At 55.5% G+C, this 54,411-nt stretch carries 65 protein-coding genes (1 of these 65 running past the window's edge); 10 read left to right on the forward strand and 55 right to left on the reverse strand.

Annotation, left to right across the window (positions count from 1 at the left end; all coding sequences use genetic code 11):
* The 12 genes from KY379_RS03080 to KY379_RS03135 all read right to left on the reverse strand — a co-directional run.
* Positions 1-470: the 5' portion of a hypothetical protein gene (locus tag KY379_RS03080; RefSeq protein WP_084851274.1), read on the reverse strand. Its footprint begins 295 nt before the window's first position; 470 of the gene's 765 nt are visible here — the first part of the coding sequence; it begins with the start codon at positions 468-470; the stop codon falls past the left edge of the window.
* A 3-nt stretch (positions 471-473) separates the two neighbouring features.
* Complete coding sequence (locus KY379_RS03085; RefSeq protein ID WP_102059474.1) at positions 474-1,871, reverse strand: hypothetical protein; 1,398 nt, start codon at positions 1,869-1,871, stop codon at positions 474-476.
* A gap of 506 nt (positions 1,872-2,377) precedes the next feature.
* Positions 2,378-3,136, reverse strand: a complete 759-nt coding sequence (locus tag KY379_RS03090) for a PRTRC system ThiF family protein (RefSeq protein WP_224372711.1) — start codon at positions 3,134-3,136, stop codon at positions 2,378-2,380.
* Positions 3,133-3,831, reverse strand: a complete 699-nt coding sequence (locus KY379_RS03095) for a PRTRC system protein B (protein WP_084851279.1) — start codon at positions 3,829-3,831, stop codon at positions 3,133-3,135. The genes KY379_RS03090 and KY379_RS03095 overlap by 4 nt, the downstream gene beginning before the upstream one ends.
* Positions 3,824-5,287 carry a hypothetical protein gene (locus KY379_RS03100; protein ID WP_084851281.1) on the reverse strand — a complete coding sequence of 488 codons (1,464 nt, stop codon included), beginning with the start codon at positions 5,285-5,287 and terminating at the stop codon, positions 3,824-3,826. Before KY379_RS03100 ends, KY379_RS03095 begins: the two co-directional genes overlap by 8 nt.
* A gap of 102 nt (positions 5,288-5,389) precedes the next feature.
* Positions 5,390-5,602, reverse strand: a complete 213-nt coding sequence (locus tag KY379_RS03105) for a PRTRC system protein C (protein WP_084851283.1) — start codon at positions 5,600-5,602, stop codon at positions 5,390-5,392.
* Between the two features lie 9 nt (positions 5,603-5,611).
* Positions 5,612-6,085, reverse strand: coding sequence for a PRTRC system protein E (locus tag KY379_RS03110; RefSeq protein WP_084851285.1), 474 nt, complete (start codon positions 6,083-6,085; stop codon positions 5,612-5,614).
* Between the two features lie 41 nt (positions 6,086-6,126).
* Complete coding sequence (locus tag KY379_RS03115) at positions 6,127-7,938, reverse strand: PRTRC system ParB family protein (RefSeq protein WP_230396065.1); 1,812 nt, start codon at positions 7,936-7,938, stop codon at positions 6,127-6,129.
* 119 nt (positions 7,939-8,057) lie between these two features.
* Positions 8,058-8,468 carry a hypothetical protein gene (locus tag KY379_RS03120; protein ID WP_084851453.1) on the reverse strand — a complete coding sequence of 137 codons (411 nt, stop codon included), beginning with the start codon at positions 8,466-8,468 and terminating at the stop codon, positions 8,058-8,060.
* A 390-nt stretch (positions 8,469-8,858) separates the two neighbouring features.
* Positions 8,859-9,323 carry a hypothetical protein gene (locus tag KY379_RS03125; RefSeq protein WP_084851286.1) on the reverse strand — a complete coding sequence of 155 codons (465 nt, stop codon included), beginning with the start codon at positions 9,321-9,323 and terminating at the stop codon, positions 8,859-8,861.
* A gap of 10 nt (positions 9,324-9,333) precedes the next feature.
* Positions 9,334-9,681 (reverse strand): hypothetical protein, encoded by a 348-nt coding sequence (locus KY379_RS03130; RefSeq protein WP_084851288.1) that lies wholly within the window; start codon positions 9,679-9,681, stop codon positions 9,334-9,336.
* Positions 9,678-10,310, reverse strand: a complete 633-nt coding sequence (locus KY379_RS03135) for a hypothetical protein (protein WP_084851290.1) — start codon at positions 10,308-10,310, stop codon at positions 9,678-9,680. Before KY379_RS03135 ends, KY379_RS03130 begins: the two co-directional genes overlap by 4 nt.
* A 561-nt stretch (positions 10,311-10,871) precedes the next feature.
* Here KY379_RS03135 and KY379_RS03140 point away from each other — a divergent pair.
* Complete coding sequence (locus tag KY379_RS03140) at positions 10,872-11,150, forward strand: hypothetical protein (protein WP_084851454.1); 279 nt, start codon at positions 10,872-10,874, stop codon at positions 11,148-11,150.
* Here KY379_RS03140 and KY379_RS03145 read toward each other — a convergent pair.
* The 5 genes from KY379_RS03145 to KY379_RS03165 form a co-directional block, all read right to left on the reverse strand.
* Positions 11,147-11,476, reverse strand: a complete 330-nt coding sequence (locus KY379_RS03145; RefSeq protein ID WP_084851294.1) for a hypothetical protein — start codon at positions 11,474-11,476, stop codon at positions 11,147-11,149. The genes KY379_RS03140 and KY379_RS03145 overlap by 4 nt on opposite strands.
* On the reverse strand, positions 11,476-11,886 hold the full coding sequence (locus tag KY379_RS03150) for a hypothetical protein (protein WP_084851296.1): 411 nt from the start codon (positions 11,884-11,886) through the stop codon (positions 11,476-11,478). Before KY379_RS03150 ends, KY379_RS03145 begins: the two co-directional genes overlap by 1 nt.
* Positions 11,883-12,326: a hypothetical protein gene (locus KY379_RS03155; RefSeq protein ID WP_084851297.1), complete on the reverse strand. Its 444-nt coding sequence runs from the start codon at positions 12,324-12,326 to the stop codon at positions 11,883-11,885. Before KY379_RS03155 ends, KY379_RS03150 begins: the two co-directional genes overlap by 4 nt.
* A gap of 1,327 nt (positions 12,327-13,653) precedes the next feature.
* A complete protein-coding gene (locus KY379_RS03160; protein ID WP_224372717.1) occupies positions 13,654-14,823 on the reverse strand; it encodes a replication protein in 1,170 nt (389 codons plus the stop codon).
* A 133-nt stretch (positions 14,824-14,956) separates the two neighbouring features.
* Entirely contained in the window at positions 14,957-15,379 is a 423-nt protein-coding gene (locus tag KY379_RS03165) for a hypothetical protein (RefSeq protein WP_084851299.1), read from the reverse strand.
* 174 nt (positions 15,380-15,553) lie between these two features.
* Here KY379_RS03165 and csrA point away from each other — a divergent pair, with 174 nt between their 5' ends.
* Entirely contained in the window at positions 15,554-15,742 is a 189-nt protein-coding gene (gene csrA, locus KY379_RS03170) for a carbon storage regulator CsrA (RefSeq protein ID WP_084851301.1), read from the forward strand.
* Between the two features lie 470 nt (positions 15,743-16,212).
* Here the strand turns inward: csrA and KY379_RS03175 are convergent, their stop codons facing one another.
* The 10 genes from KY379_RS03175 to KY379_RS03220 form a co-directional block, all read right to left on the reverse strand.
* Positions 16,213-16,683 carry a hypothetical protein gene (locus tag KY379_RS03175; protein ID WP_084851303.1) on the reverse strand — a complete coding sequence of 157 codons (471 nt, stop codon included), beginning with the start codon at positions 16,681-16,683 and terminating at the stop codon, positions 16,213-16,215.
* The gene (locus KY379_RS03180; RefSeq protein WP_084851304.1) at positions 16,680-17,375 is read right to left on the reverse strand and encodes a hypothetical protein; all 696 of its coding nucleotides are present in this window, start codon (positions 17,373-17,375) and stop codon (positions 16,680-16,682) included. The genes KY379_RS03175 and KY379_RS03180 overlap by 4 nt, the downstream gene beginning before the upstream one ends.
* Entirely contained in the window at positions 17,365-17,610 is a 246-nt protein-coding gene (locus KY379_RS03185; protein WP_102059471.1) for a hypothetical protein, read from the reverse strand. Before KY379_RS03185 ends, KY379_RS03180 begins: the two co-directional genes overlap by 11 nt.
* A gap of 41 nt (positions 17,611-17,651) precedes the next feature.
* Positions 17,652-18,572: a recombination-associated protein RdgC gene (gene rdgC / locus KY379_RS03190; RefSeq protein WP_102059470.1), complete on the reverse strand. Its 921-nt coding sequence runs from the start codon at positions 18,570-18,572 to the stop codon at positions 17,652-17,654.
* 101 nt (positions 18,573-18,673) lie between these two features.
* A complete protein-coding gene (locus KY379_RS03195) occupies positions 18,674-19,060 on the reverse strand; it encodes a helix-turn-helix domain-containing protein (RefSeq protein ID WP_084851310.1) in 387 nt (128 codons plus the stop codon).
* A 31-nt stretch (positions 19,061-19,091) separates the two neighbouring features.
* Positions 19,092-19,544 (reverse strand): hypothetical protein, encoded by a 453-nt coding sequence (locus KY379_RS03200; protein ID WP_143515260.1) that lies wholly within the window; start codon positions 19,542-19,544, stop codon positions 19,092-19,094.
* Entirely contained in the window at positions 19,541-20,242 is a 702-nt protein-coding gene (locus KY379_RS03205) for a hypothetical protein (protein WP_084851313.1), read from the reverse strand. Before KY379_RS03205 ends, KY379_RS03200 begins: the two co-directional genes overlap by 4 nt.
* A 127-nt stretch (positions 20,243-20,369) precedes the next feature.
* Complete coding sequence (locus KY379_RS03210) at positions 20,370-20,852, reverse strand: hypothetical protein (protein ID WP_139813940.1); 483 nt, start codon at positions 20,850-20,852, stop codon at positions 20,370-20,372.
* 434 nt (positions 20,853-21,286) lie between these two features.
* The gene (locus KY379_RS03215) at positions 21,287-21,727 is read right to left on the reverse strand and encodes a hypothetical protein (RefSeq protein WP_084851320.1); all 441 of its coding nucleotides are present in this window, start codon (positions 21,725-21,727) and stop codon (positions 21,287-21,289) included.
* A gap of 164 nt (positions 21,728-21,891) precedes the next feature.
* Positions 21,892-22,281, reverse strand: coding sequence for a PleD family two-component system response regulator (locus KY379_RS03220; protein WP_084851322.1), 390 nt, complete (start codon positions 22,279-22,281; stop codon positions 21,892-21,894).
* A gap of 200 nt (positions 22,282-22,481) precedes the next feature.
* Here KY379_RS03220 and KY379_RS03225 point away from each other — a divergent pair, with 200 nt between their 5' ends.
* Entirely contained in the window at positions 22,482-22,787 is a 306-nt protein-coding gene (locus KY379_RS03225; protein WP_139813941.1) for a hypothetical protein, read from the forward strand.
* On the opposite strand, the gene KY379_RS03230 is transcribed toward KY379_RS03225, so the two are convergent.
* The 5 genes from KY379_RS03230 to KY379_RS03250 all read right to left on the reverse strand — a co-directional run bounded on the left by KY379_RS03230 (position 22,784) and on the right by KY379_RS03250 (position 27,320).
* Complete coding sequence (locus KY379_RS03230; RefSeq protein ID WP_084851324.1) at positions 22,784-23,719, reverse strand: tetratricopeptide repeat protein; 936 nt, start codon at positions 23,717-23,719, stop codon at positions 22,784-22,786. The genes KY379_RS03225 and KY379_RS03230 overlap by 4 nt on opposite strands.
* Positions 23,720-24,257: 538 nt before the next feature.
* A complete protein-coding gene (locus tag KY379_RS03235; protein WP_102059468.1) occupies positions 24,258-25,292 on the reverse strand; it encodes a hypothetical protein in 1,035 nt (344 codons plus the stop codon).
* A gap of 110 nt (positions 25,293-25,402) precedes the next feature.
* Positions 25,403-25,720 (reverse strand): hypothetical protein, encoded by a 318-nt coding sequence (locus tag KY379_RS03240; protein WP_084851327.1) that lies wholly within the window; start codon positions 25,718-25,720, stop codon positions 25,403-25,405.
* A 75-nt stretch (positions 25,721-25,795) separates the two neighbouring features.
* On the reverse strand, positions 25,796-26,464 hold the full coding sequence (locus KY379_RS03245) for a hypothetical protein (protein WP_145994180.1): 669 nt from the start codon (positions 26,462-26,464) through the stop codon (positions 25,796-25,798).
* A gap of 433 nt (positions 26,465-26,897) precedes the next feature.
* On the reverse strand, positions 26,898-27,320 hold the full coding sequence (locus KY379_RS03250) for a hypothetical protein (protein ID WP_102059466.1): 423 nt from the start codon (positions 27,318-27,320) through the stop codon (positions 26,898-26,900).
* 204 nt (positions 27,321-27,524) lie between these two features.
* Between KY379_RS03250 and KY379_RS03255 the strand changes: the two genes are divergently transcribed.
* Entirely contained in the window at positions 27,525-28,001 is a 477-nt protein-coding gene (locus tag KY379_RS03255; protein WP_102059465.1) for a hypothetical protein, read from the forward strand.
* A gap of 123 nt (positions 28,002-28,124) precedes the next feature.
* On the opposite strand, the gene KY379_RS03260 is transcribed toward KY379_RS03255, so the two are convergent.
* The 5 genes from KY379_RS03260 to KY379_RS03280 all read right to left on the reverse strand — a co-directional run bounded on the left by KY379_RS03260 (position 28,125) and on the right by KY379_RS03280 (position 33,749).
* Positions 28,125-28,652 (reverse strand): HD domain-containing protein, encoded by a 528-nt coding sequence (locus KY379_RS03260; protein WP_102059464.1) that lies wholly within the window; start codon positions 28,650-28,652, stop codon positions 28,125-28,127.
* Positions 28,653-29,728: 1,076 nt separating this feature from the next.
* Positions 29,729-30,259 (reverse strand): hypothetical protein, encoded by a 531-nt coding sequence (locus KY379_RS03265; RefSeq protein WP_084859097.1) that lies wholly within the window; start codon positions 30,257-30,259, stop codon positions 29,729-29,731.
* A gap of 162 nt (positions 30,260-30,421) precedes the next feature.
* Positions 30,422-30,826: a hypothetical protein gene (locus tag KY379_RS03270; protein WP_145994179.1), complete on the reverse strand. Its 405-nt coding sequence runs from the start codon at positions 30,824-30,826 to the stop codon at positions 30,422-30,424.
* An 824-nt stretch (positions 30,827-31,650) separates the two neighbouring features.
* Complete coding sequence (locus tag KY379_RS03275; RefSeq protein WP_102059462.1) at positions 31,651-33,024, reverse strand: hypothetical protein; 1,374 nt, start codon at positions 33,022-33,024, stop codon at positions 31,651-31,653.
* A gap of 80 nt (positions 33,025-33,104) precedes the next feature.
* Positions 33,105-33,749 (reverse strand): hypothetical protein, encoded by a 645-nt coding sequence (locus tag KY379_RS03280; protein WP_102059461.1) that lies wholly within the window; start codon positions 33,747-33,749, stop codon positions 33,105-33,107.
* 206 nt (positions 33,750-33,955) lie between these two features.
* Here KY379_RS03280 and KY379_RS03285 point away from each other — a divergent pair, with 206 nt between their 5' ends.
* Complete coding sequence (locus KY379_RS03285; protein ID WP_249414261.1) at positions 33,956-34,648, forward strand: YcbK family protein; 693 nt, start codon at positions 33,956-33,958, stop codon at positions 34,646-34,648.
* A 2-nt stretch (positions 34,649-34,650) separates the two neighbouring features.
* On the opposite strand, the gene KY379_RS03290 is transcribed toward KY379_RS03285, so the two are convergent.
* The 8 genes from KY379_RS03290 to KY379_RS03325 all read right to left on the reverse strand — a co-directional run bounded on the left by KY379_RS03290 (position 34,651) and on the right by KY379_RS03325 (position 40,118).
* The gene (locus KY379_RS03290; protein WP_181727125.1) at positions 34,651-35,313 is read right to left on the reverse strand and encodes an OmpA family protein; all 663 of its coding nucleotides are present in this window, start codon (positions 35,311-35,313) and stop codon (positions 34,651-34,653) included.
* Between the two features lie 89 nt (positions 35,314-35,402).
* Complete coding sequence (locus KY379_RS03295) at positions 35,403-36,017, reverse strand: DUF262 domain-containing protein (RefSeq protein WP_256819826.1); 615 nt, start codon at positions 36,015-36,017, stop codon at positions 35,403-35,405.
* Positions 36,018-36,083: 66 nt separating this feature from the next.
* Entirely contained in the window at positions 36,084-36,983 is a 900-nt protein-coding gene (locus tag KY379_RS03300) for a hypothetical protein (protein ID WP_256592561.1), read from the reverse strand.
* Between the two features lie 48 nt (positions 36,984-37,031).
* Complete coding sequence (locus tag KY379_RS03305) at positions 37,032-37,406, reverse strand: hypothetical protein (protein ID WP_084851349.1); 375 nt, start codon at positions 37,404-37,406, stop codon at positions 37,032-37,034.
* A gap of 452 nt (positions 37,407-37,858) precedes the next feature.
* Positions 37,859-38,683: a hypothetical protein gene (locus KY379_RS03310; RefSeq protein WP_102059458.1), complete on the reverse strand. Its 825-nt coding sequence runs from the start codon at positions 38,681-38,683 to the stop codon at positions 37,859-37,861.
* A gap of 11 nt (positions 38,684-38,694) precedes the next feature.
* Positions 38,695-39,300 (reverse strand): hypothetical protein, encoded by a 606-nt coding sequence (locus KY379_RS03315; protein ID WP_102059457.1) that lies wholly within the window; start codon positions 39,298-39,300, stop codon positions 38,695-38,697.
* A 42-nt stretch (positions 39,301-39,342) separates the two neighbouring features.
* Positions 39,343-39,675 carry a hypothetical protein gene (locus KY379_RS03320; RefSeq protein WP_084851355.1) on the reverse strand — a complete coding sequence of 111 codons (333 nt, stop codon included), beginning with the start codon at positions 39,673-39,675 and terminating at the stop codon, positions 39,343-39,345.
* Between the two features lie 167 nt (positions 39,676-39,842).
* Positions 39,843-40,118 carry an RNA-binding protein gene (locus KY379_RS03325; RefSeq protein WP_102059456.1) on the reverse strand — a complete coding sequence of 92 codons (276 nt, stop codon included), beginning with the start codon at positions 40,116-40,118 and terminating at the stop codon, positions 39,843-39,845.
* 306 nt (positions 40,119-40,424) lie between these two features.
* Between KY379_RS03325 and KY379_RS03330 the strand changes: the two genes are divergently transcribed.
* Genes KY379_RS03330 through KY379_RS03340 form a run of 3 tightly spaced genes read left to right on the forward strand, consistent with a single transcriptional unit; the run spans position 40,425 to position 42,351 of the window.
* Positions 40,425-41,075 (forward strand): hypothetical protein, encoded by a 651-nt coding sequence (locus KY379_RS03330; protein ID WP_253249192.1) that lies wholly within the window; start codon positions 40,425-40,427, stop codon positions 41,073-41,075.
* A 3-nt stretch (positions 41,076-41,078) separates the two neighbouring features.
* The gene (locus KY379_RS03335; RefSeq protein WP_102059455.1) at positions 41,079-41,735 is read left to right on the forward strand and encodes a hypothetical protein; all 657 of its coding nucleotides are present in this window, start codon (positions 41,079-41,081) and stop codon (positions 41,733-41,735) included.
* Between the two features lie 25 nt (positions 41,736-41,760).
* Positions 41,761-42,351 carry a hypothetical protein gene (locus KY379_RS03340; protein WP_176705103.1) on the forward strand — a complete coding sequence of 197 codons (591 nt, stop codon included), beginning with the start codon at positions 41,761-41,763 and terminating at the stop codon, positions 42,349-42,351.
* A 622-nt stretch (positions 42,352-42,973) separates the two neighbouring features.
* Here the strand turns inward: KY379_RS03340 and KY379_RS03345 are convergent.
* From KY379_RS03345 to KY379_RS03360, 4 genes are all read right to left on the reverse strand, one after another.
* Positions 42,974-44,062: a hypothetical protein gene (locus tag KY379_RS03345; protein WP_102059454.1), complete on the reverse strand. Its 1,089-nt coding sequence runs from the start codon at positions 44,060-44,062 to the stop codon at positions 42,974-42,976.
* Complete coding sequence (locus KY379_RS03350) at positions 44,059-44,367, reverse strand: hypothetical protein (RefSeq protein ID WP_084859110.1); 309 nt, start codon at positions 44,365-44,367, stop codon at positions 44,059-44,061. Before KY379_RS03350 ends, KY379_RS03345 begins: the two co-directional genes overlap by 4 nt.
* 1,084 nt (positions 44,368-45,451) lie before the next feature.
* Entirely contained in the window at positions 45,452-46,615 is a 1,164-nt protein-coding gene (locus KY379_RS03355) for a phosphoadenosine phosphosulfate reductase family protein (protein ID WP_084859112.1), read from the reverse strand.
* 681 nt (positions 46,616-47,296) lie between these two features.
* The gene (locus KY379_RS03360) at positions 47,297-48,082 is read right to left on the reverse strand and encodes a hypothetical protein (protein ID WP_084859114.1); all 786 of its coding nucleotides are present in this window, start codon (positions 48,080-48,082) and stop codon (positions 47,297-47,299) included.
* A gap of 1,699 nt (positions 48,083-49,781) precedes the next feature.
* Between KY379_RS03360 and KY379_RS03365 the strand changes: the two genes are divergently transcribed.
* Positions 49,782-50,798: a hypothetical protein gene (locus tag KY379_RS03365; RefSeq protein ID WP_143515263.1), complete on the forward strand. Its 1,017-nt coding sequence runs from the start codon at positions 49,782-49,784 to the stop codon at positions 50,796-50,798.
* Between the two features lie 132 nt (positions 50,799-50,930).
* Here KY379_RS03365 and KY379_RS03370 read toward each other — a convergent pair whose 3' ends face one another.
* Positions 50,931-51,140 (reverse strand): hypothetical protein, encoded by a 210-nt coding sequence (locus KY379_RS03370; protein WP_084851376.1) that lies wholly within the window; start codon positions 51,138-51,140, stop codon positions 50,931-50,933.
* Between the two features lie 183 nt (positions 51,141-51,323).
* Here KY379_RS03370 and KY379_RS03375 point away from each other — a divergent pair, with 183 nt between their 5' ends.
* The gene (locus KY379_RS03375) at positions 51,324-51,584 is read left to right on the forward strand and encodes a sulfurtransferase TusA family protein (RefSeq protein ID WP_084851378.1); all 261 of its coding nucleotides are present in this window, start codon (positions 51,324-51,326) and stop codon (positions 51,582-51,584) included.
* 42 nt (positions 51,585-51,626) lie between these two features.
* On the opposite strand, the gene KY379_RS03380 is transcribed toward KY379_RS03375, so the two are convergent.
* From KY379_RS03380 to KY379_RS03400, 5 genes are all read right to left on the reverse strand, one after another.
* Positions 51,627-51,890: a YebG family protein gene (locus tag KY379_RS03380; RefSeq protein ID WP_084851469.1), complete on the reverse strand. Its 264-nt coding sequence runs from the start codon at positions 51,888-51,890 to the stop codon at positions 51,627-51,629.
* A gap of 66 nt (positions 51,891-51,956) precedes the next feature.
* On the reverse strand, positions 51,957-52,766 hold the full coding sequence (locus KY379_RS03385; RefSeq protein ID WP_084851379.1) for an N-6 DNA methylase: 810 nt from the start codon (positions 52,764-52,766) through the stop codon (positions 51,957-51,959).
* 589 nt (positions 52,767-53,355) lie between these two features.
* Complete coding sequence (locus KY379_RS03390; protein ID WP_084851384.1) at positions 53,356-53,568, reverse strand: hypothetical protein; 213 nt, start codon at positions 53,566-53,568, stop codon at positions 53,356-53,358.
* A 63-nt stretch (positions 53,569-53,631) separates the two neighbouring features.
* Positions 53,632-53,979 carry a hypothetical protein gene (locus KY379_RS03395; protein ID WP_084851386.1) on the reverse strand — a complete coding sequence of 116 codons (348 nt, stop codon included), beginning with the start codon at positions 53,977-53,979 and terminating at the stop codon, positions 53,632-53,634.
* Between the two features lie 55 nt (positions 53,980-54,034).
* Entirely contained in the window at positions 54,035-54,391 is a 357-nt protein-coding gene (locus KY379_RS03400) for a hypothetical protein (protein WP_084851388.1), read from the reverse strand.
* Between the last annotated feature and the right edge of the window lie 20 nt (positions 54,392-54,411).

Genomic DNA, 54,411 nt, shown 5'->3' on the forward strand with positions numbered 1-54,411 from the left:
ACAGCGGAACTAGACAAAGTCCGGTCGCCGGCAAGCACTACACGCCTCAACTCATTGCCGCTTTCGCTGGCGGTGATCAGGCGGCGATAGATGTCATCAGCGGCGTTATCAATCAACTGGACGCCGGTCGAGCAGTTAGGTTTGAGCAGGGAATCGCGCAGAGCGTCCTGGTTCTGTACCAGTTGCATCCACATGCCAGCTCGAATCAACCCTGCGCGTTGCTCAGCCCAATCTGCGCGCACGTCGCCTTGCTGAATTGCCGCTGTCTCAAGGAGGAAATCTTCTGGGTCATCCTGCTGCAGCAGAAATCGACGGTAGCAATCGTCAACACCACGGAATTTCTCTGACTCGATGAAGTGCATCAGGGAATGGCAAAGATCCCCCTCTGGGCAAGCCTCGGAGCGGTACGCCACGAAAGGCAGGATTGCATAGGGGTCGTAGATTGGACTGGTGGTAGTAGGTGATTCCATTACTTATCCGATATAGCGGGTGACGCGTTCGTGGAGCTGGACAAGGCCAGCTGCAGCACTACTAGCATGCCCTGCATCTTGAGCTTGTTTCACAATCTCCGCCACCCAAAGTGGTGTATCGAAATCACCAGGAACCCTTGAAAGGGCGTATTTGCGGCACTCTGCCCGCTGAACCTCAGATAGAAGCTCTGGAGCGTCCCTGCTCAACAACCGTACGACAAGATCCCGGAATCGGCCGTCAGTTGCTCTGGCAGCAATACTGAGCCACTCACTCTCATGGCTGCGATGGAGTTCCACCATCAGCGCCTGGTCTCTTGTTGAGAAGTCTCCGGCCCACATTAGGTGGTAAACATCAGAGGGCTGTGATGCGAGTTCAAGGATTGGGACATCCTTGAGTCGCGCCGGCAGATGGCCGGCGGCACGAAGCTGTGATGTGCTGCGCTTCACCTGGTTAACGTCGACCTGGAGCCGTTTAGCATCCGCAGGCCTGATCGCTGACAAGGGCGCGCAAAATGGAAAGCGGTTCAGAGGCACTTTGACCAGCGGTCTTGATGCCTGCCTGGCGTTCGTCCTTACAAGGTCCTGGTATGAGGTAACACTCGGATCGCAAAGGCTCGTAAGGTCGGCCTCAAGGTCCGCGACGTACAGAATGTCGGGGTAGGTAATGTCAACACCCACCGGCATGCCAAGGACAAACGATCGCGGGCTGTGAATTGCCGGGTGGACCAGAATACTTGGCGTAGTACTTTCAAGGTCGCTCACCTCACCTCGATCCAATCCCAAAGCACTTTTGATGCTCTCAACTGAGGTGTGATTCAGAGCGTGCCGAACGAGCTTAGGACATGCAGCGGATGCCTCTACAAGTAGATCACACACCCGGCCGGCTCTGTTGCCCCCGAGCACTATGGTTTCCCACATCAGGAAATGGTGAAGCGCCGCCCCTCGAGTCGGATCCGGGCTCTGAGGCCATGGAAACTCCTCTGGCCTGAGTAGGTGTATGGCGCGAACGAGCGTATCCAGATCGAGGAAATGGCTATTCGCTGGGAACCCGACGCAGGGATAGGGCAACAGGTTGCGATACATGCCAAATCGGATGAAAGGGTCCACCCTGGTCGTGTTGCCAAAGCCAACGTGGAGGCAATCTGGACGGGTCAGGTGTGCATGAACAACCTTCGCCCAGGACAGCTCACTCTCACCGGACATAAGATCCATTGCCGCAAGCTCGGATTCCGCTGCAGCTTCCAAGTCAACGTGGACATCATTGCGAAGGCAGATATTCATTTCCAGCGGTTGGGATGCACTGCTCTCGTCACACATTAGCGAGTCATAGCGCACGATTTGGCCTTCCGCCGGGGCCTTGCCGGCAGTAACGGCATCGTAGAAGTGGATTGCTACAGACATGACGGCTCCTCTATTAACCTAATAGTGGCCAAGGACTGCACCAATCTGGTCTTTTTGGTTGGAAGCCAAGGATGAAAAGGGGAGGGATGATTGCAGTGACGGATGCGCGCTCGACGTTATACTCGCCATGAGTCTCCCTCAAGTGATCGATCCGTGAACCAAGCAATAACGGCGCAAGATGCAGTTCTAGAAGGCGATACCCTGGTGATGCTCGTCAAGCAACAGCAGGTACACCTTGCCATGGCAAGTACCTTTCCGACCCTTAGGGCTCGATTGGTCCTGTGCCGCATGCCAGTAGCGGATAGCGAGGTGCTTGGGGAAGTAGACGATGAAGACGTAGCCGTCTTACAGGATTTCAACATCTGCCGCGCTTGCGCAGCGGCCTTCGTGTCTGATCTTCGGCAAGGGATGTTAGCTCGGGTGAGGGCGTCTCAAATCGCGTCTCAGCCGCCCCACTGCTCAGAGCGGCTTACCTACGAGGAGAATCAACTTTCCCTGTTCTAGGGCTAGGAAGGGAAGCTGTGGGTTTGTTGCTCGCCGGTTTCCAAGCTCACGGTGATCCAATTCCGATCAGTCGAACCAGTGCGTAGCAATTCCCATACGATGTTCATCGCAGCGGTAGCCACCGTGCGATTGATCAAGCAGTCCTGTGAAGCGATGGATTCAGCTGCTGAACAGGACTTTGTATTGCTATCAGCCATATCGCGAATTTCAGGATAGATATCCAGTACATTGGGGTAAACCTTACGTTCACTCTCCCGCAGCGCCCCAAATACCACCTGTCCATGGCGATGCCCGTTCCCCATGTCGAGCCACATAGCGTTGTGCTTAAGGCTGGCACACTCCCCAATAGCTACACGGGCTGAACTCACATCGACACAGGAGATGATGAGGTCTGCTCCTGCCACAGCAAAGCGAGTAGGTTCACTCGGGAAGCGATGGGGAAGTCCCACCCATTCAAGGCCCAGGTTCAGGTTGTAACGATTAGCCAATACTACAGCTTTGTATTGGCCCATATCGCACGGCCAGAAGCGCTGGCGCACAAGGTTCGATTCACGCACCAGTGCATCATCGATGATGGTTACATGAAGGCCATAAGGGTGCCCGAGGCTCCGAATGGCGCAGTGCATCGAGGACAAGCAGTCCACCACCTCACTGCCGTTCCCTCCAGCGCCCAAAACCACAATACGAATTGGGCCGCTTGTCCAACTCTTAGGGGCCTTGTAGCGCGGGGACGAAAGAGTCGACTGAGTAGAAGCCATCATTCCTCACCTCCCAGTGCCAGAGCATCACGGAGAGTGATTTGACCAGTCTTGCCCTCTGCAGGCATCAGTTCAGATGATGGAAACGACTTTGCTTTGGTGTCGCTCAGGTTCTCGTAGAAAGCGATAACGTCTTTGTACTCGGTTGGAGTCTTCAGGGTCTTTGTGCCCATATGGGTGTTGGTGCAGTGCAGTACGAACCTCTCCCATCCGGGAATGCTGGCAATGTTGTGCTCCTTCGGAACATCACAGTTTCCGGTGCAAAAGGAGCCGCTTTTGTACATGTTGCCCAGCGGTGCCAAGTAGAGCTTTGTTTCGGGCTTTGGACGCGCTTTCCCCTTGTAGGCGAAGCAGCGCAGCTTACCGGGGGTCGCGATGTAGATCAGACCCGGAATTGGGGCCGTGTGAATGGCGCCCTGGAACTGGATGTCAATCACCTGAGGGGCGTTGTACCAGACGAGCATGGTGCGCGATTTGACCAGAACCCGCGTGTCGATGAACTCAATCTCAGCCTCAACGTTCAGAAGGATGTCAATAAACCCTTCCTTGTCCTCCTCCGAGAACGCCCGGCCAGCCCCGAGGGTGAACCCACCCTCGACAGGCGCTTCAATGACCTCGTGACTGGTGAAGTCGAGACGCCCAGTTTTCAGGTGGTGGAAAGCGAGCAGGGCGCGGGCTTTGACTTGAGAATTAAGCATTGGTTGGTTCCTCTAGAGAGAGTTGAATCCGCCGTAGCAGTGCTAGGCATTCATTAGTTCTCTCCATTATCGGGATGGTGACCTGTGCCACCAGCTCCCCCGAAGATAATGGCAATATCGCCGATCCCGGACCATTCTCCTCGACCTCGATGTTGAGGCTTTGAACCGCGTCGATGTGAAGTCTTTCATGGCGTTCATCAGCGAGAACCCATACGCAATCGAAAAATCGGTTGGGGCTTGTCTCGTATCCGCCAGAGTCCTCATCACCTTCGTCGTCGGTAGGAATCAAGCTGTCGATGCGAGTGTGGCCGTCGAAACGCATCAGACATGCCTCAAGCGCATCCGCAAGAACCACAGCCAGAGCAGAGTGCTTGGTGTCACTACCGCTAATTTCTTGAGCTTGGAGCAGCAACTCAGAAAGCTCTGCTTTTCCATTCTCCGCATCAGCACCTTGGGCTAGGTGATATTTGAAATTCCGCTCAACGTCATCCATCTGCCATAGGGTGGCGGCTACGCGCTCGAAGGCTTCCAACTCCGAATCGTCATCTGCATCAGGCTCCAGGTCTTCCGCAAGCCATCCCAAATCAGTGTGGTCTTCGAGTTGGGTGAGAAACTCGAGAATTTCTTTCTGTGACTTTCCGGTTATCTCGTCTTTGACACCTTCATAGCTTTCCGAGATAGCGAAGCTATATTGCCCCCAGCAGCCAAAAGCTGAAGCCGGGGTATGGAATGGCATGATGTAGGTGTTCATTGCATCAAGGGTCTTGGACAGCAGGATATGCATCTCCAAGAAATCTTGAGTCAACTCGGGCCACGACAGATAGAAGCAGTTCCGGTCTAAGGCATCCAAGTGGAGTTCATTGCCGCTGATCGTTACGCTAAAGGGGGTGTGAGTGAACACCTCGCCTTTAGAAACGTTACGGCTCTGGCGCTGGGCTTCAGGCCACAGGGTATCAAGAGCAGATTTAGCCGCATTCAACAAATCGTAGCCACAATCAGAGCCAAGACTGATGATCGGTGCCAAGACAGAATCGTGCAGCAATCCTGCTTCGGCAACGGCTAATGCGATACCCGATGCATATGTGACGTCTACGAGTTCGCGGGACAGTTCATAATCGATCCTTGACGCATCAGGGAGCGCACCATCGCGTGTGAACTCGATTCTGGACTCGATGCCCTTGACCAGCTTCTTAGTGACCAGGTGCAGCCCATAGCCATTCGGGTAGTGCTCAAGCGGGGTGAGGTCTGAGTCGTTGAGTAGCCCTCCCTGCAGCGCTTCTAGGCACATAGCGCTGTGCCCTTGATGATCGACCAGATAGCCACGCTCGTGCATGAAAATGGCAGAGATGCCACTTTGGACCGCCGCAGTCACCTTCGGAATCGTCAGCGCACTCAGCGGGGCACTTGGGAATTGGAGAGGACTCCAGGTTTGCTTGATTTCTGCAAGAGATTCCACAGTCTGACCTGCTGGCTGCGATCAAGGCAGCTTTCGTTGGTTTTAGCTTGGGAAGGGGAGGCGGCTGCACCGCCCGCCCACGCCCTGAGTTGATCGACCGGACTAACCGCGGTCGCCGAAATTGCCTTGTCGGAACTCATAGACCTGCGTGTCTCCTTCGTTGACTGGGTCGATTACCTTGCCACCATTCAGGCGGGGGAACTGCCGTGCGTAGTGCTTGAGCACATCCTTCGGCTCGAGGCTCGGATCAGGATCAGGCAGATCACGGCCAGAGAAGCGGAACACGCGGCTGAGGGTCAAAATGGATACGGTCATAAGTCCCCCTTAGAACTGCGATGCAGCAGCACCAGGCACTGCTGGGGCAGGTGCTGGAGCGTTGGATGGTTTGGTCCCGCTGGCTTCAGCCTCGCCTTCGTCACCTTCTTCACCATCATCATCGCGGATGTCTGAGGCGGCTGGTGGAGTCGCCGATGGTTTCGCTTTTGCCTCACCAACAGCTGCGTTAGCGAGCCGCTCGATTTCGTCCAGTGCGCTCAAGCCACGGGCAACCACTGCGGCCTTGCTTGAGATCAAGGTGGCGAATGCCTCCTCAATCTCAGCAGGCGCGCCGCTCACAACCATGGGTTTCGAGATAGCGGCACGCAGCTGCACAACAGCTTCGCTGGCGTTCTCCGGGGTAGGCCCGATCTCGGGGGTATACATCAGTTTGATGTTGCCATCGGCCAACCCTTCCAGCTGGACGGTAGCTTTAAGGCCGGTAGTGAGTACCGCGCCTACGGATTGAAGAAAAGTGCTCATGTAAGTAGTTCCTCGTTAAGTTGGAGCCAGTTTGGGGGCGATTAAGCTGTGGCAGAACCGTCATAGGCGGAAATTTTCATGGCTTCTGGCAGATACCCTTTCCAGCTGAATTCAGTGAAAGCAAGCACCGCTTTAATCAGTTCGTCTGACTTGCCAGCGGTGAGTTTTGCGAACTCTTTTTCACCCTTTACCTCGTCATACTTCACATCGAAACCACTGGCCTTACAGTCAGCAATAACACCTGCTTTGGTGAGTGCCTTAAGGTAACTCTCTGTCATCTTGAAATGATCGACTGGGTCCATTCCTGCGGCTTGGATGAAGGCGAGGGATTGCGCACCTGGAATCGACTTTTGGAACTGGTCAGAAATGTCGCGACGGAACACTGTGCATGCCGCAAGTTGGCTCAGGTAACTCTGCAGTTCCTCGACGGGTTTCATGGCCAGCGCGGCTTCAGCGTTAGCACGCTCATGGCCATACATTGTGCTCGGGAGGCCAATCACCTTCTGCATGCGTGCCAGCAATTCGTTCGGCAGATCGGAGCGCATTTCGAGGTACATCGAGACAATGCTGATCGCCAATGCGTAGGACATATTCCCGTGAATTGCCTTCACGCCCATCTGCGAGAACAGACTGAATGCCTCACGCTTAATTGCCTTCTTGACCTCTTGCGGCTTTGCTGGCGCGGTAGACCCCGGCTTGCTGGCCGCATCTTTGACTGCACCATTCGTTGCTGCTGTCGGGGCTTGGCTTTGACCAGCCGCCTGTCCTTGACTTGCTGCTGGGGCAGCGGTCGCGGCTTGAATGAGCGCCTTATAGGCTTTGTTGTGCTCAGCGTGACAGCTTTTGTTGAAGCAGTGTCCACCCACAATCCGGCCCTCTTGCCCGGGCTTGGTGCTTACAACTGCACCATAGTTTTCGCAGCCAGTGCAGGCTGAAAACTGCTGAACACCAACACCATTCTGCCCCTTGTCCTCTAGCAGGACGTATCCGCCATCTGGGAGGGTCAGGTCGGTATGTACAACCCCATACTCCTGCTTCGCCTCAATCAGCTTCACCTCAATGAGGCTGGACGTCTTTTTGTCCCAGCAGGTGCGGTTCTGGCATTTAGCGTCACCTACCGATGCGCTAAACAGATCGCCGTAGCGGGAACTGTTGTGCTCACAGGTTTGGCATTCGGTGGTATCAAAGGGTGCGTTGGCAATGACCCCGGACAACTGAATGAGCCGCTCACGGGTGGCCGCTACATTCATTTTCCGCTCAATGATGCGCGAGCAAATAGTACGCTGATCCTCAGGAACCATAGGAGCTAGCAGTTCAGCATGGCCGAGCTTGATCTCACCCTGAACGAGCGCCTCAGCGACCTCGTCACAGCACTTTGACAGAAGGATTCGGGAGTCGAGCTTTTGACGGTTCCACCCAAGGATCAGACATGCTTCATCGTGATTGTTGTTTTCATCTTCCAGAGTGGTGACAGCTGCATATGCCTCCTCAAGAGGGGTGAGGTCGGCACGCTGGAGGTTTTCGGTTGTAGCAGCACGCCGCGCCTCTGCGTCAGTCATCTCACGGACTATCGCGGGGATATCAGCCAGTTCCAGTTCGACCGAAATGTCGTATCGCGTATTGCCGAAGACCACCTCATACGGGACGTTCGCATCGCCAGTTGGGCGTAGCAGAATTGCTTGGAGGACGCCTTGATTCCGAACGCTTTGCTTCATTTGAGCATAAAGTGCCTTGTTACGGCCTTTACGAGGGTCGATTTTAGGATTGCGCCGGATTTGATCCAGTGGGATGCGAACACCATTGAGGGAAGGATCAACATCGATGTCGATTGCGGAGTGATTGAGGTTGGTCACGGTAAAGGGCTCGTTCTGTTTGGATGGGCAAATTGTTAGGCCTAAGGTCGTGTGCCAGAACCCCACCCGCCTCGAATCTCAGTGGCAGTTAAACGCTCAACTTTACGCTGTCGGTCGCACTACGTTCCCTTGCTCTTGGATTGCATGAACGATGGGAGACGTACGCCCACAAAGGCTTCAGTGTCGAGGTGGGGGAATGTATGCACTCGCTTTCGCAGCTGCTTCCCCCACTTGTTGACAGCGGCGATTTGCCCTGCGGTCAAAAACCACTGCGAGTGGAGCTTTCTAAGCATCGCCTCGAGAAACCCACGGCGATCAGAATGCGTGTGCGCCACTGCCTCATGCAGCCAATGATTAAGGCCGATGCAGCGCTTGACGTTGGCCTCACTAAAAATCAGGTTCAGTTCGGCCGCATTCCGAATGGTCCCGGCCACACGCTTCCTCTGCTCCTCGCTCAGTTCGCCATGCAGGGTGAAAGCGTCATAGGCATCGTTGAGAAGGGATGAGCGATGATGGGAGAACTCCCCCATGCATTCGTACCGGAGCCTGAGGTACTGAATCAATCTGTCTAGTGGAGGTAGTGGACCACGGTTCGGCAGTGCAGCCTGGGAGACAGAAACCAACTGAGGAGTTGAAGCTGCGGCTGCATCAAGCGTTGGGGAATCGGTATCGAAGTCACTGTCAGATACAACCAGGAGCGCCAGGCGGCTTACATCTAGCAGCCGCTCCTCTGGTGGCCCGAGCATCCTCTTAGCGCAATTGGGGCCGGCATTGGCCTCAAGTGTGCCGTCAGTTATCACAATGCCCTTCAGGCTGCGTAGCGGCCTGTTGCAGAAGAAACAGACCGCTTGGGGGCGGAGATGGTCAACGCGGGAGTATTGCCACATGTTTGAGCCCCCAGCACGCGCCTTAAGGGATTGTCACAGCACTTTGAGGATGACCGTGTATTTGCCGTCGATGACTACGACTTTGGTCCGATTAGGCTCAACCTGAACCGTGTCGGAGAATGCCTGGTTACTCATTTTCACGACCTGGTTGGAGCCGCAGGAGAAGCGCTGGCCATCTGTCACACCATCAAGCTTGGATACCTGACCGATGATCTCGACAGGCTGCGCTCCATCGCCGGTCTTGGGCAATGAACGCAGCGTGAGCAGAAGCCCGGTCTTGTACTCACCCTCGCGGCAGACATCACGCTTGGTTGCAGTGTCTTTGAACGCTGCTTGATAGCGGTGGCTGTCACGCAGATCAAGGTCGTACTTGGCCCCGTCGATGGCGTACTTGAATGCCTGTGGAACCTCACTGCCCGAAGCAACAGACACCTGTAGCTCAGGCGCTGCGTGAGCTACCAATGGGAGTAGACAGAGCGTGAAACCAATCCAACGCATTGGTGAAACCTCAAAGGGTGTTAGTGAATTTGATCATGATGTGCTTGAGGGCGTGCACGTCACCGAAGGTGTCGTGATCAAGCATTGCTTTCGTGGTGGGTGGATACTTCTCAAAATCGAAGTCGATCACCTCAGGGACGCCAGACCACGCCGTGACACGCTCGCACTCCGTATAACCGTTGCAGAGCACGTCGATGAGGAACGCTGTCTTACCCTCCGGGTAAGTCACCGGAAGTGTCTTGAACAGACTTTCGTAATGCCCCATGGCGTACTGCGCCAGCTCGATAGCGGTCAGGCCATCAATCGACATGGCCACACCGAGACCTGGTTCAAAAACCAGAACAGATTTCGTGATCACAGTGGTACCGCCCGAACAGAAACGCTCACCGGCTGGATCGAGCCGAAGGTAAAGGTCTTCTCGACCCCTGGCTCAGCAATGAAGCGGACATTGAGGCGGTCCATTCGGATCAGGGGGTTAGGGGAATTCAGGTCGGCATCCGGGACGTATGTGCGGTCAACCCCAAGACAGAAGCTCACTTCGTCCTCATTGAACTGAGGCTGAGCCGCGCGGACGAAATAGCCTTCGGGGAAGAAGAACAGATCGCCCTGCTTGACCAAGCCATTGCTGTCAACCCCAAGCATGAGGGTCTTGTCTTTTTGGAAGTCGCGAACCACCACGTCTCTGCCGTGATTTGACGGGAGCTCTACTTTGATCAGGTTCCCGTAGGTATCAGCGCTTTGGTCATGGATTTGAATCTCCAGTCGGAAGCCCGTGAGCTGGGGGACACCTGACGGCTGATAGGTTCGCTCGTCGCGCCACCGATCAGTGCACTGCTCACTCGGCACATTCGTGGTTTCAGAGACAGAAACAGTCCCCGAATGCTGCTTTGAATCGTACTGGTAAGTGTTGTGATTGAACTCGGGCTTGCTGGCGCAGCCGGCAATAGCGAGGCAGAGTGCAGCAACGCTGAACAGTGGCTTAAGCATGGATGTCCTTAATCGGCTAGGCGGCGATCTTTTAAGGGTGAATTGGCTTCACGAGCCCGGCCAGGCCGAGCGCGTCGAGTGCCTTGAAAGTGTTTGTCCGATTGAGCGGAGGGACTACGCGTACAGACCGCTCAGGATCAGTGCTACCCACAACATGGAGGCCTGGGCACATGAGCACTGTAGGTATCGGCCCGGAGATCACCTGGGCCGCAGCTTTTGATGCCTGACCACTGAACCCCTGCAAGCCAAACACAATGACCAGGTCTGGACTGGATTCAGCTAATTCTCTGGCCGCTCCCCCCACGGTATTGCAGGCGCGAACCTTGTCGAATAGATCTGTGAGGATCTGCTGGCAATGAAACGCCTCAGCAGCGTTGTCGGTGAGAATTAGTGCAGTTGCCATGTTAGCGGTCAGTCTTAGCCCATGATTCAGCCGATTCTAACCGCCAGGCCAGACAAGACAATCCAAAACACGCCCTCCGAATTCCATGGCTATGTTTCGACTTGCTGCAGGAGGAAAACACGGCACAGTGGACACAGGTCAACGATCGCTGGTGCGCCATGTCTGATGAGAATGAAAGCCCGTGGATGAGCACCTTCTCGGTGCCTGTGGTACCAAGGGGGGAGAGATACGTGATGCTCAGCGGGCTCGCTGAGAAACACAAACGAGAGGCGTGGGCCGTGATATCGAAAACGAATCCAGCCCTGGCCCTTCTGCTGAAAGATCCCAACCTCAAAGAAATCATGCGCCTATTCGACGCTGACCTCTTGGTTGAGGCGTCAGTTGTGCCGGCACTGCCCTCTGAGCCCCTGAAAGGGCGTAAGAGGGCAGGAGACTAGAACGGAGCGCTTAGATCGATCTTGAGCTCTTCAAAGCGCTGTCGTCGCTCTGCGGGGCTCAGAGGGGTCACAGCGTCATCGTCTTGCCCGCCCAAGGGGCCGAGATCCAATTCAGCTTTAGGCGGGGCCTCTGGAAGCACTAGTTCCGAAAGGTCCCTGCCAATCACCCCCATCAAATGAGCAATCGCGGCTTGCAGTTGCTCAACACTCACACCGGCCGGAGGGCGAGCGACCTGATGGCACAGGTTGTCGATCGACTGCTGAATCTCCTCCGTGCTGGGCTTCTCATCAGAGAGCCATGCCTTCGCTAGTTCAAGCGGGTTCATCAGAATCCTCCTGGTCGAACCAGTGAGGACTTGATAATCAGAAGCCTTCGCCGCTTCTCCTCCAAGCTCAGCGGAGCAGCTGGTTCGCCGTCAGGGTGAAGGCTCCCACAGTCGAACTCCGCCGGCGCGACAGGCGTGGGGACAGTAATTGAAGATTGCTCCTGGCTGATCACCTCCGGGATCTGAGGCAGGTCCGCCAGGTCCCCTTCACGATCTACATAGCACTGAATGAGCTCGTCGGCCGTGGATCGAAAGTCTGCATTGTCAGGCAACTCACCTTTAGCCACTTTGGCGACCATGGCTGAGAGAGCAGCCTTGATTTGCAGGAGGGTTGGTTCGCTTGCCAACCACTTCTTCGAGCGCCCTAGTAAGGTTTGATCCATGGATGCATTTGGGGAGTTGGTAGTCATTGTGTGGAAGCTCCAAGGGCGGGGCGTGGTGAAACATCAGGCTTTGCGCGGAATTTGCGAATGTTCATTCTGACGGTGGCGGGGTCCAAGAGCTTGCGTAAGCAGAGGATGGCGATAACGGTGAGAGCGACTATTGTCAGCTGTAGGGCACGCTCACTCATGCTTCCCAGGAGACAAGCAAAGGCAAAGTCCAGTGGCACAGCCAACCCTGCCATCGTAAGGCTTGGGGCTAGTAACCACCCCATCATAGGGATGATGCGTGAGATCAGCAGGGCCATAAGACAGACAGGGGAAAAAGCCACAGCAAAGGCTATGAGCGTTGCCCCAATTGGCACAGGCGAAGATGTAAGCAACATGAAGCCAATTGCCAAGCTCCCTAAGAGCACACCTGCAACAAAGCAGGTGACTGAAAACCAGCCGTAGGGTGTGAGTCTTTGCATGGGTAAATCCTCGCAGTGAAGTGAGGGCATTTACCTTCAATCCGGCGCGTGCCAGAACCGGTCAGAACAAAGGAATGAATAGGAAAAGGAAGCAGAAAGGAAGGATCGACGAAACCCAGCAGGGCCGGGGGCTTGAGAGACTCAACGTGGACTAAACCTGACGTCTACCGTGGTTCAAACCTGACTAGAGGGGATTTCGGCAGATAAAAACATGGGCCAATCCTTACTGTATGAAACCTGATCGTGAACTAATCCTGCCTACCGTGAAGACGACCGTGAACTAAACCTTACTAGGTCAGGTTGGTTTTTCTGCCCCTTTTCTGTGGATAACTAGACATAAAATGTTCGGGTGGGCTAATCCTCACTACAACCGTGAAGCATACCTGACTACTGTATAAGGTAGATCGCAGTGAACTCGCCGCTCACCTTCAGGAAAAAGAAGGGGCAAGGCTTAGGTATCGGGCGTCCATAGCGCCGCATCTATCGTGTACCAATCCTAACTTTTTCTGTGGCACCTGAACGCTGTGCCGCCAGGAATCACTATGAGTTGCGACTGAACGAGGTAGCCGTTTGATGCGATCTTTCGTGCTTGGACCCTGAGAATCGTGAACCAATCCTGATTACACGTCACCCTCCTAATCGTGCATCAATCCTTACTACATGCGGGCAATTCAGCGCCAGCGACGGGGACTGAATCGTGCGCTTATCCGGTTTACCGGACCTCTACAAGGCCAGGGGTCTTCCCAGGTCTCTGCGATCTGTCATTGCCGCATGGTCTCTGTCCTGACTGACACCCGCCTTCGAAGCAAACGATGTAGAGGAACAGGAGTCGCCGTCGCGCTTGAAGTGCATAGTGGCGCTCCTCAGGCTGTCCGGGCCGGTGACTCCTCCGACCCGTTGCTGGAACGGAGTGCCGGTGGGCAGGTTATGGAGTAGAAAAGTGCACTAATCCTGACTATCGATAGCACCGTTTCCGGCAACAGGTAGATGGCTACTAGTCAGGATTGCTTCATCATTTGCGGTAAGGGGGGGTGTGGATGCCGCATTTGTTTAGGCACCATCCTGAACCGGGCAGCACCAGAACCGCCGAGCAGCCAACATAACTGTGACGATCAAAAGTGTACCAATCCTGACTATGCCGGCGCGGCCCCACCAGCGGGTCACTACCCGTTAAAGGGCTTGAGCCTCCCCCTGTTTCAAGCCGACGCGAAAGGGCACCAAGCATTGGTGCGTGGAAAGTATCGTGAGCCAATCCTAACTACCTGACATCAACGCGCGGGCACAAAAAAGCCCGCAGAGCGGGCTTGAGTGACATGGCGGGCCAGGGCTAGGCACTGAGGGCGAGTTCCCGGCTTTTTTCCCGGCGGTGCCCCTCAATTATCATGCTGACGAACTTGTTGGTCGGCAAAACCTCGTACACGTAGTCGATCGCCCCCTTACCCTTGAGCTTCTTGATGGGAGTGGACTTGAAGCTCGATAGGACCTCTTCCTTCACCAGTTCAGCCAGGGCGATATTCACAGCGCGAAAATCTTCGGGCATCCGCTTCGAAAGGCCTCTCGCCGTATTGCTGAGGAATTCGACCAGGTGGAACCGATAAGGATGAGCTGGCGAGGCGTTGCGCCACCCCATGGACAGCTCACGGTTCAAAATCTTGGCCAGGCTATTCGTCAGTCGCATCGATGTGGCGTAGTGGTAGAGCCGGAAGTCACCACACTCAATACCTCTGGAAATGAGGGGGTGGAGGACTGCCATACAGAGAGTTGCATCCCCCTTGTCAGCGTCCGAGATGTCCTTCACCTCGATGTAGTCCTTGCTGTTCTTGTTCTTGCTTCGCAGGTAGAGGAGGGGAAGATAGTTGGAGGTGATGTCAATCTTGTCGCCGTTCGCAGCCCGGGTCTGGATTGTCAGGCTGGATTTAGCAAGGATGTCCAGGGCCTGGCGCAGCTCATCGTAGGTGTAGGTGTGGCCGACCGACTTAAGCTCTTTCCGCAGGTCATAGAGGCTAAACCGCACTGAGCATTCGGCTTCGTTAAATCGCCCAGGTTGGGTGCTGAACTTACGAAGGGCTTCCTCGACACACTCCTCGCGGCTGCCTGGGTACAACCCAACCCATTCCATCTGGCCTGTGGCCTTGCCCTTGACCTTAACCGGCAGTTCCATGCTCACAGCTTTCATGATTACGCGGAAGGGTTGGCCATTGAGGCTACCCTCAAGCTGAGTCGTCATCTGGCTCATATCGCGAACCGTCTTCGATGCCCAGCTGAAACGGGGTAGCGCATCGTAGATCGAAACCAGGTTGCTATGGTCCGCATCCCCCAACCGAATCTCATAGGGGTTAAACAGTTCACCCTGTGCCGTGGTGCCCAGCCGGCGTTGGGAGCTGCGCATTTGCATGCTGCGCACCCGAGCAGAATTGGCATTCTCGGGCTGGCCGACTGTGACTGGAACCCGCTCTAAACCTGGGAGCTGATCGGTAGTTGGGCTGCTGTGATCCATGCTTGGTTACCCTTGCACCCCACAATGCAGATTCAGCATCGTGGTGGTTAAAGCCTAAGTGGTGAGCGCGCTCACCAGTGAATGATGTGGAGGTGTCGTTGGTAAGACTGAGTCGACACTCACGTTTTCGAGTTCAGTGCCCAACAGCTACCCGGCCGATGGCCGAGATGACCCGGAAATCGCAATCAGTCATCCCGATTTTTGAATCCATTACTCCGTTAACTGCGCGCTGAAACTGGGCCACATGCTTCACGGCTTTATCGAGCAGTTCTGACACCTCGATGTACTGGGCTGCGGTCGCTTCGACTGATGAGGTGCAGACGGCGTAACCATCTAGCCTGGAGTAGGCGAGCCGGCGCGATGCAGCCGGGAGATTAAATGCGTCAGGTGCACTGGCAAATCCGTTCACGATAGCTGCCTTGACCGTGTCGGCGTCCTCAACCTGGCGAACTGACATAGATTGTGGTGAGTTGGCGGGCTTCAGGGCTGCATATGCACCAACAGCTAGTGCCAGGGCTGCAAGGGCCAGCGTGGTCTTCTTGAGCGAAATCTGCACAGTTTGAATCTCGAAAACAGTTCAGCTCTCGAGGATAACGGCTCAAAATACGAATGCACGCCAAAATGGGGTGCCGTAATTCACTTACCATTTGTGCGTGAATTACGGAGCCCTATTTTGGCGTGCATCCGTGAGGGCCAGGGGATATGGTCGCATCAGCTAATAGGAGGCTCCATGCTGATTCTTACCCGCCGCATCGGCGAAACCGTGAACATCGGTGATGACATCACCATTACAGTATTGGGCGTCAATGGTAACCATGTCCGCTTGGGGATCACCGCACCCACCGACGTTGAGGTGCATCGAGAGGAGATCTATCAGCGGATCCAAGCCCAGCGCCAAGCGGAGACCGATCGTGCGTAAGCCCGCGGCAGGTCTGCTACTGGTCGCAGTAGCTTCCTTGTCAGGCTGCACATCAGCGTGGATTAACGACCCCAGTCCTTCAACCGCCGATCTCGTGAATGACCTCAAGCTTGAGGGTTTTACTTGCAAGGCAGGTTTTTCGACGATCGTTTGCCGGCAGACAGAAGCCTATGTAGAGAAGGCCGCTAAAATCTGTTCGTCCGAGAAGGGGTGCGTCCCCCAACCGTGCCACGACGTTCGGATCGTGTATGAAATCACGCAGGCTAGCGATGGCATCCCAGGTATTACTCAGACCACTGAGCGGACGGAGACTCGCAAGATTCCAAAGGGTGACATCTACTCGGATGCGAGGATCGCCGAGCTCAAGGAATATTGCGCAATAAAGTGAGCGGGGACACGCGGCCGTGATCATCACGACCGCATTGACGTAAAGCAGAGCGCAACCAGGTACTGTGAAGCTCTGGTCGCGCTTACTTCGTCGTTGCCGCTTGGGGCGTCGCCCTTTTCACAAGGCCAGTTCGCAGCCCCTCAGCTTCGAATGCTGGAAGATTCCCAATCGTGGCCCAAACCTTGTTATCAGATCCCTTGACCCCGAATCGACCGTAGACAACAGGCTCAGCCTTCAGCGGGTTATTGAGCGTGGCGTAGGCCTCGACGTTCACGGATATGCTCTCTGACTGCACCAAGCATTCAGACCGTGCCTCGAAAACTTTCCCGGCTGCGGTGAAATAGGCCTGGAATGCTTCGCTACCACCACCGACCAATGCGATCGAACTGCCTTCGTAGATCAGATACAGGGACTCTGGGTGGGTGCATACGATCGAGTCCGCCTTCAGTGCAGTTTGAACTGGCTTTTTAAGGGTAGTCACTGTTGCTGCTTGGGCCGCGCCAGCGCCCAGACACATCAACCCCACTAGCAATTTCGCCCGCAGACCGATCATAGAAATGGTCCGCCATCGGTGATTTTGAAGGGGACGAAAGCGCCCGACTGGCAACGATAAATCGTAGGGTCATACCCCATCTCCTTGGCCTCTGCCGCCGCTTCGTGGGGATTGTTAGTGGCCCTCAGCTGGACAATATCAATGACTCCGCGGGACTGCGTCCAAAGCTCAAAGTGCTTTTCACCAACCGTGTGAACCTGGGTCCGGTCCGCGATCATCAGAAGAATCGAGGCTGGGAACCTATCTCTCGGTGCGGACATTGAATGACGAACCGAAAAGTTGAGCAGATCCGTGAACTGTCGCGGAGAGAAGGTACCGCGGCAGAGCGCTACGAGTTGGTCGACCGAAAATGAAGCCGGCAGGTAGAAGAACGTATCGGGCTTATGCAGCAGGGCCTCACCCGAGGGAATGCCGAAGGCCAAGCTGACACCGAGGCGCAATGGGAGCGCACCAGAACTGAGACCCGGGACCTCCTGTTCCATGATGGCAAAGCTCACAGGACCTTCGGCTGCAGTAACGGATATCTGGGCCCAGTCGCCATGGAGTTGAAGGCTTGCAGGTAAGCCTGCGTGACTAAACCCAGTAACTAATCGTTCAGCCAGAGAAATCAAACCTTCGGACGCGCCGGCGAGTAGCCCGCAAACGAGCGGAGAGATGGCAGGAATCACTAGGGGATCGGTTTCAGTCGTCATCTTGCAGCCTTGCGTTCCTGGCAGTGAGGCCAGCTACAGTATCAGTGGAGCTTTCTTCAATCTTGAGAAGTGCAGCTCGTAGATTTCGAATTCGCTCCTCATCCAGGTCCGACTGTTTGTCCGCAGAGTGCTCGAACGCAGAGCGGACCAGGTCCTGGACCTGCTCGAGCGTAAAGCTGTCAGGAAGCTCGTCGGTTTGAAGCGTGTCCAAGATGAAGCGGTCAGCGTGGTTCATGCTTTCACCAGAAGGGCCCGCTGAACACGGGCCTCCCCATATCAAAGGCCTTGAGGAATTTCTTCGCCGCCCAGGACGGTGAGCAACTGTGGGATTACCTCGTTCAGGGTAGCCATCATCAACAAGAACGACGCATCAAATTGGCCATCCTTCTCGTCACCGCCATCCTGAACGGCCTTTTCCTGCAGCAGGCTCTCGAAACGAAGCCCTTGCACCGAAAGCTTATCGTTGAGGGAAAAGCTCACCAGATCTTTGTAGGCAAGGCTGATCTTGGTCACGACCTTCCCACTTGCGATGAGCTGCTTGATCTCATCTGAAGTCAGATCCTGGTTCTTGACGTTGATCTCACCGCCATCCTCGTCGGGATCCTTGAGGGTGCAGTTATTCAGAACGTAGAAATTCTCTGCGGCCTGGCCGTTCTTGACCCAATCGGTGAACGTGGCAGTGGGCGCGATTTTTACGGTAACGGGACGAACGGGAAGGCTGCCCACCACTTCACGCAGCGTCGACAGGAGTGCTTCAGCAGCAATTGCGCTTGAAGTGTTGACGAAGATCAGCTTGTTCACCAGATCCAACGCAGCATAGGTTGTCTTTTTCCTGATGAAGGCCCGCGGCAGCATGGACTGAATGATTTCGTCCTTGAGTTGATCCTTCTCCTTCTTGTAGACCTTGCGGGCCTGAGAGGTCTCGATTTCTTCGACCTTCTCTGCCAACTCATCAGCAACCGCGCTTGGCGGCAGCAAGCGATCATAGGTCCGAAGGGCTAACAGGTAGACACCCTCAACTTTGTGGGCAAGGGGCGCTTCAGGATTCTTGCTGCTTGGCGAGATGAAGCCAACTGTTTGTAAAACTTGACTCTCTGGCTTCCTGGCCGGCTTGCTGCGAAGGGCTTCTTCCAGAGCTTCGCAGGTCAGTGAAACATCTTGGGTCATTCGATAAGTCAGGAGATTTTTGAACCACATCGCAGAGCGCGCCTCAGGTTTGTTGAGTGAAGAGAGACAGGTTAACGTCCCACCTACCTATGCCAACCCAAAAAGGCTCTACGAAAATCAAACACCTGTAATTACTGCATTAACGATAGAGCGGTAAGTCCTATCATGACCGGGTGAGCCCACACCGGCGGCGCTGTTCGCTCCCAAGTTTTGATGGTGCTTTCGGCGAAGCCAAGCTTTGAAGCAAGCCCTGCATGCGACAGCCCCAACCGCTCGCGATGGGATGCAAAGCGCTCCCCGCTTAGGGGTTTTACACTTTCATCCACGAACATCAAGTTGCCCAGGCCCAGGCAAGCGATGGGCATCCATGGCTTAGGGGTATCTTGCTCAGCTGAAAGGATAGTGGTCCTGGCCACATCAAGTAGCTCGGCTAACTCGACCTGGGACAACCCAAGCTTGTTACGCGCATCCCTTAGTGCATTGAATGGCCGTTTCTTCCTGCTAGTTTTCTTTTTCATTCGTGTCCACCCATCAGACCATAATCCTATGCTACGCCGCCGCGCGCCACTCAAAGCAAGGGGCCAAGTGCGCAGCTCCGGCTACAGAGCGCAATTCCTTCACAGTGGCGCTGTTGTACATGGGCAAGTACCAGCTTCTGGCGCATCTCAGCGGATCACTGAATCCAGCGGGCGGGACTTCAAGCGGTGCCTCTGTCCGTAGAAGAACGGAAAGGCTTGGTCCACCATTCCCATGGTTCACAAGGCCTACCGAAAATCCAATGTCATCCAGTATCTCGCCTGTGCGCGGATTGAGATAGCAGTGCACGACATCCTGGCCGTCCATGAAGCTCGTCTGAAGCTGAAAACCATCGTCGAGCAGCACGTCTGAAATTGCGTCACCTGCAGCTCGAACCAGGCGAGGCGTCATTTGCCCAACCATCAAATCGGGGTGGTTGATCTCGATGAGATGCTGGACAACCGCTAAATTAAAGCCGCGGCTCATTTTGCACCCCCGCCGCCCAACCCTTTGAGAATCTGTGCATAGGCAGCGACGGTCGCGCGGTGCATCAGAGGAGCATCGGTCTCAGGGAACGCGTTAGAAAGCATCGTCATGAGAGATGAGCCAACGAAGTCCTGGCCGCCGGCGCCACAGTGTCCCGGTAACGGGATAGCATCAAAGGCAAGCGGGAGTGTGCCGACTGACTTCCGGCCATTGAACAGCCCGAGCTGCATACCATCGCCAGTGATCACCAGGTCGACCTTCATCACGTCATCCACTGCAACGCGCCCCGATTTGAGTGGTACCCCAGAGGCCAAAGCCGCTTGCATGCGCTGACGATTGACCGTCTGCAGAACGTACTCCGGACCTTGCTCTGGCAAGCGATGGATCGGACCGAATCGGAAGCCCGGCGTTCTCAGTCCCTGGCGTCCATCTTCCGATGGATAAAGCTCGGTATGGCCAAGGGAGATCGCGCGATCCAAGAGTTCCCGCCAGTTCGTAATCCCCATATGGAGTACCCGGTCATCCACAATCATTCGAGACAAAGCATCACCAACCTCGAAGTCGGTAGTGCTGGGCAAGTCCAGATCAGAAATCGAGGTAGATCCGCACTTGTTGACCCCGACTGGGGTAGTACCGAGTGAGGAGAATTCGAAGCCGAGTTGAGGTGTTGTGTTGCCGGCAGTAGGTGAGAGGTTCATGGGTACACTCCTTAGAAATTGCTTCCATTGGATACGTACCCTTGATGTGGCAGAAGCCCTTCATGAAGACTTGTCGGGGCAAGGGCCTAGAGATGACCTGGTGTACGAGGTGAATCCGATTTCCGGGTTACCTTGCCCAGCTGGCGATCGCCTCCACGTGTGTGGTATCAAGCATCGCCCAGGCATCAGCGGGATTTATTGGCCCGAGCAGCTCAGGTGAGCAAAGTGCTAACCCCACCATCACCCGCCTGGTATCAGCTCTTAGATCTACCTGATCACCGGCTTGCACCGCCAGGATTAGCTCAACTAGCTCTGCGACTGCGGGCTCCAGCTGCTCTTGGTGTTCGCCGACATGGTTCTGTCGTACCCATGTCGGCGCAAAGCGGTAACCGAAGTGCCCAAGGCCACTATCAGCGCTGACGGATATGATGATCCCGTTGTGGAATTTGATCGTGCTCTCTACGCGACCACCGTCGACATTACGCTCGAGTCGGAACGCACCCGAAGCATCATGGCTGATATAAGAGAATGGATCGCCAGCAGGTTGTCGTACCAGTGCACCTGAGCTGTCGACGTAATAGGTATCGCCTTTGCCTGCTCCTGAGATCACCGTGTGAAGCGCGCCTGGCTCCCCACTGGTGCTGCATGCAGTTGTCAATGTATCCCTCATCCAACAGCACCCACCAGGACGTCTACTGCAGGGAGCTGCTTTGCTCCGACAGTCAAGTAAGGGGTGAGCTGGTTCAGCAGTTCGGTGGGGACGCCGGCATCTAGGAGGTGTTGTGTGAATGATTCAACCTGCAAGGCATGAATCTGAGGTGCAATCTGCTTGAGGAGGAACCCCCGCACGAGCGCCGTGTGCATGATCTCCTTGGGCCGCGGGCTCAGCCAGAGCCCGCGAAAGTGCTTGATGGACGGCCCGATAGCCGTCCATACCGCCATAGGCTGGGTGGGGGTGATGTTGGTCTGCCATGGTTCCTCGCTGGGCAAACTGGATGAGAATTCACTCTGACAGTTTCCAGCGATCAAATCACCCCAAAACCTCTATACGGAATGCGCCTCGGCCGTGGAGCTGTGCCCCATATTCTGACCAGCTTTGCTGGACACAACCATGATCGCGCAGAAGGTAATGAAGGCAAACCAGAGGCCGCCGACACAGAACCAATCCTGCAGTGCAGTATTCGAAGCAGTCAACGCCATGGTGCTGGCGACTGCGCAGGTCCCGAAGAATAGGCCGATGGTGAGGTACGAAACCCGGAGGAACGACTCAGCCATTTTTTTACCGGGGTTAGCTGCAGCCTCTTTGGAGGCCCAGGTAACAATGAGGACGAATGCAATGAACGATAGCCAGATGCTACCGATGCTCAGCTTTTCAACCGCAGACTGCGTATCGGCGCGACCAAGAATTTCGCTGGTCATCAAGGCGCTGGCAAAGGTGTAGATCCCGATCGCGAAATAAGCGAGGCGGAGAAGTGGTTCAGTCATGGTGTTACTCCCGAAACGATCATCATTAGAGGAGTCGTATTCGGCTCCTGTGGATCAGGCCCTTGGCCTGTGAGATCAGGAATAACGGGAGAGACCAGAATTTCAAGAGGCAGAGCGTTAAAACCCTCGAGCCGGCCTTACGGCAACCCTCTGCCCTTGACTCCTCAGGTCGGACTGAAACCTGAATGATGCTTGGTGATCGAAGCGATCAGGTCTTCGCTTTTGAATGGCTTTGACAGGTAATCTGTTGCGCCGGCGGCCATGCCCTTTGCTTTATCGAACACCCCATCCTTGGAAGAAAGCATGACAACCGGGCATTTCTGGAGCTCGGCGTGGGATCTGATCACCTCGGTGACAGCGTATCCGTCCAACCTGGGCATCATGACATCCACAAAGATGAAGTCTGGCTCGAAGTCCTTGATCTTGGTCAGGCAGTCGAATCCATCCTCAGCCAGTACCACCTCACACCCTGCTGAAGTCAGGTAGTCCTCGCCCGCCTTCCGAATGGTACGGGAGTCATCAACGATCATGACACGGAGTGGCTTGTCTGACATTTACTCTACCTCTAGAAAATGGAATTGCTCCTTGCGGGCGCTATGGTTGCCGATAAACGGCCCATTGGCTAGCCAAAACGGTATTACCTTTTTTGGCTTTCGGGCTCCTGGCCAGGTGACGATTTTCGAAAGGGCAGAATGACTTGCCTCTGAATACTGAGGGTATAGAGTTGCACGGACCCGAAATCGCAGAATCGATAATGAGCCAGTCAAAAACGCCCCTACTTGCAAACCACAGCTTCTCGCGAGGGCCAGCGAATGTCGTCATTTCTGAATTGGATATGCTGGCGCTGAGAACCCTGAACCAGATCGGTGGAAAAGTCAGCACTCCGGCCGACCTGGGCAATGCTCTGGACGGGAATCTCGATGCGTCACGGAAATCCCTTCTGGGAGGCCGCCATTTGCGTCGACTTGAGAGCGTCGGTTTCGTAAAAGCATTGGAGCGGCCAACCGGTGGCTATCAAATCACAGTCACCGGACGCGCTGCAGTGAGTTCGGAAAACTAGTACCCATCAATTGCCGCATTGAGCTCGTCGATACAGGCGTCCATCCGCCCTGGGGACCGCTTATCTGCCAGTGTCCTGATCCCAGCCAAAGACTTCATCTCTTCCTTAGCAGGTCCGTACCCTCGAGCTGCGGCAACGGAGTACCAGCAATAGGCCTTGAACTGGGGGTCACCCTCTGTGCGAATACGGCCCAAGGATACGTTTAGGGCATATTGGTATAACGCGGTTGTATCACCGCTGCGGCCACGCTCCTCTAGGCCTGTACCCCCATCTCGAACAGCCTGGCGTGGGGCGGCTGCGTTAGCGGGGGCCAGCAGGGGGGTGGACCCGGTGTTGGTTGCCGCAAGGTTCTGGGCAGCGGCACGTGGCGAGAAGGCAGCCTCATAGGCCTTAGTAGCCTCTGAATCCCCAGCTGAAGAAGCCAACTTCAGATACTCGAGGCCTCGCTCCATATCGTTCAGGTGTGGAACTCTTTGGTTTGTAAGGGCCATCCCGAACTCACGTTGCGCTCGAACACTTTTTTCAGCTGCCTTGCCCAAGAGCATTTCACCGTAGGCCAGGTCCTTGCCAACTCCGCTACCCATCACGTAAAGCCAACCCAGCACCCGGGTTGATTCAGCGTGGCCCATGTTCATGGCCTGGTTCAAGAAACCAATTGCAGCATCAGGAGCTTTCTCCACTCCGGCCCCAGTCAGGTAGATCTTGGCCAACTCGTAGAACGCATCCGGGTTACCCATGTAGCCGGCCTGCTCAAGCAGCGAAATGTGGCCCGCAACGTCCCCAGTAGCACCTACTCGTCGCGCTTCCTGTAGCACCTCATCGGACTCGCCGCGGGAACCCATGTCTTGGGATGGCAATTTCTCGTCACTTGGGCCTTCAGCCGGCATGGGCACTGACACGGGCGTGTACGGCGCATCACCCAGGGCGAACACCTGGACATCCGTATCTCGTGTTGAGCTGATCTGTTGAGGTGAGGGTTGCGGCTCAACGGGGAGTGGGAGAGCAGCCACAGAGGATCTTGTCGGAGGCGCTTGCACGGTCGCCCGGGAAGCTACCTCAGGAGCGGCGAGGGGTTCATCAAAAGGATTCCCAGTAGAGTATTGCTGGGAATGAGTCGAGCACCCTGATGTGATTGCAGCCGCGAGCAAGCAAAGTGGCAAGGAAGAGAAACGCATGAGCAATAGAGTTCCGACGTTTGGGGTGGCCAAATAATTGCAGAATGCCGGAGCTGATCACAGCCAAAACGCATCATCGAAATTAACAGGGCTACTCATCATACAGCGCGCCAGGCTGATTACCTGGAAAGCCGCGAGTGGATGCAACTGATCAACTGCAGGCGAAGTGCTGGGATGCACCAGTCGCCTGGCTGGTGAACACCGTGCCAAGCGGTAGTGGCGCTTGCAGACCGCATGGATTACTCCAGGGTGAAAAGTGGAGCAATCCTCGCTTTGTGCAACGCGCTCGAAAGTCCTAGCGCTCCGTGCAGTGCTTGATCCAGCTTCGGACCAGATCACGCTCAGAGGTGGCGTCAATCAGGAAGCCGAAAAACGTGGAAGAATCCTTTGTATGGAGGCCGAAACCGAGGTGCTCAGCTCCTGTGATCGACCACAGCATGTTTTCATCTGGGATGAAGCTGGCTAGAACATAATCCCCGCTGATGGTCGGTTGGGACAGCAAAGTGGAAACGGGCAGGAACTGCTGGTTAATCCGAAGGCTGTAGTTCTTAGCGTTGCGGATGATGAACGCGTTATTGTCGCCGCCGTCATACAGCGCTGAGAATTTCACTCGCCGACCGGGGGCACAGGTCATGATGATTTTTCCAGTGCCGTTTGACGTCTGTTGACTGCCCATGAGGTAAACCTGACCCTGCTTACCCTCAATCCCCCACTCGGCCGGAAGAACCCCGTTGTTGACCAGATTGAGTTTGGCTGCGTCAGCGTGACCCAGGATCTCCATTTTCCCACGTCCGACCTGAACCATCCGCTCGAACAGAGCAGGGGACACGCCCATCTTGATTAGATAGGCGGTGATGGCCGCGGACATCACTTGAGCGACATCGAGGTCGGTCGACATGGCAGTTCGACGGTAGAAGCGGTGAATCCCAACCTGCGCAGCCTGATCGATGTACCGGAATTTGCCGCCGGCAAACGTCAGCACGCACGCACTCATGCATCGTCCAGCGGTGGGGTGACCTGGACTTGTGCCAGGCTTGCCGATCGCGGTGTTCATATTCGACCGCCTGATGAGGCTACCGAGGTCCATCCCTGCCTGAGGGTCGCCGCCGGCGGAGTCTAGGTAGAGAATCGATCCCTGTAGACCTTTCTCCGAAATCAGCCCTGCCAGCTGGGTAACGGTACCGGCAGTGATGTCACCCGACAGATAAACCTCTGGCGGCGAGGCATTGCCTGATGTAGCAGAGGGCAGGATTCGTACATCATTGGCTACCGCAAAACTCGTGGTAGCGCACAGAAGAGCTGCAGATACAAAACGGTGAAGCAAGCGCATTCTTAATCCCTGGATTCGCCCTAGCAACGAAGAGCGACACTGTTCATTCGGATCGCAGCTGGGCCCACTGCCCAGGACTAGACAGGGGCACTGCTACAGAGACTCGCGTTCTAGAACTCGAATTTCCGATAGATGACCTTGCTCATCGGAAGAGTCTGCACAAGGTCCCCAGCTTCGTTGCGCACGAGTTGAGCCAGGCGTTTACCATTGGCATCGAATGCAGTGAATGTCGAACCATCGTGCTTCCATTCAGAAACCGCGACAGCTCTGCCGTCAGCCACAATCTGGTCTTTCTGGATGATGGCGAGGCCCACAGGGCGGGGCTGCTCATCGGCATACTGGATGGCCGCCTGATAGGCGCCATTGATGCTGTCACCGCAGCCAGACAAAAGCAGCGGAAGCAGTAACGGGGCAAAGTACTTCATCATCGACATATCCTTGATCACATGCCGATAACGTAACCCAACCGCTCGAAATCGCCAGTCAAAGTGATGCATCCAAAATCAGCGGCTAGGTTCTTTCCTGGATTTTCGCCGACGGGATGATGGCTCAGGAATTCCGGTTAAACCGGCCTTCGTCATGCGTCGGTATTGGTCAGCACGAGGAGGGGGAGGAGCCGGCAGTTCTTCAGGGAGAGGTATACCGTCGCGCTCGGCGATTCGCTGGATCAAGTCGTGGTATGCATCGGTGTAAGACCGCCTGCCGATATAGGTCCGCAAGGGCTTGATGCCAATTACGTGGTTGCTTCCCCAGTAGGAGCGTCCATCGGGGGACTTAGCGACGATGAGGGAAACACCAGACCAGGGCCTTACGCTTGACTTGGAACGGAGGCTGCCAGGTTTGATGCCAAGCTTGACTTCAGTGCTGTCGCGCCAGAGCTTGGCCTGGCGGAGCGCCTCATCGAGGGATCCGCCGAAGTCCGATGCTCGAAAGGACTTATTTGGGCGCTCACGATCCGAACCGTGACCTTTCTGAATCATCGGCCGATATCCGATGACTTCACCCGTCTTGCTTTGAAGCTTCGTAATCCGGCGCATCTCGAATGCATCCTGAGACTGCCAGCGCTTGGAGCGCTCATGGACGGGTGGTCCAGTGTCGGGGTCCTCATCCACATCCGGCGTTTCATCAGCGTCGGTGGAGTCTGCTAAGGGCAGGAACTCCCGGCGACGCATGTAAACGAGCTCAAATCGAGTGGAGGGCTGAAGATCTACCCCGGCTATATCATTTTGACGCAATTTTCCAGAATCCATTGGTGCTTAGCGGCTCATAACGATCAAAGGTACCAGGTCCATACACACTCTTCGCGTATCGATCCTGGTAACTGGTCGCGCCCTCGGCAGGGGCACATGTGTTGTTAAGTGGGCAGAGCAAAAGTACTACTGCCTAACGCAGATAGCCTCGTGAGAACACTGCAGGCTGGTAATCGTTGGCACCATACATCAAAGCCGCCACTAGTTTAAGGCCGAAGATTGCTGACCGACCAGACAGGTTTGCAGCAGTAGGAGGTGTTGCCGGCGCCTAAAACGCTACGACCACCGTGACGTTTCAGCCATTCAACCATGAATCCGGTCATGGGCGAATCCAAAATAGCTCACCAAAACACACTCAGATTTCGACCCCCTGGGATGCAATTTCCGAGATGAAGGTATGAAGCCTGTTTGCGAGGTCCCGGCGGCGGTCCGGGGTGATATGGGTCCCGTCTCCATACAAGCTCTGCCCGATCGCGCGCAGCTGATCGAGCTGCTCAGGTTCAATGAAGAAACCCTTAATGGGCTCTGGGTCAATATCGTTGGAGGGGGCCTCGAAGCAGGGACGCCAGTCAGTCACTCTGAGCGTCAAGTCCCAGCCCTCACTACAATCGCTGATCCAGCGGCCAGACCACTGGTCACCGTCATCATCCATTCGGACATATCGTGCGATTTTTTGTTCGCCTGAGTCCAGGTATACGGCAACTGGCAGTGAACGGGGGTAGAGCAGTTCATAGTCCTGCAAGATTGGCAGTGCGCGGGTAACGGAGATCCAGGCCATGAGGGCATCCCTGTAGAAGTGATGAGGTCATCATCGAGCAGGCTAGGGCGTGGCAGAATCACCGGCGGGGTAAAATGCGCGAACGACAGACGCCCTTTTGGTCGCATGCGCCGGCTCGGACGGTTGTGTTTCGAAGGTGGGTTTTGGATTGCGAGGGTTTGGGATAGACCATAGCATCCATCAACACCCCGCCAAGGAAACGAAATGGATACGCTGATCAAACACTCAGATGAACCGAAACAGAAAAAGCCCATTGCCACACTGGTAGGTCTTGCGGCGCTCATAGCAGCTCAGTTTTTGACTGCCGATGGCTGGTTACAGAATGTGCTGCTCACCATCGGGGTAGCCGGGTTTGCGCTTGAAGGGTTATTCGTCGTGCAGTACGACAGAGCCCATAAAAAATGGTTGGCGAGTCAGCCAGACGATGTCGATCCACTTCGCGGTGCACCAGATCTTCCACACGTCAAACAAAGCATTGCTTTAGCTATAGGGATGGGCGCCTTCTTCTCGATAGCGTATGTCTGCGTGCCTCTGAGAGAAACTGGATTCACGAATGAAAACTGGTGGGTTCTCCTGCTTATCTCTGTAATGTTGGCAGGCTTTGGCTTCGCGTCTTGGATTCAAAAAAAGTACAACAAGGCCTACATGGCTTGGAGAGATTCGCAAGATCAGAGCAAGTGATTGCAACCAGGCCGGTAGGGTGGGATAGCACCACCCGAACCTGCTTCACTACCCAAACTCCCCTGGCAGACCCAGCCCCAACCAGCGCAGCACCAGAAGCGCAGCCCGGGGCTCTCCTCAGTGCTATTTGTCCAGAATCGCCGAGATCATCGTAGACAGCCGCGAATGTAGCTCTGAAGAGCCTTGCAAAGTCAGGGGGAGGATCAGGACCTTCTCTCTGGCATAGGTCAGCGCAAAGGCAGGGTTTCGCTGCTCGAGGTTCGAGAAATTGTGGATAGCATCTGCAAGCCGTAAGGTCTGGCCGGCCGGTGATGCTTTTGCCAGGTGTTCACGGTCAATTGCCTTCCTCACACTCCTGGAACCGTCAGTGGGGCGGCTTGGATTGGTGACCTCGAGTACCAATCTCAAAACCTCTGTGCCGAGGCGGTTCCGAATCACATCCTCTCGCCTGGGACGGATGGCATCAGCGCACTCTAGGACATCGTGAAGCAAGGCCGCGGCGATGTCTTCCCAGCGATCTGACACTGAAGCCACGATTTGAGCGACAGCAATGGGATGGTTGATGTAGGGCTCGCCAGCGGTGTACTTGCGTACCTCCCCATCGTGCCACTCCGTGGCAAGGTCAAGGGCGATTCGTATGAGACTATCCATAACTGCTCTCGCTGGTTGGTTCGAGACCAGGGCTAACCCATGCCCGGCAGGACATCAGCCTGGTGAACTGCCTAGTGTCTTTCGAGGTAGGCGAAGCTGTACAAGCACTGGCGCTAAGCGTGACACAGTTCATCTTGTGAAGACAGGTTGTCATCAGCCTGCGAGTGAAGGCTGATCTGCCAGGGCGAGGCGGGCTTTGGCTTCATCCGGTGGAATGACTTCCCAGCGGCGACCAAGCTGCTGCCCTGTAGTAAATGTGGTGCCAGCGTAGTGGCCTTCCAAGCGCGCGATGGTGAGTGTACGTCTGGGGGCCAAATCCAGCACTCGCAGTAGGGTGTTCTCGCCAGGCTGCATAATGTACTCACCGAGACACAGCTGATTGGTGGATTTGGTCAGGCGTGAAGAGGAAGACGGCGGCATCAGGTTTGCACCCACAGATAACCAAGTTGTCTTCGAGCTTAACGTCTAGAACACAGATTGCACCTCAAAACAGAGCCTCGAAATTCCAGCTTTGAGGCGACGTGCTAGGGCGCGCTCTAATCAGGCCAAGTGACGGAGAACAGCACAGCGCGGGCAGTTGCAGCTTGGCCGGCTGGCTGTGAAAAAGATGGACGCCGAACTGTCGGCCGGCTCGGACTCAGCCGCTTGATCGGTGTCAGGCGCAGATGCAGCGGTATCTCCGTTTGGGCTGGATAATTGAGCCATCACTTGATCATTGAGGTACTCGATTAGTCCCTTGTGAGCGGGGGTGTACGAACCGACTTGGTTTCCTTGAAACACTGAAAATCCTCCATCCGGGCTACTGACCATAACGGCAGCGCTTGAATCGACAAGGCTGAGTTACGGCTTACCCGAGGTCTGGCTATCGGCAGCAGCTGAGCATGCCTTAGCACAATCGTTCGTTACGCCGACGAAGGGTTCGCCAGCCAGGTGTACGGTCAGTTTCGAAGGGTCATCCCGTGCCAGAAGCAAAAAACCCTCACAGCCTGAATTGGGCTGTGAGGGTCATTCCTGCTAGATCAATCAATCCTGATATCAGGACGGGAACCGCGAACGGCCGACCTTGATACCTAACTTCAAGCTACCAGCGGCTGCTGGTGATACTTGGCTTCAATTTCTTCAAATTTCGCGAGCATCTCGGCATACGACAGAGTTCCACGTTGGTGGGCCTCAATGTGTACCAAACGCTCACAACCTTTCTTCCACTCCAGAGTGACCGACAATTTGTCGAGAGTGTCTCGGGGCGCAACCTGGGTAAACCCAGACTTGAATGCCTCAAGGACTGCCTCATCGATGGTGTCGGTGGTGAAATGGCTCATCCAGCCTATGTTCCTGAATGCTGAGTAGCGAAAGCGTCCAGGTTCTGATGCATCCGGCAAGATCAACGCCCACGAATCCCCCGATCCGTTCTGCATGATCATGCCTGGGCCGAACTCATCAAGCTCGGCATACACCGCCTGCAAACGCTCGTGTCGAGCCTCGATTTCCCGGATCAAGGTCTTCTCAAGTGTGCAAGGAGTGCCTTTGTTTAATTGGCCGAAATGAAACAGTTCACGCGTCGACTCGATTTGGTCAGAGAAATAGTTGCGAAAGGCGCTTACGTCCATGGTGCTCTCCGAAGAGGGGCATCCATGCCAGGGCAAGGAGTGCCCTGGTAGGGTTTTGGATTTCCCGAGAGTGGGGGTATCCGGTAGCGGCAAATGCCTATGGTGTGAAACGCACCTTACTGAACCGGGGCGCGCAGCTTTTTACGGCGCGCAGCGGCCCGGTCAAGCGTTGGCAAGGTTGCACTCCAGTTCAACCGGCTTGCTCCACTCTGCGTAGAGGCGGCCAATCTCAACGAAGCCTGCAATGCTCAAGTAAGCCAGCGATAGGTCAGGGAGGGCATCCACCAAGGTGAGATTCCCACGCGACATCGCGACCAAAAAACCAAGAGCAAAACCGCCAGCAAACATCCACAGCTGATCTACGAAACGTAGAAGCGACTTACCCCGCGAGGAGTAGCCATAGCAAATGGCGAACAGCACCATCAGCACATACGACATCGCGAGGACGAACGTAAGCTTGATGCTCAGGGTGCTGAACAGATGCATCACGAATACTGCAGTAGACACACAGCCGCCAAGGACGACTGCAAAGGATGCCGAATTTGCGTTGAGTTCGAACTTTTTCATCATCATTTCTCTCGCCAGTAGAGCACTGGGAATAATTGATTACACCTGGTGCTCTAAGGCCAGGCGGACGGTGGAGGGAACCAACATCAACCTGGCTAAAGCCTGGAAGTGTCAGGCCTTACCGGAGGGAACCGCTTATGCGGAAGGTCAAACTGAACCGCTTGGACCTCGAGCACGTGGTGCGGGAGGTTGGAGGCGGACAGTTCAGTCATTTGCGACGGGTCAAGGAGGACCGAAACGGCAAGCCGATAAGATCCACACAGCCGGAAGGGCCGTGTTCTGCGCAATGGATTTCGAATTACCCAAAAGCAATGCAAAAGCAAGGCTCCATGCTAGGCGCTCAAACCGTGAGGTAGAGAAAACACCAAGCCTGAACGGCAGGATGTGATCTCTGCCGTCTGGGGAAGCACCTTCAAGGAAGGGCAGTGCGATCGTCACCAACAAAAGTCGATGAGATCAAGATGTGTAGGGAGGTTCGGAACCTCACTACGGATTTTGATTGATCTAACAGTATCTACCTAAAGGACCGCCAGAAGTGACTGATGGCCCGATAAGTCCCTGCAAATCAGACGGAATAACGTCGAGATAGACAGGGTGCCTCAATCTGGGATTGGGCTTAGAACGTGACCTTTTTAGCACTGCTTGGCTGGGGCCACAAGCCGAAAACAGCCTACAAAATTCAGCTGCGGGATTCATGGCCACCCCTGGAGGATGAGTTAAGTGCCGCCGTTGGGGCGAAAGCTCGGGGCGCGGGAACTGGCAAGAGCGCTCGAGCCAGTGAGCAAGTATGTACGCCCCGCTGAACAATCCAGCGGGGCCTTTGCTCACGCAGCCTGCTTCTCGATCATTCCGATCGCGACCTTGGCGTCACTCAGCTGCTGCTGGATGCGCTCAAGAGTATCTGCACTGCTCCGATCGGGTCGCAGCTCTCCGAAGCGCGGGAGGTACAAGCTGTACAGCTTGGTCTTCTTGTTGGGCTTCGTGATGTCGTTGAACTTGACTGTGATGATCGAACGGATGAAGCGATCTGGGTCCTTGGAAATCTCAAGCCGCAGCTCATCAGAGAAGCCCGAAATATTCACCTCCAGCTGCCCGCATTCGCTCGCACAGGCGAGAGAACCGAAGGTCTTCGCGTTTTTGCCCTTCCCCGGAGTCAGGCCAGTAATGCGTAACTCGCAGGGTGCCTGGAGTTTGATTTTGATTGCATCCGGCGAGGCGCCTGAGCCTGTGTCGCGCCAAATCCCGTCGGGATGTTTGATTACAGCACCCTCTTTACCTTCGCGGATGTATCTGCCGGAAACCGCGTAAGCCTCGTCGAGGGAGTGGACGATGATGGTCTCAATGACCTGGACCAGCCCGCCCCCCAAGCCCTCAACAACCTTCTGAACTGTCGCGAAGCGATCGGCATAGGCGGTCTGGCATGTACCCCGACGGGTGAGCGAATCCAGTGAGATAACGTCCCACAGATGAGGCACAGGAGTACAGCCTATAGGGAACGGCGAACCTTTGTTCACGGAAGTGAGTATGCCATTACCGACTTCGCGTGGGAGTACCTTGCCATCTTCGTAGACAAGCATCTCACCGTGGTACTGGCCGTCAGGGAAGGTGGCGAAAAGATCACCAAGCTCGCCATAGAACTCCAATGGCCACTCGAAGCCGGTGCGGCTGTTGATAGTGACGCCGCCCTGTCTGACTGTGAGGCTGAAGAAGGTGCCGTCAGCCTTCTGCTGAACATAGATGCCACGTGCCCACGGCCACAGGTCCAGATCGACATCAGACGGCAAGCCGCAGCGCATGTAGGGTACTTCTGGGATTGTCGCCGGCTTGATCTTGTTGATCGAACCCTCGGAAAACCCTGCACGAGTATCTCGGTGAAGAATGCGCCACAGCAGCTCTGAGGATTCTGGCGTGAGGGTGGAAAGGGCGCGGTCAACAGCATGACCGGCAGCATTGCCGGACAATTGGCGGGTAGCCAGGCGATCAAGCAAGGACCAAGTATCGTCGCTGAACTGCTCGGTGCCGAAAACCTTGGATCGGGCAGGGCGCTTGTAGAAGCTAATGAGCGGGTTGAGCATGAGCTTCATCACTCGCTCAAAGGTTGGATCAACCATATAGGCGGTCAAAAGCACGGATTTTTCGTTCTTGCCTGACACGGCTGCAACGGTATCAAGAGCACGCAGGATTTCGCAGGAGTTCATTGGTATGTCTCAGTGTTGGATGGAGTAAATGTTACCGGGGACATCACGTGCCACCAGCCAAAGTGGTTGTCCGAAATTCGTCAGACAGTCCAAGCCAGCAGGCCTGTATTGATCCCTACGATTTCAATGTCAGGCGCGCCATTGCGCAGAGTGCGCAAATGGTTCTTGGCGAAGTCCAAGCCCGATTCGCAGTCGAGCGCACGAACGAATACGACCGTGTCATCCATGTCGCCGGGGTAGCGGAGCTGGTAGTGGTAAACATTGCCCGAACTGTCGGCCTCCAAGATCGCATTTGTGTTTAGGCGCGCGAGTTGGGGGTCGGGGGTGAGCACCGCGGCGATCGCCTCAGCTTCAGCCCGCGGGTAATACCCAAGCACCATCCTGGGCAGCGGATTCTCTAGCTCGAGAGCAACCTCGGTAACGCAACCGTGCCACTCGACTTCATCTGCAAACTCCAGCTCGATGAGCCAATCCACGATTGAATCGGCCGCCAATTTGCCTGCGCCACCCCTCAGGAACGCCAGATGATCGTCCTCGGTCAGAAGCAGAAACTTCTCACTATCCGCAATGATCTTGATGCCAGGCGCGGTACCAACGTCGAGAGAGTGAGCTTCCAGCAAAGCCAAATCCTGCTGGGGATGGATGGCCAAATAGGCGAAGTGTTCTTGACCTGCATGGGTTAGTACTCGGCCAACAGTGCGCAGGGAAGGGGTGGGTTGAGGCATGAGAATCTCCAGTTATCGTTGGAGAAATACTCAGGCTTTATCGCCCGTGCCAGAATCACCTAGACCCACGTCCATGGCACATGGCGGGTGTAGGTCTCGACTCTGAACTCGAGCTGAGGATTCGAAAAACGATCACCTGTTTTGGGATGTCATCGCCAGGTGACAGCAATACACTCGGGGCAGCTTTAGCCAATTGATGCCCAGTCATGAGTCAAAAATCGCTATTAACCCGTCGGCAAATTCTCTCCGCTGCGCTCGCAACACCAGTTGCGATGGCGACCGTCCCTTCGATCGCATATGGCGCAATGCAACGGGACTGGCGCGCAGTACTGCTGGATCGAGATCGATTTCTTGACCTGGAGCGCCCGCAATCGGGCGAGAAGGCGAGGTTCTATTACTACCGGAAGGGGGTGGGTTGGGACCAGCATGGGTATGCGATCGCCTGCACCCTCCTCAGAGATGTGGTTTCGAAGAAAACCGTTCAGATCGACGCCAAGCTGCTGGACCTGCTGTGGATTGCTAGTGCATACCTGCGAGTCAAGCAACTGCCGGCCAAGATACTGATCAATAGCGGGTACAGAACGCCAGAGTTCAACTCGTCGCTTGAGGGGGCCGCGTTGAACTCGATGCACGTCAAGGCAAAGGCTGCCGACATTCGCATCCCAGGGGTGGGGACGGAACCACTTGCGAATCTGATAAAGGTGATCGGGGTTGGGGGGGTAGGCACCTACATCGCCAAAAAGTTCGTGCATCTGGACGTGGGCGCGGTGAGGAGCTGGCGCGGCGCGGTTCTCCTTCCGCATCAGGACAGTTGGCTAGCAGGGTATACCCCCGACGACCTGGACAGGTTGTTCGCCCGGCCAGATGTGCCTGAGCACGGGCGCATCGTTTACGCTTAGCGTTAAACCTGCTTGATGCGAATCTCTACACGACGGTTTTGTGCTCGTCCTTGCGGTGTTGCATCGCTGGCAATCGGCATGAGTGATCCTACGCCACGCACGGCAATCATCTGAGCCGGGATACCCCCGGCGTATAGATACTGGGCGACAGATTGTGCGCGTGCAGAGCTCAACAGCTTGTTGAGTAGAGGGCTACCAGTGGCATCAGTGTGACCTGTCACCTCGACACGAAGATTTGCCTGGCCTTTCAAAGCGCTGGAGATGGCGCTGAGACCTTGGAATGCGCTGGGGTTGAGGTCAGCCGAGGCGGAGGCGAATACCACATCAGCTGGGGCTTGGATCGTAAGCATTTGCAGGCCAGTTGCCGAGTCGATGCCAGTGGACACCTCCATGCCCTTTCGCTTCAACTCTTCCTGCAGCTTAGCGGCACGTTTGTCCATCCAGTAGCCGGTGCCGCCACCAAGTGCCGCGCCGGCTGCCAAGCCAACGAGAGCGCCTCGCTCTCCGCCTACCGCTGCCCCCAGAATCCCCCCGGCGACCCCGCCCACGGTAGCGCCGATCGCGGTTCGATCAAATTCTCGCTGCCCCGTTTGAGGGTTCACCGAACAGCCAGTGAAGACTGTCAGGCAGAGAGCGATCGCGGCGGTTCTGATTACGTTGTTCATGGGGTAGCTCCTCAAGTGGTGAGCCCATGATCAGCGCTATATTGGAGTGCCAGAAGCCCAAAACCATAGTTAGGATTAGCCCACGTTTCTCACTCACCGCGTTCGATGGCTTCCAGCAATAAGCCCTTAACTCGGTCCAGCTCATCTTTGCTGTGAACTACGCCGCCGCCGTTGAACGCCAGATAGTGACGAAGCACATCAGCTCGGGTCTGAAAGTCGTAGAACGCTACTCGGAAGTGGAAATTCGTCACCGAGAATGAGCTGTAAGCCAGGTCCTCGACCGACAGGCCGAACGGTCGCACCTCTCCTTCACAGAACTTGATGACCGCGGTCAGTCGCTGAAGGCCGTCCAGGCACTCAAATCCACGAGGGAGTGCCCCTTGGTATTTGTGATTCTCCCAGTTTGGGCAGTTGAACTTGAGCAGCAGGCCCGCGGTGTCGATGACGCCTCGCAGGACATTCTCCAGATAGGCGGTCTGCTGATCGATTGTCCACACATGCCCCCGCTGGTAGTCCGGCTGAAGATTGTAGCCGCCGTACTCAAGCCCAAGTGACTCAAGGCCGGGCAATGCTCGTTTGAACTGATAGTTCATCTCCTGCTTGGCCGCATCCAAAGGCATGATCAGCTGGCGAAGAAGGGCGGTGTTTTGAGCATGCGCGCTAGGGTCGAGCGATAGCAGCGATTTGACGGACTCGAGGTTCATGAGTGCTCCAGAATGGCGGTAAGTTGAATTGGCTGCAGTATGCGGTCAGAGATCTCGTGCCAGTAGCTACCGGGCTAGATCGGCCGGCCAGGCGCAGTCGTAGTCGGTCGCATCAAAATCCTGGCCGTTGGGCGAGAAGAAATCAGCTTGCGCTTCGCCATAGTTAACGGCCGCAGTGAGTGGAGCTACCGTTTTTGAGTACATCGATGCCGAAGTGCCGTCTACTGAGTGCGCACCTGCTGCTGCAGAACAAAGAAGCATCCGCTTCGCGCTATTCACTCGACCCACATGCAGATGACAGCATCGACGTCTCGCGAGGATTCCCCAGCTATGAGCCGTCCGCAGCTTCCAGTCACTGGTGCCCCCCACAAAGATGCCCACCCCCGGATTTAGGAGGTCACGGACGTCATCTGGAACCATGCCATCCTGGACAGCAAGTAGGAGCGTCGAGGGGCCTCCCGCTAGGCGGTCAAGCCACTTAAGCGAAAAGTCCAAGGACTTGAGTCCACCCGCGACGATATCTGGAACGACTACCATTTTGGCTCGCTCACCTAGGAGGTTATAAGCTTTGGTGAACGCGTTCTCATCAAATGCCTCTCCCTGGGTGTAAGCCGACCACGCACCATTGTCGAGCATGACCTCCTGGAAGCCCTCTGTCCGTAGCACCCCCTTTGCTGAAACCAGCAGACCCCAGCCGTTGGCACGCATGGCGTCCAGATTCTTCTTAGTGCCCGTCCGACTGGCATAAGGAACCATCGGGGTACGCTGAGGGGCAATTCGTTCCTCAATGGCGCCATCGGTGTCAGCTGTCCCGTCAACACAATAGTACGCGCTGTACGCTTTGAGGGCTTGCGATCGGCCGATACGCTCACCATCGCGGTAGGGCTGCAGCCAGCTTGGCGTTGGCAGTTCGTGTAGAGGGGCCGAGGTGGTGCTTGGCTGCTGCTGCATGATGATGATCTCCATTTGAATGAGACCATCATCAGAGGGGTAGGGAGGTGGCAGAAGCCCTGGCTAGAGAGTACGCGTGAGTTCTTTCTCGATCTGTTCGGGCAACTGGCAATGCGGTGCCAAATCTTTGATGGTGAGCGCGGTCGAGAAGCGCTTCAAACGCCAACTCTCGCTGGGATATGAGGCTGATACATGGCTAGGTTTCAACCAGTTCAAAGCCTGAGCCAGGTTGTGGAAACGATGGTGGCCTTGGTAGCCAAGGGCAGGCCCAACCACGACGCTGGTGATTCGAGTGCGGTACCTGGGTGGGATCGACTCGATCAAGGCGATAAGGGGGCTGGCCGGGGTGTTGTCCGCCGGCAAACGGCCTGTGCAACTGAACTCCATCATTGCTCTGGGGTTTCTCAGCATCAACTGCATACGGCGGTGATGTGTCATGACGTTCTCCTAAGAAAACGCCATGATCACCATCGCTGGGGTGTGCCAGAAGCGGGGGCTATCAAGCAACTGCAGGGTGTACCTGCGTATCTAGCACACCGTGAGTCTCAAAGGTGCCCAGGTTGCTGTAGACATTTACCGATAAACCAAAAGGGAAATCCTCTCCCTCTCGCACTATCCGTACCCGCCGGTTGCCCGAGTGTGTGTCCAGCACGTCGAAGACTGTGCCTTTGATGATCGGTGCCAGGCCTGATGGCTCATGTGGGGTATAAGTGACCCGGTCCAAGGGTCTTACGACACAGGCGGCAGTCATGGTCGCCGGCGCACCGGGAGAAGTGCGTGATGGGTTGAGGCTCATCGTGAAATGTCCGGTTGATTTAGAGAAGGCCATGCTCCCCTAGCCAGCTGTGTGCCACGAGCCCCTGCGAGGATCTATCAGGGGCCCGTCCCCGTCATGCAGGCTCAAGGTAGTGCTCAGTACCAAGTGTGGCTGGGGAGATACGTTGGATCAGCCAAGTGCGGTGATAGAGTTGCCCATCTCGCACAAACCAAGAATCACCAAGGAGTTTCGACATATCGGCTTCAATTTTCGCTTCGATTTCAGCTGGAGTGAGGTCAAGCGGCAAGCCATCCGCAATTCGTTGCTCCTTGAGAGCACGGATGTGCATCACGCACTGACTGGCTAAGAATCCAGCAAACCGATCGCCGGGTTTGCCGGCCTGGCCTGAGGAAATGATTGCAGCCCAGAGTGCTTCGTCGTCCATTTTGCCCGAAGCAGAGACCCAGGCGGCTTCACGCTCAATCCGCCAGCGACATTCCGCCTTCACCAGTTCGGGGGTTGTGAGGCTGCTGACATCATCACGATGCCAGCAGCAGAGGGTGGCTGTGGCGTCACTAGCTGGCTCATCGGCCTGCCATACCCGCCATACGAAACCCATCGCGTCCCAACCAGGGCAAGTCACGGTGAGGTCGCTGGCGACTTCAACTTCCAGCTGGGTCCAAACGGACTGACAGATTAAGACGCCGTGGCGGCTGTCCCAATCAGGGGTCCACTCTTCTGGCCCGAATGGAATTGATACTGGGCTATCGGATTCGACTACGCGGTACCAGGGGTAACTGTGATTGAGTGGTGGAGGCAGAATCAAGGGCCGGAGGCCGGCTAACAGGCGTTGATACAGCACCGATTTGTCGAGCACTTGGTTCTCTTGCGCTCCGGCCGCGGCCACAACCTCCCGATACCGATTCAATGCGCGCTCCTCGGGGACGATCTGAGACATAAAAAATTTCCTTAGCGGCATTCGCTGCAGAAGCCTGGGGCCAGGTATGCAGCCATGAACTGGCCACAACCATCGCAGCGAGGTGATTTCTTGCGGCTGCGGGCGGGCTGAACCAACTTGATGCCCGTAGCCTCGAGCGCCTGCGAGACCTTCATAGCGTCAGCAGAGGCGATGTAACGGGCCTGAGCATCAATGTATGCCTTGGGCCAGATGTGTCGGGTGCGTGCAGCAGCCTCACTCCCGAACCGCGCACACGCCTCATTGAGCGTATAAACCGAGGCATGGGTGAGATCAGTTGTTTGGCCTGCGGGGCTGACCCAGTACATGTCGTTGCCGTCGAAGTCGAACCTCGCCGCGACATAGCACAAGTCAGTCCCCGCCTGAGGCACCCAGTGAATGTTGATGTACTGGAAGTCGACGGCCAGCTCACGGCGAGCCCGGACGAACACCAGGGGCCAGGGAATGTCAGTCTCCCGGGAGGCATGCTGGGCAACTGCTTCCTCGCAGGTAAAAATCTGAGCTTGGTCGATATTCGTGGTGTAAGACCCACCTTCCCGCCACCAGCTAATCCTGCTTCCGATCAATCCCCGTGAATCCTGGAGGATGAACTGTTCCAATGCGAAAGTCCTTTTGTGGGCCAGCTGTTCTGGCTGTGGGCATCAGAATGGGGCCACCACACGGCCGTCAGCCGCGTAGAACACCTGCTTGTTGACAGCGTTGTGCTGGGAGTCCAGGTAAGCGGCTCGCCACATCACATCTGGTATCGGGAAGCCAAGTTGATTACTGACCTGCTTGAAAATGCTCAGGTCTTTGGGATGGCCAACGCCATTGAGATTGCTGTAGACCACCCCGTCATCGTCATCAGGCAGCGAGTCCTGATCCTCCTTGAGAGCAACCAGGTAAAAGCCTTGAAGCGGGCGATCCCAGCCGAGCTGAATTCGCACGTCGCACCCGCTTCTTTCGTGGAAGAACTTCAAAAAATGCTGGCTCATGCTCACTCCTAGTAGGTAAACCTACAGGCTAACCCGCGTCCTGCTACGCCCAAACCCAAAATGGGGGTCCGGATTTAGCTAAGAACCTCTAAGGCTGATCTTCAAAGAGCAATGCGGGCATTCCTGAGGTGTTGAGCATTCTCACTAATCGTGACCGTGCCAGAACCCTATTCAGCTACATGGATAGCAAACACGTTCACAGGCTCGATGCCGAAGTGCTCATGCTGAATGGTCTGTTCCTCATAGCCGCGCCAAGGCCGCATGAGGACTCGATTAGTGTCACCTTTCTTTGGATACCCCCAGCAGATTCGGATCATGTCGTAAGCACGACCCTCAAGCCGTTTCCGCCAGAAAGGCGTGCGCAGACGGTACTCGAAGGTCTTAGTCCCGGCTTTGATCTGATGGAAATAGGTACCGATCAGGTTAATGGTAATAATCTTCACTTGGTGATCTCACATCGTGTTGGGTTGACAACTCAGTCATCGGTATACGCCCAAGGCGGCGTGTTCATCAGACGGGTCGATGCCAATATCTGGGATTCTATCTCCCAGCCTAACGCTCGTTGACCGTTCTAGGGGTGTCAGATGTTCTGTGGGGAACCCAATGCCACGCACGTCGCCTCCATTAGCACCATGTACGCGATAGCTGGTCAGCTAGGGAGATGACACAATCCAAGAAATCACAACGGCCCGGCGCTGAGCCAAGTCGTTCGCCAAAAGCAAAGGGTGTTACTAGCCTTGAAGAAAATCATGTTATCCGAACGAGACCGTAGCTTCGGCCAGATCGGTGGTGCGCCTTTGCTCAAGGACCTTTCCTTGTGGCCGGCCAACCCGCAGACCGGTGGGTTGCTGACGCCCATTCTGACCCTGACCGAACAGTTCCAACCAGCCCGGTTCGTCCCGCCAGGCATGGCTATCACGGTTTTCCTCGCCGTCGAACAAAAGCAGGACGGCGGGTTCAGCCGCCCGCTCCAGCGCCGCTATACAGTCAATCAGCAATCGGAGCTGCAGAACGTCATCAGCGCTGGCTTTGCCCGGGTCATCCTGCATGAACTCGCCAGCCAGCCACTAGAGCCCAGCAATGCCCCCTTGCTGCTGAAACGAGCGCTCATCGATTTTGAAGAAATGACTGCCGAGGAGCGTGACGAAGAGCATGAGGACGAGGACAGCGGGATTGGCCTGAGCAAACCCAGCGGCCGCCCCTGCTGGCTGCAGGACCCTATCTACGAACCACCGCGCTACATGTTCATGATGCAGCTGGTGGACGCCGACGTGGCCGAAGCCAGCCCCCAACATGCTGGGTTGTTCGGCGAAGGCATCGGATATCTTTTCGTGGACATGCAGGCGCGCCGTGGCAAGGAAGGCGACGACGCCGGTTTCTTCTTCATTCAGTTCACCTGAGCCATGAAAATCATATTTACCGAAGAAGATAAAGGCCTCGGGCAAGTGGGGGGCAGCGTCCGCATGGACGACCCAGGCTTGTGGCCTTTGTCGCCCGACACTCAGGAACCGATGACGCCTCTGTGTACGGTCACGGAATACTTCCTGCCGGCTAAAATCTTTCCGCTCGGCATGGCTGCCACAGTATTCATCACAGCTCGAAAACAGCGCGCTGGCGGCTTCAAGCAATCCGTCGCCACCCGCTACTCACTTCATGAGCAAGCGGAGCTACCCGGTATCCACAATGGTTACGCACGGTTCATTCTCCACCGGCTGTGTGAGGAGGAGTTACCAGCCCCGCCTGGAACGCTCTTGCTGGAGCGTCGCTTTATCGACTTCGAGCCAATGACCGACGAGGAATTCGCCGAAGAGCACGAAGACGAGGACTCAGGTCTTGGCATCAGCAAGCAACTCGGTCGAGCAGCCTGGATGCAAGATCCCATCTATGTTCCAAGCCGGTACCTGCTTCTTTTACAACTGACCGACTACGAAATCAGCCGCTGGGCCCCCCAGCAGGAAGGGATCTTCCAGGATGGCATCGGTTACATTTATCTGGACAAGCAAGCCCGACGAAAAAAACAAGGCGACGAAGCCGGGTTCTTTTTCGTTCAGTACGCCTGAGTGGCCGAAAGAGTATGCCTCTGACATGAAAATCTACTATTTGGACAACCTGCCATCCCCTTGGGGAGACTGGGGCACAGCACTGCTTCAGGGAATGATCGCCTGGGATGAGGATACCGACATAGACAGCATCATGCGCGCCGGCCCCTTTACCCCGGCTGCGTATATACGATCGGGATCGCTGGTACTCACCGAACCGGTCAAGCAAGCCCTGGAAAAAAGCGGGTTGAAGGGCATCAGCCGTTTTGAGCATCTGGAAAAAACCCACATCGTGCACATCGACTGGTTGCACTGGGATACCAGCAAGCCCATTACCGACTACCTCGATCTGGAAGGGGGGCCGACGTCGATCATCGATACCTTGCCGCATGACCCGGCATTGGCTAAGAGCATGCCGGAGTATTGGCAAGCATTAGTCGTCGGCAAGCTCAATTTGTTCAAGGACCCACAGCACGGACCTGCTGACCTCGGCCAGTATCTGAAGGTGCTTAAGGCCGATGAACAGGCCGACTTTTTCAAAGGCGATGTTTATCGTGGGTATTTTCTGAGCGAACGCGCCAAGGAATGGATGGAGCGGCAATGTCCAGGTTGCTTCACATTCACTCTGCTCCGTTGATCAACTCAGCTGCTGGCCCCGCTACGGCTGCGTAATATGTCGATGAAGCCTAGACCTTTGTCGAGCCGTACTTGGCCACAATGCAGCGCATGGGCCGGCCCAGCGCCGTTTCTGAGTCGAGAAGGATCAACTGGAGCTGCTCGCTACCGACCTCATCGCCCCTTAGCACATGAGCAGGCGTGTACTTGAAAATCCAACATGTGGGCATGTGAGCGCAAAGTCAGTAGCTGGTGGCCATCAAAGGGGTCCCCTTAATCTGATCCGTCTCCCCATCGCATCCAAGCTAACTGCCTTAGAGCAGCAATTCCTACACCGACCAGTAGCGCCAGGAAATCCGACGTATTGCCTAGCCAGGTGGCGATCGCCAGTGTTGGCAGGATAGACATCATTGCGATGAGAACCAGGCCCATTGGACTGCGCAGCCAGAAATACATGCTTCCCATAAAAAAACCTCTATCAATCGGCTCATAGTGCCTAAGGAATGGCAGAGCCTGATTTTAGCCCAATGGGTCCAGGCCCTGAGAGGGCGGTGGGTTACAGCCGCGGGTAGCTTTGTTGCGTTCTGTTTCCTGGCGGCGATGTTTCAGCCCACGCATCGCGTGCGAAGACGTGGCCATCATGCTCATATTTTTTCAGCGAATGTAGGACGCGAGCCGGAACAGAGCTGGGCAAAGCTGTCGATCATCCCCTGGGCATCGTTCACATCGACAGTAAAGCGAGCCTTCAAGTCGGTCCCAACTTTTTCGTAGGACAAGCCCACTGTGCGGCCAGTTCTAAATGCGGTCAGTTGCTCAGGAGTCGGATCGAAGGTGATGTAGGAAAATCCGTTCTTGAGGCTGGGCCCCACCTTGCCGTTGCGCACAGGGAAGCTCTTGTTATCAACCGTCAGGGACAAGCTGTCCATCATCCCGAGCAGACTGGTGTCGTACCATGCCTTGTAGAATGCGGCCATGGATACACCGCCTCTTGCATTACACGACATGCCTATACGGCCGGTACCGGTGATTTTCGTCTGTTCACCCATCAGGTACACAAGCCCGTGCTCTCCTCGAATTGTCCAGGTCGCCGGTAGCGACCCCGCATTCACCAAGTCCAACTCGTAGGACTCAAGTGGGGTCAGGTAATTCATCTCAGCCGGGCCAGCCTGGCCAGCGACCTCCAGCAAGCGGAGGTCGATACCCAAATTGCTAAGGTGGTTAGCGAGAAGGGTGGAGGTGATCTGACCCGTTGCGATATCGGTGTCACCCGTTACGCCGCTGGCCTTGAAGAATTGATGCACCCCCATCTTGGACACACCATCCATAAGCCTGAAGACCCCGCCGGCGAATGCGAAGGGGCAGGCACTTTCGCAGTACCCCGGGCTCGGATTTGTACTGGGGCCGTTCCAAGCCCCTATTCGAGTCGAAAACCCTCGCTCCCGAATGAGCTGTCCTAGCTCCATGGCAGCGATGAGATCACCCCCATGGGAGTTGAAATAGACAAAACCGACCTGTCTGTCTTTCAGGAAGCCGTTCTTACGAAACGCCTCGACAGTGGGGCGATGGATGTATCCGTCGATGAACACCTCAGGAATGTCCTGGGGAGCCTTGGGCGCAACGAAGTTGATCTGCGCCGGCACGAGTCGTTTGTCGACTTGTTTGGAGCTTGACTCGGCTGCATACGACGCTGCAGAGAAGAGCAGACTGGCGGCTACAAGCATGAATCTCTTCACACGAGCTCCTCTTCCACTTCTGTGAACATAAGGCCAGCCTGCGCCTTCAAAAAATCGGAAAGCTCCGCACTAGCAGCTTGAAGGTTTGCAAGGTTTTTACCGTGGAGGCGCACCGCGGAGTGGCTGAAGAATACTGATCCGTCAAAGGTCAATTCATACTTCTTACACAGGCGCTTGCTTTCGGCCTCGATTCCGAAATCAGTCTCCGCTACGTAATTTCTCGTGCTTCCATTTCTGTATTTATACGGGATGTAAACAGAGTGCAGGAAGAAAAGCACTGGTTCAGGAACGATAGTCCTTGTCATACGGATACCTCAGTCAATGCTCAATGATTGCATGATGAGGCCACAATGCGCGTGCCAAAACCCCCTAACAAAATTCTGGGGATGCAACGCGCTGCGGGGGTTCACCGGCTAGATCAGTGATTGCAGCAGCAAGGCGTTCCAGTTCGGTCTCAAGGCTAGCCCGAGGCACAACCCACTTCAAACCTATGTAATCGACGCTAAATGCAGAGTGAGGTCGCAACCATGTCAGAGGCCCAGGCTGCTGAGCGAACAGAGTCGCAGCAAAGATTCCCTGCTCTCGCAGGGCCCCGCTAAGATCGTCGACGGTAGAGAGCGAGTGGTCCGCGTGTACTGAGAAATGAATCTCTGCGGTTGGTGCATCTGCAGAAGCTCGGTCGGGCCACAGGGCTTCGCAAACGAGCCAACTCGTCGCGGTAGCAAATACGCCTGGCAGACCGCTGATGCCAGAGGTTGGATACTGCTCGGCCCCCGGTGCGGACTGTGTGTTCAAGGGCGGATTGCGGACGTCTTTCACTACGGTCGCCGGGAAGGTGTACACGATCACAGCCATTCCTCTCCAATTGTGGCTTTCCAACTGCTGAGAGCCGTAGGTACTTTGACCGAACGCAGGCCGGCGTCAGCGAGTCCCCTGCGGATCTCCCGATAGACTTCGCGAAAGTCGTCCCTGGGTATAGCCCACTGCAGTGAGAGAAAGCCAACATCTCCATCCGCTCGAATCCAGTGCAAATTTTCTGGCTGAAATGCGAACAGATCGCCAGGCCGGACGCTCATCGAGGACACCATCCCGGGGGCGTGCATCATCTCAAAGGTGTGATGGGCCTGAAGAGCTAGTGTCACGAATGTGTACTGGCTCCAGGATGGGTCAGAGTGCGGATGGGCTTGGATGCAGCCAAGCCAGGTGAGGAGGTCCAACCTGGGGAGAGGCAGTTCCTCCAACTCTTCGATTCGTTCAACATCGATCTCCCATGAATCTGCGAGGTCTAGTGCGCGAGCTGGCGCTATGAGTCGAGAGAGTGCCAGAGGCTCCAGACGTATCCGGCGCAAAGCACGTGGAAGAGATGTATGCGAATTCATGATCTAGCGCTCAGAAAAACGAAAGCTGTTGAGGCTGGATCTGGACGGCCGGTATTAGCTGCTCCAGCCCCAAATCTTCAGGACCGGGAATGCCGTGCTTGAGATGTTTCAACTCGGTCAGTTCCTCATAGCGCTGAATGACGCTAGTGGCGTCAGTGCACTTGATGTTAAGTCCAATCCCCGCAGCCACCTCTATGCGAATTTCCGCGAGCAGTGATGCTTCCTGGAGGGAAGGGATGCAGGTTGGCCATTGCTTCTCAAAACGTAGGTGATTCGGAATACCGGCCTCGAGCACTTTCCGGCGGGCGGCCGCGGCTTTGGCGAGCTCCAAGCGATCCTTGGTTTCGCTGGATAACAGGGTTTGGTTCACGTCCCCAAGCCACTTGTTGCTCTGAAAGGCGAATGTAGAGTCGATTTCCAAGTCTACCATTTGCCGGTAAAGCTCGTGTCCAGCTGGATCCAGGGTAGCGTTGTAGAGATCTGGTCCCGAAGACATGATGCACCACCTGCACGACACACGACTCATGTTGAAACGGGTATAGGCTTCGTGAGGGTCTAAACCTTCGCTTGCAATCGCGCCCCACACCTCTCCCACGCTCCACTCAATTATCGGGTTCCATTGGTAACCTTCAAAACCTCGGCGAGCAGTCTGAGGGTCGTGTTTCGCAATGGGCATCTTTGCCCGGCTGGATGATTCCTCTCGACGAATACCGGTAGCATTAACGATGTTATAATCTGGATACAACTTCTTCAAACGGCTTCGAATTACGGCGACTTTCAACTCACTGGTGCAAAACCGCATGGAAGGGGTTGACCACGGCAGTATCAATTGAACGCAGCTTAAATCGGTATAGCGCTGGGTGTTATTCGACCACCGCGAGAGCCATCTCTCCATCATCCCGCCAGCCTGTCGAGTGGTGACATCCATCTCCCAGCCGAGCTTTTCAGCTGCTTCCTGGCATTTGAACAGGCTTTGATCCCACTCCACACTGCCCAGGTCTGCATGAACGGCAAGACGTGGCCCTGTAAACCCGATGCTGTTCAGATACCGGTGGGTAGCAATCAACCCAGCAATACTGTCCTTACCGCCACTCACACCGAAAGCGACAACAGTCTTCTGCTGTAGGACGCTGTCAATTTCCGGGGTAGTGGCAACTGGCGGGAGCATGGGCATGGCGATAGGTCCTGGGCTAAATTCGATGACCTATGGTGTGCGACATTCTCATGTGCCAGAACCACTTGGTAGACAGACATGCATCATCCCTTCCGCGGTTGGGAAGGGTTGCAAGAATGGAGTGGCAGGATTACCGCAGCGAAGATCGAGCAATCCTGCAAGTGGCAGGTGGCCTACGAGTTGAAGTGGGCTTGCTCTAGAAGTGAGTTGCCAAGCAGAGTCGAAAGCCTCGAACTGCCTATCTCAGCAACCAGGTCATCGAGAGTCGACAGTACCCGGTACCGAATGTCTTCTAGCTCAATCGAAGTGCCCAGGGAGGCAACCTCGTCGCCTATTCTGAGGCTTGTCAGCCTGCAACCAGTCTCATACAGGCTAACGGCCAGAGACCGCTTGCCTTGCGAACCTACCGCTGAAGGATCTGTATGGACTGACAAGGTGAACTCCGTTTCGTTTATACGGTGTTTGAACAGGTCGACCTGTTCTACCTCAACCATCTCACCATTGCGTCCCGCAACGCGAACCATCATTGAGTGCGACATTAGAACTTCCTTCTACGGGTCTCATGACCCCCATCCATTGATGTGCACCCTTAGGTGCAACAGTCGGCCTTAACTGGCTCTGCCCCCGTTTTCGGCAGGGATCTCGAGGAGTTAAGACCGTTCGTCGGGTTTGTGAACTATTTCACAAATGAGCCAGACGTGATGGGTTGAGTTCCCTTCGCCTAGAAGTAGTCCTCTGCAGCAAGAAAGACGTGTTGTGCCCTTTCAGCTGCAAGAGATTCCCCCAGCTTCGCTCTTTGGTACAGCCCCATTTTGGGAACCCCGGAGGCTCCGGCATTGGGTCAATGAGGTTGCGGGCAACGTTCATTCTGCGCGTCTGATCACTGGGTTTAGTAGCAAGGATTAGCTCACGATTGTTTAGCGCGCCGGTGACGTCATCCCAGTTCACAAGCTCATATTTGAGCCCAGCGTGGGAGAGGATACCTGAAGGTAAAGCCAGGTTCCAGGCATCCCGCCGAGCTCTCCATTCAGCCGCAGGTATCTCTTCAGGGCCATCAGTTGAGTTCTGATAGTGGAAGTCTTGAAACCCCGCCTGGGTGAGAAGCCCGGTGAACCCAGAATCGTTTTCAAGATAGTGAATTGACAGCACATGCCCTGAGAACGGGATGAGCAACACCTCGAAGGTGTAATCCCAGTCCACGCTCCGCGTGCCCTCCACCAAGACCCTAGCTCGTTCGTCCTGCAGAATCTTCCGTATGCGCCAGTAGAAACTGTCGTAGTGGATTCGCGGGATCGGCAGGAAATTGTGATCCATGTCAGCCCAGTAGTAGCGCCGCTCGGCGATTTGCACTGCAACGCCTGCGTGGGCTAAGCGAACCGCCTCATCCCTGATGTCCTGAAGTTTCTTCAGGGCATCGGCCAGGGAACTGTCACGCAAAATGCGCCCGTTGCAGATCTTCGTGCTCATCAGCACCTCCCCTGTGTCTTAGGGAATGATCGCGTGTTTGGCGGTGTGCCACCAGCCATGTCGGATTGCCTAAAAACAGGTGGGCCCGGACGTTATGCGTTATCCAGTCAATCCCGCAGCCAGGAGATGAATCGCCGCATATTCGGGCCAAGCGTTGGGATCTTGAGAAGGCGTCTGTTGGATGCTACCTGGTCGAGTAGCTGCCAAGACCCACAACCACGACCACGACCGAAGCGTCGGAGTTCGGCCGGCTTCCCCGTCAGGGACACTGGAGGCCAGCTGCGGTACCGAGAGATAAAACCACCGATAAAGACGATGGCTGAGGCAGGACTGAGGAACGCAGCGGGCCTTGATAGGGGCCTACCCCTTAAAAGAAGAGTTTTTGAAGGGAAGAAGCAAAGATCAAAAGAAGAGATGCCTGAAACCCCTATGTTTGCTGGGCTGCAGCTCCAATAATGGAGGTTCTGTCTCTTGGTTAAGCCGAGATTTATCTTTCGGTTTTACGCGTATCTATCTCTTTCTGTTGAAGATTTTCCGCTGTTTTGTCTCTCGGCGTTTCCCTCGTGGACCTGCTCGGCCCCGCCAGCTAGAACGAATTACCGGGGATTCATCTCCTGGCAAATCGCATTAATCGGGGATTTGTCTCCTGGCTCAGTCCTCCAGCCTGTGGATAACTTCTCCGAAATGGTCGAAAAACAACCAGATTTCAATTATGGCTGTTTCATCTCCCGGTTTTATCGCGTTTTGTCTCCTGACCGCCTGCGTTACCTGGGCCCAAGCGTCGCTGTAAGCCTGTCAGGGTAGCGGGCACATGGTCAATGCAGGCTGATTTATGAAGGATTTATCTCCTGGCTTCATCACCTGGCTGTGCGTGGAAATGGCTGCAGCCCAGTAAATACGTGGTCTACAGCAATATCCGGCAATTTATCTCCTGGCTTTGCCCCAAGATGAGGTCCGGAATATGCGGCCATTTGTCTCCTGATGCTGAGAGACAAAACCCTGCAAATTCAGTCGATTGAGCCATTTTCCTCATCCGATGAGTGGCCTGGAGTCTCCATATCAGTGGATTTATCTCTTGGTAGGGCAGGCCGAGCCTATCGGGGGAGGATTATCGTGAGATTCATCTCCCAGCTTTTAACCGAGCTGTCCACGGGGCTCGCCCTACTATCAGGTAGCCTAAAACCCAGCAAATATGCGGCCTCCCGCCAATATTTATGGGCTCGATGGCAGCACCCAAGGGCGAATATCCGTCAATTGATCTCTTGGCTCTCCCGATTTCTGATCATGTGCCTCAGGATTTCAGCGGCCGGGTAGGGGGCTCAGCTGGATAAATTTCCAAAAAATTTATGGCATGGCCGCACAGCGACTACCAGGGGGTTTGGCCCAGTTACTACGCGGACTTGAGAATGTGGGGCTACCCACCGAGGATTGGAATATCCGCCGATTTGTCTCTTGGTTATCCGTCGGTTTATCTCCTGGCCTGGTTGCGGTCCGGTGGGCAGAGCTATACGGTTTCGCAAATCAGAGCTTCTGCAGGATCGAGGGAGGAACAATGGGAGCCACAGCCGGGACGACTACGCCAACGGCCACGCAGGAAACGAAATTTCACACCGTCCGTGAGGAGGTATACGTTCCAGCGAAGCCAATAGCGGCCGAAAGCGCAGCAGTTGTCGCTCTCGATCTGTTCGGAAGTTTCCTAGTGAACAGCACCGAGGAGGCCAAGAATTTTGGCAATGTCCTGGTTGGCTGGGATCAGATTCCAAAATTCTCCGCGGACCACCTGAACAACAAAGACGGAGTGGTACCGAACGACCACAGTGTCAATTTTCGTATCAGCGGCCAGGAGGCGAAGCTGACTCTCTTCCCGGGCACGTACTACCCGACGAAAAAAAGCAAGCCAATGCGGCGTTTCCCAGGCGTGAAGGAGCAACTAGTTGAGCAGGCTTTGATCCAGCACGCCACGATCCAAGCAGAAGAACAAACCGTGAACGGTGACACGTCCTATTACGTGACCTTTACGATCAATGCTTTGGCCCGCCAGCTTAAGGCTATGGGCAGCACCATGAGCAATACGCAGATTCGACAAGCGTTAGACGTGCTCTCGAGCTCAGTAATGACGCTGTCCTACGGCGACGACCTCAAGCTGGATAACCGAGATACGATCCTCCCTTCCTTCGATCGGAACAACAAGAGCACCAAAGAGGGGAACAACGGCGACGACATCTGGCGGGTGAAGCTTCACGCGCTGATTGTGCAGTCGATCCTGAAGGTAACGTACCGCCAGTATCCGATCGGTGAATTGAAGGATTACAGCCCTGTGGGCGCTGCGCTCATGAGGCGCATCCACTACATCGTGACCAACGTCTCGGAAGGGCAGCCATACAAATTCACCGTCCAGGAAATGAAGCTGCTGACTGCGGGACTCAACCACGTGCGCCTGTCAGGCAGCATGAACGCTATCAAGAAAGAGCTGGAACGCATGCAGGCCGATAACTACCTGGTACGTTTCACAGTCGAAGAGATTTTTCCCGAGGTTCGCGGCCGCGGTCGACCAGTCCCTATCGACTACCGGTTCACACTCTACCCAGGGCCCCAGTGGATCAAAAATATGAAAGCAGGCTCGATGCGCATGAATGTGATCGAGCAACGCCTGGGTCTACGGCGCAGCCAACGCCCTGAGCGACATGAACAGATGATGCTGAGCCTTTCGAACTAGGGAAGGGAACATTCCAGCATCAAGTAAAAGCGAGCCGCGCTCATAGTTAAGGCCATGACGCGGCTCTTTTGTTTCCGGCGTTCTCTCCAGCAGCTTCTCCGGTTACCAGTGGAGCCGGGAGATAAACATGCATCATTTCAACGACACTCCCGTAATGGAACGATGGGACTCGCTGAGGCGAGCCAGGACTTCACGCATCTGATCACGCTCCCCGCGCGTGTGGTGATCGGTGTGCGCTGACCGCAACAGCTGCTCCTTCAGATCTGCATGCTGGCACTGCAGCTTCACCGGGTCTCGAGTAGGGACAATCGCCGGGTCCAGGCGGACGGTTTTAAGCTTCATATGTAATTCCTTTAAAAAGGCCTGGAAGGAAACTCTCCTGGGCCTGGTTACTGGTGCAATTGATGCCCTCGGCTGTTTCGGCCGCTGACCAGCCAATGATGTTTTTGCCGGCCCCGTGGCAGAAGCCCCCTGCCCAATGCGCGGTACACTGTCGGCATTTACCAATCCAGGGTCTTCCATCAGATGAGTGAGCTAAGCGCCCAGCTATACACAGAGCCGGATGCTGTTGTGGACGCGAGAGGATTGCGGTGCCCGTTGCCGTTGCTGCAGGCCAGGCTTGAATGCAACCGCATGAGGGATGGTCAGGTGCTGCAGGTCGTGTCGACGGATCCGGGTACCCGCCGCGACTTCAGAGCCTTTGCGCAACAGACCGGGCACCAGCTGATAGGGGAGGCCGAGGAGGAAGGGGTGTTTGGTTTTTGGTTGCAGATAAAGCGGAATTAACGACAGGTTGGGGCCGGCTGGCCGGCCCCTCGCTTTCCTGATCTACTCGGCCGGCGCTGCTGCGTTGATTTCTGAAAGTGCTGCCAGATTTCCTTTGAATGCGGCTGTGAACGCCCCGCGGTTCTTGGCCATGAAGATACCCAGATCCTCACAGTGTTTTTCATTCATGTCGGGAAAATTGCGCCCCAGTGATTCAGCAATTTTTTCTGCGAGTTCAAGCATTTGATCGTGGGCATCGGCCGACTTGCGATCCATGAATTCCGAGTCCTTATCGCGGGTGCTTCTGTAGAAGGTTTCAACAGCCATCATGGCCTCTCATTGGGGTGATCTTCTGCATCTACGGTCCAGCATGGGGCTGTTCCGGTGCGGTCGTTACAGGGTGGCTCCCTGAGTGCAAACATTCTTTACCCGTGGAGCGCGTGCCACTAGCGCCAGCTCAGAATCTTCTTCGATTGGGAGGTGGCCGGTGTCCAGGTACGCCCGGCCCATCTCGCTTTCGAGAGCAAATCCGCGCTTCAGCTTCCCGTTGAAACCTTGCATGCCGTGGGATGGGGTATACCAGTGATCGAATTCCTGAAGTGTCAGGGTGTTGCCGTATACCACCACAGCCGGAACATGCATGAGGCTCAGCTGAATGAATGCCATGTGGACTGCCCTGACATCTAGGTCGACCAAGGTGACGTGGAGGTGCTGCTGATGGTTGATACCCATCTCCAGCAGCTTGTTGGCAAAGGAAATCACCATTGCCCCAGATCCGCAGCTTGGCTCCGAGAGAGTGATAAATCCCTTTTGGGCGACCTCCTTGTGAATCCGGTTAGTGTCCATTGCCAGCAGGGAGAGCAGGTTCGAGATCGATGGCGGAGTAAAGAACTGGCCGCGAGCGGCACTGGCCACTCCTAGGCTCATATAAAGCTCGCCCAGGACGTCTGAAGGCTCCTCATGTAGAGCCATAGTGAGATGGTGGAGAAGTACGCTGAAACGGTGCCGATCCTCAGGCTTGTACTTATGGATCAGCTTGAGGTACTGGGCTTCCCGCGCCTCGTGCCCTGCTTGGTCACAAGCGTTGCGGATGGCGATAGCTGCCATTTCAACGAAGTCGGTGAACACGCTCTGAGCCGGGTAATAGCGAATTCCGTCGATGGTGCTCGCCATCGCCTTTAGGTGTTCCTTGATCTTTGCCATTTTCTGCTATCCGAGTAGGGAGTACTCGAGTGTGGGGGCTCCCTGGGCGTGCCAGAACCGTTGGAAATGGAGGTGTGGTTTTGGGGTGCAAAATCTACTGCCGGCGATAGTCTGTTGCGCAGGCCGCGAGCAGCCTGCCCCGATTCATACGAGGGGCCTTAAGGTTTCCTGATTGAGCGGTTCCTGGAGGATATGACGGCAGCCTTAGCTGACAAGTCTGTCTCGTAGATGAGATGAGGGATCCCTGGGGCTCCCTACCAATGCACGGCGTCGCGTGGCCAGACGGGCCAGACATGAGAGGGAAGGCCTCATTTCCCCCGCCTGGCTGGCCGTTTTAGGAAGGGCTAAGGCCTGCGTTGGTTCATATACTCGGTGGCGGATCCGCCATGATCAGACTCCCAGAGGATCTCAGCCAGGCGCTTCATGCACGTCTTGATTCGCGCTGGCGACTCAAGCGGGTATAACGCTTCAGCCTCTTGCTGTAGGGGCTCAACCTTCCTGAAGCGCCCTGAACGTGCCAGACGAAAGAGGTCCGCCACAATTTCCTCGTCAGAAAATTCAACTGGGTTATCAATCCGGGTCATGTCTACTACTCACTCGGTGCATAGGCCCAAGCGATCGGGATCCCTGTGCCTAAATCTTCAAAGCCGGAGCCATCCTCGAACATAGAAGACGCCTTCAAGCCTTCGTCAGTTTTGACCATGAAAGTCCGGTCGAGGCCTTGATCAGTCTTTCGGAGTTCCCGCGGGGGCAGCCCAAATTTGTTGATGGGATGCCAGTGAATCCGGGTTGGCTTGTGCATCGGTGACTCCTTTGGAAAAGGGGGCGGGCCGTGCCTGGTGAAGGCCCACCTTTTTACCTAGGGTCACGGCGCGCGCGGCAGGATACTGGCGACAACGAGCCCTAATTCTGCCGCCAGAGTGACAGCTGCACTTACAGTATCAACACACTCGAACCAATATTCAGGCGTCTGCAAGAGCGCGATCGCGACGGGTGGAGCCTCAGGTACCTCGTTCTGGGGATAGATGCAAACCTGAGCCCCCTGGCGTAAGTAGTCGGCCATCGATGCCCGGGTTTCAGGAAAGACCTTCAGAACGTGGTCCTGCTGCTTCTGAGTCAACCCTTCCAAATTAGGGGCCTCTGACACAGTAGTTTTCCGGCTTTTCATTGGATGTGTGCCATAGCTCATGATCTGAATCGTGGGTGCAATCATATTGCCCTCGCTGGAAGAGTGCCCGAAATTTCGAGCACTGATGCAAGGCCTTTGCTCAATACTCCGAGGGCAGGAGTAGGGTTGTTACCGACCGATCAGCCTCTGTGATCACGTAGATAGCCTTTTCAGCGCCAGGGCCCACGGGAACACTGTATTTAGCCACGATGCGATCTTGGGTGGCTGGATCAAGTGCCATTTCATTTGCGGCGCAGTCTTCTGCGCCCATGAGCCCCCAGTCACCGCTGAGGTACCGAGTAAGGACAATGTCGATGGTTGTCTGTCGAAGTCCGGGGGAATCGAACAGTCCAACAAAACCCCGAGTCCCTACAACAGCCCCAAGATCGAAACGCGGCAGGGTAAGGATTGCGTTGAGACCGGCCTTCGATTTGTGGTTGCTTGGTTGTATGTTCATGGTGGCGCTCCTGGATCAAT

It is taken from the genome of Pseudomonas sp. HD6422, assembly GCF_025377065.1.
Taxonomy (GTDB): domain Bacteria; phylum Pseudomonadota; class Gammaproteobacteria; order Pseudomonadales; family Pseudomonadaceae; genus Aquipseudomonas; species Aquipseudomonas putida_U.

What these genes read in the sequence shown, in the direction of transcription:
- KY379_RS03085 (WP_102059474.1), bottom strand. Translation starts at nt 1,871, where the DNA reads ATGTCTGTAGCAATCCACTTCTACGATGCCGTTACTGCCGGCAAGGCC.
- KY379_RS03090 (WP_224372711.1), bottom strand. Translation starts at nt 3,136, where the DNA reads ATGATGGCTTCTACTCAGTCGACTCTTTCGTCCCCGCGCTACAAGGCC.
- KY379_RS03095 (WP_084851279.1), bottom strand. Translation starts at nt 3,831, where the DNA reads ATGCTTAATTCTCAAGTCAAAGCCCGCGCCCTGCTCGCTTTCCACCAC.
- KY379_RS03105 (WP_084851283.1), bottom strand. Translation starts at nt 5,602, where the DNA reads ATGACCGTATCCATTTTGACCCTCAGCCGCGTGTTCCGCTTCTCTGGC.
- KY379_RS03110 (WP_084851285.1), bottom strand. Translation starts at nt 6,085, where the DNA reads ATGAGCACTTTTCTTCAATCCGTAGGCGCGGTACTCACTACCGGCCTT.
- KY379_RS03120 (WP_084851453.1), bottom strand. Translation starts at nt 8,468, where the DNA reads ATGGGGGAGTTCTCCCATCATCGCTCATCCCTTCTCAACGATGCCTAT.
- KY379_RS03125 (WP_084851286.1), bottom strand. Translation starts at nt 9,323, where the DNA reads ATGCGTTGGATTGGTTTCACGCTCTGTCTACTCCCATTGGTAGCTCAC.
- KY379_RS03135 (WP_084851290.1), bottom strand. Translation starts at nt 10,310, where the DNA reads ATGCTTAAGCCACTGTTCAGCGTTGCTGCACTCTGCCTCGCTATTGCC.
- KY379_RS03140 (WP_084851454.1), top strand. Translation starts at nt 10,872, where the DNA reads ATGTCTGATGAGAATGAAAGCCCGTGGATGAGCACCTTCTCGGTGCCT.
- KY379_RS03145 (WP_084851294.1), bottom strand. Translation starts at nt 11,476, where the DNA reads ATGAACCCGCTTGAACTAGCGAAGGCATGGCTCTCTGATGAGAAGCCC.
- KY379_RS03150 (WP_084851296.1), bottom strand. Translation starts at nt 11,886, where the DNA reads ATGACTACCAACTCCCCAAATGCATCCATGGATCAAACCTTACTAGGG.
- KY379_RS03155 (WP_084851297.1), bottom strand. Translation starts at nt 12,326, where the DNA reads ATGCAAAGACTCACACCCTACGGCTGGTTTTCAGTCACCTGCTTTGTT.
- KY379_RS03160 (WP_224372717.1), bottom strand. Translation starts at nt 14,823, where the DNA reads ATGGATCACAGCAGCCCAACTACCGATCAGCTCCCAGGTTTAGAGCGG.
- csrA (WP_084851301.1), top strand. Translation starts at nt 15,554, where the DNA reads ATGCTGATTCTTACCCGCCGCATCGGCGAAACCGTGAACATCGGTGAT.
- KY379_RS03175 (WP_084851303.1), bottom strand. Translation starts at nt 16,683, where the DNA reads ATGATCGGTCTGCGGGCGAAATTGCTAGTGGGGTTGATGTGTCTGGGC.
- KY379_RS03180 (WP_084851304.1), bottom strand. Translation starts at nt 17,375, where the DNA reads ATGACGACTGAAACCGATCCCCTAGTGATTCCTGCCATCTCTCCGCTC.
- KY379_RS03185 (WP_102059471.1), bottom strand. Translation starts at nt 17,610, where the DNA reads ATGAACCACGCTGACCGCTTCATCTTGGACACGCTTCAAACCGACGAG.
- rdgC (WP_102059470.1), bottom strand. Translation starts at nt 18,572, where the DNA reads ATGTGGTTCAAAAATCTCCTGACTTATCGAATGACCCAAGATGTTTCA.
- KY379_RS03195 (WP_084851310.1), bottom strand. Translation starts at nt 19,060, where the DNA reads ATGAAAAAGAAAACTAGCAGGAAGAAACGGCCATTCAATGCACTAAGG.
- KY379_RS03200 (WP_143515260.1), bottom strand. Translation starts at nt 19,544, where the DNA reads ATGAGCCGCGGCTTTAATTTAGCGGTTGTCCAGCATCTCATCGAGATC.
- KY379_RS03205 (WP_084851313.1), bottom strand. Translation starts at nt 20,242, where the DNA reads ATGAACCTCTCACCTACTGCCGGCAACACAACACCTCAACTCGGCTTC.
- KY379_RS03215 (WP_084851320.1), bottom strand. Translation starts at nt 21,727, where the DNA reads ATGACTGAACCACTTCTCCGCCTCGCTTATTTCGCGATCGGGATCTAC.
- KY379_RS03220 (WP_084851322.1), bottom strand. Translation starts at nt 22,281, where the DNA reads ATGTCAGACAAGCCACTCCGTGTCATGATCGTTGATGACTCCCGTACC.
- KY379_RS03225 (WP_139813941.1), top strand. Translation starts at nt 22,482, where the DNA reads ATGAGCCAGTCAAAAACGCCCCTACTTGCAAACCACAGCTTCTCGCGA.
- KY379_RS03235 (WP_102059468.1), bottom strand. Translation starts at nt 25,292, where the DNA reads ATGCGCTTGCTTCACCGTTTTGTATCTGCAGCTCTTCTGTGCGCTACC.
- KY379_RS03240 (WP_084851327.1), bottom strand. Translation starts at nt 25,720, where the DNA reads ATGATGAAGTACTTTGCCCCGTTACTGCTTCCGCTGCTTTTGTCTGGC.
- KY379_RS03245 (WP_145994180.1), bottom strand. Translation starts at nt 26,464, where the DNA reads ATGCGTCGCCGGGAGTTCCTGCCCTTAGCAGACTCCACCGACGCTGAT.
- KY379_RS03250 (WP_102059466.1), bottom strand. Translation starts at nt 27,320, where the DNA reads ATGGCCTGGATCTCCGTTACCCGCGCACTGCCAATCTTGCAGGACTAT.
- KY379_RS03255 (WP_102059465.1), top strand. Translation starts at nt 27,525, where the DNA reads ATGGATACGCTGATCAAACACTCAGATGAACCGAAACAGAAAAAGCCC.
- KY379_RS03260 (WP_102059464.1), bottom strand. Translation starts at nt 28,652, where the DNA reads ATGGATAGTCTCATACGAATCGCCCTTGACCTTGCCACGGAGTGGCAC.
- KY379_RS03265 (WP_084859097.1), bottom strand. Translation starts at nt 30,259, where the DNA reads ATGGACGTAAGCGCCTTTCGCAACTATTTCTCTGACCAAATCGAGTCG.
- KY379_RS03270 (WP_145994179.1), bottom strand. Translation starts at nt 30,826, where the DNA reads ATGAAAAAGTTCGAACTCAACGCAAATTCGGCATCCTTTGCAGTCGTC.
- KY379_RS03275 (WP_102059462.1), bottom strand. Translation starts at nt 33,024, where the DNA reads ATGAACTCCTGCGAAATCCTGCGTGCTCTTGATACCGTTGCAGCCGTG.
- KY379_RS03280 (WP_102059461.1), bottom strand. Translation starts at nt 33,749, where the DNA reads ATGCCTCAACCCACCCCTTCCCTGCGCACTGTTGGCCGAGTACTAACC.
- KY379_RS03285 (WP_249414261.1), top strand. Translation starts at nt 33,956, where the DNA reads ATGAGTCAAAAATCGCTATTAACCCGTCGGCAAATTCTCTCCGCTGCG.
- KY379_RS03290 (WP_181727125.1), bottom strand. Translation starts at nt 35,313, where the DNA reads ATGAACAACGTAATCAGAACCGCCGCGATCGCTCTCTGCCTGACAGTC.
- KY379_RS03295 (WP_256819826.1), bottom strand. Translation starts at nt 36,017, where the DNA reads ATGAACCTCGAGTCCGTCAAATCGCTGCTATCGCTCGACCCTAGCGCG.
- KY379_RS03300 (WP_256592561.1), bottom strand. Translation starts at nt 36,983, where the DNA reads ATGGAGATCATCATCATGCAGCAGCAGCCAAGCACCACCTCGGCCCCT.
- KY379_RS03305 (WP_084851349.1), bottom strand. Translation starts at nt 37,406, where the DNA reads ATGACACATCACCGCCGTATGCAGTTGATGCTGAGAAACCCCAGAGCA.
- KY379_RS03310 (WP_102059458.1), bottom strand. Translation starts at nt 38,683, where the DNA reads ATGTCTCAGATCGTCCCCGAGGAGCGCGCATTGAATCGGTATCGGGAG.
- KY379_RS03320 (WP_084851355.1), bottom strand. Translation starts at nt 39,675, where the DNA reads ATGAGCCAGCATTTTTTGAAGTTCTTCCACGAAAGAAGCGGGTGCGAC.
- KY379_RS03330 (WP_253249192.1), top strand. Translation starts at nt 40,425, where the DNA reads ATGTTATCCGAACGAGACCGTAGCTTCGGCCAGATCGGTGGTGCGCCT.
- KY379_RS03335 (WP_102059455.1), top strand. Translation starts at nt 41,079, where the DNA reads ATGAAAATCATATTTACCGAAGAAGATAAAGGCCTCGGGCAAGTGGGG.
- KY379_RS03340 (WP_176705103.1), top strand. Translation starts at nt 41,761, where the DNA reads ATGAAAATCTACTATTTGGACAACCTGCCATCCCCTTGGGGAGACTGG.
- KY379_RS03350 (WP_084859110.1), bottom strand. Translation starts at nt 44,367, where the DNA reads ATGACAAGGACTATCGTTCCTGAACCAGTGCTTTTCTTCCTGCACTCT.
- KY379_RS03355 (WP_084859112.1), bottom strand. Translation starts at nt 46,615, where the DNA reads ATGCCCATGCTCCCGCCAGTTGCCACTACCCCGGAAATTGACAGCGTC.
- KY379_RS03360 (WP_084859114.1), bottom strand. Translation starts at nt 48,082, where the DNA reads ATGAGCACGAAGATCTGCAACGGGCGCATTTTGCGTGACAGTTCCCTG.
- KY379_RS03370 (WP_084851376.1), bottom strand. Translation starts at nt 51,140, where the DNA reads ATGAAGCTTAAAACCGTCCGCCTGGACCCGGCGATTGTCCCTACTCGA.
- KY379_RS03375 (WP_084851378.1), top strand. Translation starts at nt 51,324, where the DNA reads ATGAGTGAGCTAAGCGCCCAGCTATACACAGAGCCGGATGCTGTTGTG.
- KY379_RS03380 (WP_084851469.1), bottom strand. Translation starts at nt 51,890, where the DNA reads ATGGCTGTTGAAACCTTCTACAGAAGCACCCGCGATAAGGACTCGGAA.
- KY379_RS03385 (WP_084851379.1), bottom strand. Translation starts at nt 52,766, where the DNA reads ATGGCAAAGATCAAGGAACACCTAAAGGCGATGGCGAGCACCATCGAC.
- KY379_RS03390 (WP_084851384.1), bottom strand. Translation starts at nt 53,568, where the DNA reads ATGCACAAGCCAACCCGGATTCACTGGCATCCCATCAACAAATTTGGG.
- KY379_RS03395 (WP_084851386.1), bottom strand. Translation starts at nt 53,979, where the DNA reads ATGATTGCACCCACGATTCAGATCATGAGCTATGGCACACATCCAATG.
- KY379_RS03400 (WP_084851388.1), bottom strand. Translation starts at nt 54,391, where the DNA reads ATGAACATACAACCAAGCAACCACAAATCGAAGGCCGGTCTCAACGCA.